At 46.5% G+C, this 57,671-nt stretch carries 55 protein-coding genes and 2 pseudogenes (2 of these 57 cut by a window edge); 22 read left to right on the top strand and 35 right to left on the bottom strand.

Translation table 11 applies throughout. The features are described from left to right. Nucleotides 1–288: pseudogene (locus tag V4U84_RS16615) on the top strand (ABC transporter permease) (its annotated part extends 288 nt beyond the left edge of the window); the annotation flags it as partial. 139 nt (nucleotides 289–427) lie between these two features. Beyond that, a complete protein-coding gene (locus V4U84_RS16610; RefSeq protein WP_334074518.1) occupies nucleotides 428–871 on the top strand; it encodes a hypothetical protein in 444 nt (147 codons plus the stop codon). A gap of 146 nt (nucleotides 872–1,017) precedes the next feature. On the opposite strand, the gene thyA is transcribed toward V4U84_RS16610, so the two are convergent. Then, nucleotides 1,018–1,893: a thymidylate synthase gene (gene thyA / locus V4U84_RS16605; RefSeq protein WP_334074517.1), complete on the bottom strand. Its 876-nt coding sequence runs from the start codon at nucleotides 1,891–1,893 to the stop codon at nucleotides 1,018–1,020. A 224-nt stretch (nucleotides 1,894–2,117) separates the two neighbouring features. Between thyA and V4U84_RS16600 the strand changes: the two genes are divergently transcribed. The 7 genes from V4U84_RS16600 (at nucleotide 2,118) to V4U84_RS16570 (ending at nucleotide 9,016) form a co-directional block, all read left to right on the top strand. Beyond that, nucleotides 2,118–2,378, top strand: coding sequence for a hypothetical protein (locus tag V4U84_RS16600; RefSeq protein ID WP_334077572.1), 261 nt, complete (start codon nucleotides 2,118–2,120; stop codon nucleotides 2,376–2,378). Nucleotides 2,379–2,744: 366 nt separating this feature from the next. Next, nucleotides 2,745–4,250, top strand: coding sequence for an alpha/beta hydrolase family protein (locus tag V4U84_RS16595; RefSeq protein WP_334077571.1), 1,506 nt, complete (start codon nucleotides 2,745–2,747; stop codon nucleotides 4,248–4,250). A 501-nt stretch (nucleotides 4,251–4,751) separates the two neighbouring features. Further along, nucleotides 4,752–5,369 carry a GNAT family N-acetyltransferase gene (locus V4U84_RS16590; protein WP_334077570.1) on the top strand — a complete coding sequence of 206 codons (618 nt, stop codon included), beginning with the start codon at nucleotides 4,752–4,754 and terminating at the stop codon, nucleotides 5,367–5,369. Nucleotides 5,370–5,488: 119 nt separating this feature from the next. Next, complete coding sequence (locus V4U84_RS16585) at nucleotides 5,489–6,187, top strand: response regulator transcription factor (RefSeq protein WP_334077569.1); 699 nt, start codon at nucleotides 5,489–5,491, stop codon at nucleotides 6,185–6,187. A gap of 20 nt (nucleotides 6,188–6,207) precedes the next feature. Then, nucleotides 6,208–7,584 (top strand): sensor histidine kinase, encoded by a 1,377-nt coding sequence (locus V4U84_RS16580; RefSeq protein ID WP_334077568.1) that lies wholly within the window; start codon nucleotides 6,208–6,210, stop codon nucleotides 7,582–7,584. Between the two features lie 96 nt (nucleotides 7,585–7,680). Beyond that, the gene (locus tag V4U84_RS16575; RefSeq protein WP_334077567.1) at nucleotides 7,681–8,340 is read left to right on the top strand and encodes a hypothetical protein; all 660 of its coding nucleotides are present in this window, start codon (nucleotides 7,681–7,683) and stop codon (nucleotides 8,338–8,340) included. 421 nt (nucleotides 8,341–8,761) lie between these two features. Beyond that, the gene (locus tag V4U84_RS16570) at nucleotides 8,762–9,016 is read left to right on the top strand and encodes a hypothetical protein (RefSeq protein WP_334077566.1); all 255 of its coding nucleotides are present in this window, start codon (nucleotides 8,762–8,764) and stop codon (nucleotides 9,014–9,016) included. Nucleotides 9,017–9,537: 521 nt separating this feature from the next. Here the strand turns inward: V4U84_RS16570 and V4U84_RS16565 are convergent. The 9 genes from V4U84_RS16565 to leuB form a co-directional block, all read right to left on the bottom strand. Further along, the gene (locus V4U84_RS16565) at nucleotides 9,538–11,778 is read right to left on the bottom strand and encodes an ABC transporter permease (RefSeq protein ID WP_334074499.1); all 2,241 of its coding nucleotides are present in this window, start codon (nucleotides 11,776–11,778) and stop codon (nucleotides 9,538–9,540) included. Further along, nucleotides 11,778–12,476, bottom strand: coding sequence for an ABC transporter ATP-binding protein (locus V4U84_RS16560; RefSeq protein ID WP_213505821.1), 699 nt, complete (start codon nucleotides 12,474–12,476; stop codon nucleotides 11,778–11,780). Before V4U84_RS16560 ends, V4U84_RS16565 begins: the two co-directional genes overlap by 1 nt. 2 nt (nucleotides 12,477–12,478) lie before the next feature. After that, nucleotides 12,479–13,114 carry a TetR/AcrR family transcriptional regulator gene (locus V4U84_RS16555; RefSeq protein ID WP_334074498.1) on the bottom strand — a complete coding sequence of 212 codons (636 nt, stop codon included), beginning with the start codon at nucleotides 13,112–13,114 and terminating at the stop codon, nucleotides 12,479–12,481. A gap of 668 nt (nucleotides 13,115–13,782) precedes the next feature. Next, entirely contained in the window at nucleotides 13,783–14,784 is a 1,002-nt protein-coding gene (locus V4U84_RS16550; RefSeq protein ID WP_334074497.1) for a D-isomer specific 2-hydroxyacid dehydrogenase family protein, read from the bottom strand. Nucleotides 14,785–14,851: 67 nt separating this feature from the next. Next, the gene (locus V4U84_RS16545) at nucleotides 14,852–16,198 is read right to left on the bottom strand and encodes a 2-hydroxycarboxylate transporter family protein (RefSeq protein ID WP_334074496.1); all 1,347 of its coding nucleotides are present in this window, start codon (nucleotides 16,196–16,198) and stop codon (nucleotides 14,852–14,854) included. A gap of 20 nt (nucleotides 16,199–16,218) precedes the next feature. Beyond that, entirely contained in the window at nucleotides 16,219–17,484 is a 1,266-nt protein-coding gene (locus tag V4U84_RS16540) for an aconitase/3-isopropylmalate dehydratase large subunit family protein (RefSeq protein ID WP_334074495.1), read from the bottom strand. A 6-nt stretch (nucleotides 17,485–17,490) separates the two neighbouring features. Beyond that, nucleotides 17,491–18,000: a LeuD/DmdB family oxidoreductase small subunit gene (locus tag V4U84_RS16535; protein ID WP_334074494.1), complete on the bottom strand. Its 510-nt coding sequence runs from the start codon at nucleotides 17,998–18,000 to the stop codon at nucleotides 17,491–17,493. A gap of 10 nt (nucleotides 18,001–18,010) precedes the next feature. Further along, nucleotides 18,011–19,153 carry an aconitase family protein gene (locus tag V4U84_RS16530; RefSeq protein WP_334074493.1) on the bottom strand — a complete coding sequence of 381 codons (1,143 nt, stop codon included), beginning with the start codon at nucleotides 19,151–19,153 and terminating at the stop codon, nucleotides 18,011–18,013. 1 nt (nucleotide 19,154) lies between these two features. Next, nucleotides 19,155–20,255 carry a 3-isopropylmalate dehydrogenase gene (leuB, locus tag V4U84_RS16525; RefSeq protein ID WP_334074492.1) on the bottom strand — a complete coding sequence of 367 codons (1,101 nt, stop codon included), beginning with the start codon at nucleotides 20,253–20,255 and terminating at the stop codon, nucleotides 19,155–19,157. 374 nt (nucleotides 20,256–20,629) lie between these two features. On the opposite strand from leuB, the gene V4U84_RS16520 reads away from it, so the two are divergent. Continuing rightward, nucleotides 20,630–21,691 (top strand): substrate-binding domain-containing protein, encoded by a 1,062-nt coding sequence (locus V4U84_RS16520; protein WP_334074491.1) that lies wholly within the window; start codon nucleotides 20,630–20,632, stop codon nucleotides 21,689–21,691. Nucleotides 21,692–21,788: 97 nt separating this feature from the next. After that, nucleotides 21,789–22,601, top strand: a complete 813-nt coding sequence (locus V4U84_RS16515; protein WP_334074490.1) for a class I SAM-dependent methyltransferase — start codon at nucleotides 21,789–21,791, stop codon at nucleotides 22,599–22,601. A gap of 88 nt (nucleotides 22,602–22,689) precedes the next feature. Here V4U84_RS16515 and erm read toward each other — a convergent pair whose 3' ends face one another. Both erm and V4U84_RS16505 read right to left on the bottom strand, forming a co-directional pair. Next, nucleotides 22,690–23,532, bottom strand: a complete 843-nt coding sequence (gene erm, locus V4U84_RS16510) for a 23S ribosomal RNA methyltransferase Erm (RefSeq protein ID WP_334074489.1) — start codon at nucleotides 23,530–23,532, stop codon at nucleotides 22,690–22,692. A 311-nt stretch (nucleotides 23,533–23,843) separates the two neighbouring features. Continuing rightward, the gene (locus tag V4U84_RS16505; RefSeq protein WP_334074665.1) at nucleotides 23,844–24,554 is read right to left on the bottom strand and encodes a YheC/YheD family protein; all 711 of its coding nucleotides are present in this window, start codon (nucleotides 24,552–24,554) and stop codon (nucleotides 23,844–23,846) included. Nucleotides 24,555–24,804: 250 nt separating this feature from the next. Between V4U84_RS16505 and V4U84_RS16500 the strand changes: the two genes are divergently transcribed. After that, a complete protein-coding gene (locus V4U84_RS16500; protein WP_334074488.1) occupies nucleotides 24,805–25,620 on the top strand; it encodes a DUF6492 family protein in 816 nt (271 codons plus the stop codon). Between the two features lie 14 nt (nucleotides 25,621–25,634). Further along, nucleotides 25,635–27,023: a sugar phosphate nucleotidyltransferase gene (locus V4U84_RS16495; protein ID WP_334074487.1), complete on the top strand. Its 1,389-nt coding sequence runs from the start codon at nucleotides 25,635–25,637 to the stop codon at nucleotides 27,021–27,023. A gap of 55 nt (nucleotides 27,024–27,078) precedes the next feature. On the opposite strand, the gene V4U84_RS16490 is transcribed toward V4U84_RS16495, so the two are convergent. Together V4U84_RS16490 and V4U84_RS16485 are read right to left on the bottom strand one after the other, a co-directional pair. Continuing rightward, entirely contained in the window at nucleotides 27,079–27,549 is a 471-nt protein-coding gene (locus V4U84_RS16490; RefSeq protein WP_334074486.1) for a DUF6376 family protein, read from the bottom strand. A 272-nt stretch (nucleotides 27,550–27,821) separates the two neighbouring features. Continuing rightward, nucleotides 27,822–29,318 (bottom strand): alkaline phosphatase family protein, encoded by a 1,497-nt coding sequence (locus V4U84_RS16485; RefSeq protein WP_334077565.1) that lies wholly within the window; start codon nucleotides 29,316–29,318, stop codon nucleotides 27,822–27,824. 254 nt (nucleotides 29,319–29,572) lie between these two features. Here V4U84_RS16485 and V4U84_RS16480 point away from each other — a divergent pair, with 254 nt between their 5' ends. Further along, nucleotides 29,573–30,286: a peptidylprolyl isomerase gene (locus tag V4U84_RS16480; RefSeq protein WP_334074484.1), complete on the top strand. Its 714-nt coding sequence runs from the start codon at nucleotides 29,573–29,575 to the stop codon at nucleotides 30,284–30,286. Nucleotides 30,287–30,437: 151 nt separating this feature from the next. Here the strand turns inward: V4U84_RS16480 and V4U84_RS16475 are convergent, their stop codons facing one another. The 4 genes and pseudogenes from V4U84_RS16475 to V4U84_RS16460 all read right to left on the bottom strand — a co-directional run bounded on the left by V4U84_RS16475 (nucleotide 30,438) and on the right by V4U84_RS16460 (nucleotide 33,321). Next, nucleotides 30,438–30,974 carry a GNAT family N-acetyltransferase gene (locus V4U84_RS16475; protein WP_334074483.1) on the bottom strand — a complete coding sequence of 179 codons (537 nt, stop codon included), beginning with the start codon at nucleotides 30,972–30,974 and terminating at the stop codon, nucleotides 30,438–30,440. A gap of 1 nt (nucleotide 30,975) precedes the next feature. Further along, nucleotides 30,976–31,746, bottom strand: a complete 771-nt coding sequence (locus V4U84_RS16470; RefSeq protein WP_334074664.1) for an ANT(4')-I family aminoglycoside nucleotidyltransferase — start codon at nucleotides 31,744–31,746, stop codon at nucleotides 30,976–30,978. Nucleotides 31,747–31,812: 66 nt separating this feature from the next. Continuing rightward, nucleotides 31,813–32,643: pseudogene (locus V4U84_RS16465) on the bottom strand (aminoglycoside 6-adenylyltransferase); the annotation flags it as partial. A gap of 135 nt (nucleotides 32,644–32,778) precedes the next feature. Next, nucleotides 32,779–33,321 (bottom strand): phosphotransferase-like protein, encoded by a 543-nt coding sequence (locus tag V4U84_RS16460; protein WP_334074482.1) that lies wholly within the window; start codon nucleotides 33,319–33,321, stop codon nucleotides 32,779–32,781. A gap of 241 nt (nucleotides 33,322–33,562) precedes the next feature. Here V4U84_RS16460 and V4U84_RS16455 point away from each other — a divergent pair, with 241 nt between their 5' ends. The 5 genes from V4U84_RS16455 (at nucleotide 33,563) to V4U84_RS16435 (ending at nucleotide 38,834) form a co-directional block, all read left to right on the top strand. Next, nucleotides 33,563–34,432, top strand: a complete 870-nt coding sequence (locus V4U84_RS16455; protein WP_334074481.1) for a glycine-rich domain-containing protein — start codon at nucleotides 33,563–33,565, stop codon at nucleotides 34,430–34,432. An 88-nt stretch (nucleotides 34,433–34,520) separates the two neighbouring features. Next, on the top strand, nucleotides 34,521–35,825 hold the full coding sequence (locus V4U84_RS16450) for an MFS transporter (RefSeq protein ID WP_334074480.1): 1,305 nt from the start codon (nucleotides 34,521–34,523) through the stop codon (nucleotides 35,823–35,825). Nucleotides 35,826–35,933: 108 nt separating this feature from the next. Continuing rightward, a complete protein-coding gene (gene comA, locus V4U84_RS16445) occupies nucleotides 35,934–36,800 on the top strand; it encodes a phosphosulfolactate synthase (protein WP_334074479.1) in 867 nt (288 codons plus the stop codon). 131 nt (nucleotides 36,801–36,931) lie between these two features. Further along, nucleotides 36,932–37,375, top strand: a complete 444-nt coding sequence (locus V4U84_RS16440; protein ID WP_334074478.1) for a MarR family winged helix-turn-helix transcriptional regulator — start codon at nucleotides 36,932–36,934, stop codon at nucleotides 37,373–37,375. A gap of 259 nt (nucleotides 37,376–37,634) precedes the next feature. Then, nucleotides 37,635–38,834 (top strand): MFS transporter, encoded by a 1,200-nt coding sequence (locus tag V4U84_RS16435; RefSeq protein WP_334074477.1) that lies wholly within the window; start codon nucleotides 37,635–37,637, stop codon nucleotides 38,832–38,834. A 173-nt stretch (nucleotides 38,835–39,007) separates the two neighbouring features. Here V4U84_RS16435 and V4U84_RS16430 read toward each other — a convergent pair whose 3' ends face one another. From V4U84_RS16430 to V4U84_RS16415, 4 genes are read right to left on the bottom strand one after another with little or no spacing between them, the layout of a single operon-like run. Further along, entirely contained in the window at nucleotides 39,008–39,379 is a 372-nt protein-coding gene (locus V4U84_RS16430) for a DUF1304 domain-containing protein (protein WP_334074476.1), read from the bottom strand. Between the two features lie 27 nt (nucleotides 39,380–39,406). After that, a complete protein-coding gene (locus tag V4U84_RS16425) occupies nucleotides 39,407–39,703 on the bottom strand; it encodes a putative quinol monooxygenase (RefSeq protein ID WP_334074475.1) in 297 nt (98 codons plus the stop codon). 22 nt (nucleotides 39,704–39,725) lie between these two features. Beyond that, complete coding sequence (locus V4U84_RS16420) at nucleotides 39,726–40,364, bottom strand: nitroreductase family protein (RefSeq protein WP_334074474.1); 639 nt, start codon at nucleotides 40,362–40,364, stop codon at nucleotides 39,726–39,728. Nucleotides 40,365–40,403: 39 nt separating this feature from the next. Continuing rightward, nucleotides 40,404–40,829, bottom strand: a complete 426-nt coding sequence (locus V4U84_RS16415) for a MarR family winged helix-turn-helix transcriptional regulator (protein ID WP_416367258.1) — start codon at nucleotides 40,827–40,829, stop codon at nucleotides 40,404–40,406. A gap of 475 nt (nucleotides 40,830–41,304) precedes the next feature. Here V4U84_RS16415 and V4U84_RS16410 point away from each other — a divergent pair, with 475 nt between their 5' ends. After that, nucleotides 41,305–42,174: a GerAB/ArcD/ProY family transporter gene (locus V4U84_RS16410; protein WP_334077564.1), complete on the top strand. Its 870-nt coding sequence runs from the start codon at nucleotides 41,305–41,307 to the stop codon at nucleotides 42,172–42,174. Between the two features lie 168 nt (nucleotides 42,175–42,342). On the opposite strand, the gene V4U84_RS16405 is transcribed toward V4U84_RS16410, so the two are convergent. Together V4U84_RS16405 and V4U84_RS16400 are read right to left on the bottom strand one after the other, a co-directional pair. Beyond that, nucleotides 42,343–43,533: a Ger(x)C family spore germination protein gene (locus V4U84_RS16405; RefSeq protein WP_334074472.1), complete on the bottom strand. Its 1,191-nt coding sequence runs from the start codon at nucleotides 43,531–43,533 to the stop codon at nucleotides 42,343–42,345. After that, nucleotides 43,530–45,146 (bottom strand): spore germination protein, encoded by a 1,617-nt coding sequence (locus tag V4U84_RS16400; RefSeq protein ID WP_334077563.1) that lies wholly within the window; start codon nucleotides 45,144–45,146, stop codon nucleotides 43,530–43,532. The genes V4U84_RS16405 and V4U84_RS16400 overlap by 4 nt, the downstream gene beginning before the upstream one ends. Before the next feature lie 223 nt (nucleotides 45,147–45,369). Here V4U84_RS16400 and V4U84_RS16395 point away from each other — a divergent pair, with 223 nt between their 5' ends. After that, nucleotides 45,370–46,842, top strand: a complete 1,473-nt coding sequence (locus V4U84_RS16395) for a 4-hydroxyphenylacetate 3-hydroxylase family protein (RefSeq protein WP_334077562.1) — start codon at nucleotides 45,370–45,372, stop codon at nucleotides 46,840–46,842. A 21-nt stretch (nucleotides 46,843–46,863) separates the two neighbouring features. On the opposite strand, the gene V4U84_RS16390 is transcribed toward V4U84_RS16395, so the two are convergent. From V4U84_RS16390 to V4U84_RS16365, 6 genes are all read right to left on the bottom strand, one after another. After that, nucleotides 46,864–47,499 (bottom strand): hypothetical protein, encoded by a 636-nt coding sequence (locus tag V4U84_RS16390; protein ID WP_334077561.1) that lies wholly within the window; start codon nucleotides 47,497–47,499, stop codon nucleotides 46,864–46,866. Further along, entirely contained in the window at nucleotides 47,435–48,652 is a 1,218-nt protein-coding gene (locus V4U84_RS16385; RefSeq protein WP_334077560.1) for an ABC transporter permease, read from the bottom strand. Before V4U84_RS16385 ends, V4U84_RS16390 begins: the two co-directional genes overlap by 65 nt. Further along, complete coding sequence (locus V4U84_RS16380; RefSeq protein ID WP_334074467.1) at nucleotides 48,649–49,368, bottom strand: ABC transporter ATP-binding protein; 720 nt, start codon at nucleotides 49,366–49,368, stop codon at nucleotides 48,649–48,651. Before V4U84_RS16380 ends, V4U84_RS16385 begins: the two co-directional genes overlap by 4 nt. A 296-nt stretch (nucleotides 49,369–49,664) precedes the next feature. Beyond that, entirely contained in the window at nucleotides 49,665–50,204 is a 540-nt protein-coding gene (locus tag V4U84_RS16375) for an RNA polymerase sigma factor (protein WP_334077559.1), read from the bottom strand. 159 nt (nucleotides 50,205–50,363) lie between these two features. Further along, entirely contained in the window at nucleotides 50,364–51,626 is a 1,263-nt protein-coding gene (locus V4U84_RS16370; protein WP_334074662.1) for an Nramp family divalent metal transporter, read from the bottom strand. 167 nt (nucleotides 51,627–51,793) lie between these two features. Next, nucleotides 51,794–52,672 carry an AraC family transcriptional regulator gene (locus V4U84_RS16365; RefSeq protein WP_334074465.1) on the bottom strand — a complete coding sequence of 293 codons (879 nt, stop codon included), beginning with the start codon at nucleotides 52,670–52,672 and terminating at the stop codon, nucleotides 51,794–51,796. Between the two features lie 136 nt (nucleotides 52,673–52,808). Between V4U84_RS16365 and nudK the strand changes: the two genes are divergently transcribed. Further along, complete coding sequence (gene nudK / locus V4U84_RS16360; protein WP_334077558.1) at nucleotides 52,809–53,780, top strand: GDP-mannose pyrophosphatase NudK; 972 nt, start codon at nucleotides 52,809–52,811, stop codon at nucleotides 53,778–53,780. A gap of 30 nt (nucleotides 53,781–53,810) precedes the next feature. Here the strand turns inward: nudK and V4U84_RS16355 are convergent, their stop codons facing one another. The 5 genes from V4U84_RS16355 to V4U84_RS16335 all read right to left on the bottom strand — a co-directional run. After that, nucleotides 53,811–54,287, bottom strand: a complete 477-nt coding sequence (locus V4U84_RS16355; protein WP_334074661.1) for a DMT family transporter — start codon at nucleotides 54,285–54,287, stop codon at nucleotides 53,811–53,813. 17 nt (nucleotides 54,288–54,304) lie between these two features. Further along, entirely contained in the window at nucleotides 54,305–55,006 is a 702-nt protein-coding gene (locus V4U84_RS16350) for a Crp/Fnr family transcriptional regulator (protein ID WP_334077557.1), read from the bottom strand. A 25-nt stretch (nucleotides 55,007–55,031) separates the two neighbouring features. Then, a complete protein-coding gene (locus tag V4U84_RS16345) occupies nucleotides 55,032–55,457 on the bottom strand; it encodes a DMT family transporter (protein ID WP_334074462.1) in 426 nt (141 codons plus the stop codon). A 77-nt stretch (nucleotides 55,458–55,534) separates the two neighbouring features. After that, nucleotides 55,535–56,728 carry a bis-aminopropyl spermidine synthase family protein gene (locus V4U84_RS16340; protein ID WP_334077556.1) on the bottom strand — a complete coding sequence of 398 codons (1,194 nt, stop codon included), beginning with the start codon at nucleotides 56,726–56,728 and terminating at the stop codon, nucleotides 55,535–55,537. Between the two features lie 453 nt (nucleotides 56,729–57,181). Beyond that, nucleotides 57,182–57,671, bottom strand: the end of a protein-coding gene (locus V4U84_RS16335) for a UDP-N-acetylmuramate dehydrogenase (protein WP_334074460.1). Its footprint extends 527 nt past the window's final position; the window shows 490 of its 1,017 coding nt (coding positions 528–1,017); its start codon lies beyond the right edge, outside the window; it ends in the stop codon at nucleotides 57,182–57,184.

Raw genomic sequence — 57,671 nt, 5'->3', positions numbered from 1 at the left:
ATTGCCGGAATGTCCGCCAAATCGGTGGAAGGCGCAAGCGCGTTTTCCTATCCGTTAATCTTCCTGCCGTTTATCAGTTCGGCGTTTGTGCCCACCGAGTCGATGCCCCGGATCGTTCGGGCCTTTGCCGAAAATCAGCCGGTAACCTCGATCGTGGAATCCATTCGTGCGCTTCTGTCCGATAAACCAGTAGGCAATGATATTTGGGTCGCTCTTGCGTGGTGCTTAGGGATACTGATCGTCGCATATCTATTTGCGGTGCGCGTCTACAAACGGAAAGAAGCTTAATGTTTACAGGAAGGCTCCGGATTCCGTGACAACGGTGAAATATTAGGAGACGAGTAGGGCGGAGTTCTAAAAGAAAACGGTCAAATTTCAAAGAGATAACGGAATTACTCTATAATATATTTAAAGGAGAATAAAACTAATGAATGTTGACGAAAAGGTAAATAATGTATTTTTAGAAACAAAGAAGAAATATAATTCGCTTCGTGAAGATGAGAGAAAGAAAATCATACGCTATCTATCTGAAAGAGGATTTACAGCTACGAACCGTGGGGGCAATGGACGACCTGATTATACAAATCATCGGCAACTGGAAAAAAGCTATGATTTGACCAACTGGAAATATATTGAAGCGACTAAAGGGGATATTAAATATTTCATTTCATTGCAGGCATTTGATAGGGATATAAAAACTACAAATTATCATGTATTAATGGACAGAATTGGTATCTGTGCTTTTTCCAAGGAAGTAAAAAAGCCAGATTACTTTAGTCTTATGCAGGTGACTTCTTTAGAACTACCTTTCGGAGAAAAGGAACTCGATGAATTGTTAGAAATAATGAACAATATAAATATTATAAATTAAAAATTTCAGAAATACTTCTTGCAATAAAAAAAGGTGAAACTATGTTTTCATTGAGTCCATTCTTGGCTCGGTTTATTCTAGCAGTAATTGGAATTATCATGCTTATCATGGGCGGTAGGCAAGTATTGACAGGAAGATATTGTTAACTATTCAGCTATTTCGTACTTGAAAATACCGTTGTGTTCGTAATCAACCAACTTGGCCTCAGACAATCTGCGATCAAAGAAGGAACGTTTTTGACCATCTTCATCGAATTTTTCTGGAAGAATTAGCGTGGGAGTACAATCAGGAATTGGTTGAGACAGTTGTTCTTTTAAAATATCGATGTGTCGGTTATATACATGGGCATCATCGATACACCAATACAATGTGCCTAAATCATATTCGCATTGATCAGCCATTAATCTATGTAATACTGCATATTGGTAGACATTAAATGGGTGACCTAAGGCCATATCGGCAGATCTTTGTTTAACGTGTAAATCAAGCACATTATTATTTACTTTCCAATTTGTAGCCCAAACACAAGGTTCCAAGGTCATTTCGTCCAAGTCATCAACATCCCAAAGACTGGTCATGATCCTACGTGAACTAGGATTTTTTTCAAGCTGATACAGTACATACTCAACTTGATTTAACTTTTCTACTTGCCAGGAAACTTTACGACATTTCTTGGCAAGTTGATATCCATAAGCCTTACCAATCGTATTTTCTGTGTTTGCCCATTCATTCCAGACCTTACATTTATGGTCTTGAAGCCAAGTCACATCATTTGATAGCTCTTGCCAAATCCATTCTAGTTCAATCAAAGGCGTTTTTTGAAAGACTCGTTTTGAGCGCAAAATTGGTAATCCGTCTTCAGGTTGGATTTTAAAATTGATTCCTTGGATAAACTTAGTTGGTGCAGGACTGCCATCTGCGTATTTTGCGCGAACCAAAGCAGGATCTTGATCAGTGCCGTTTTCAATAATATCCATTATTACATCACGATATATCTTGTCGAACCCTGTGTAATTAAGCATAAACTCACCCTTTTGATTTCTTTATATCAATGTTTATCATAACATATGGGGGACACTCAGGTTAAAAAAATTGTCTGATTGCCCTATGTCACTCGGAATTATCGGAAGCTCATGGAAGTGATGTTTGAAGAAGTCATTGAGGTTTCATTGGTCATTTACATGTGTTAACGGAACTTTACAGCAATATATACAGGTACCGCGGGTCCACTATAAGAAGCAAAAGCTTGTCTTATCGGCAGCAAGTTACTTCAATGACAACGGTACTAATGAATTTTTTAGTAGAGCACAAGCTAATTGTTATAGAACCTTTCCATGAGGATGGTTCGCTCAAGGACGATTTGGAACTGCGGAGCTCTGATTTAACCGATATAGGAAATGTATTCTTCAAAGAAGTTTTCCCCAAATGGTCTGCGTATATTGATCGTGGCGGAGATATTCAAAAAACAACCATTCTTTTAAAGGGATTGAACAAGTTGCAAATATAGCAAATGGGCTTTGACCATTTTTTACAAAGCAATTGAGACATATGTAAAGGAATTGAATTTTTGTAACCGTCGATCTGGAAGTGATTGACGGTTCTTTGTGCAGAAGAATTGACTAGGTATCGATTACCGATTAGGCATAAATCTAATCGTGGTTCAGTGGGACATGCCGAGATCCAGATCGGGCGATTTTACGGGGGGACAATAGAAGGGGCTGCGATCAGTCTCAGGAATGGTTACACTACATGGTTACGTGCTAAGTAAGCGTCTTACAAAATTGAAAGGTAGATGTAAGGAAAGTCGATAGCTTAGGCCAGCATGGTAGGATAATATTGGAACAAGCGAAAATTTTTATAAAGGAGAGTCGAGATGAGGCTGTTTGAACTGTTGCTTTATTTGTCAAACATCGGTTTGTTTGCATTAACAGTCCTATTAAAAAAAGAACGGCGTAGAATTCCAGTATTCGTTGCAAGCGGGATCGCCACACTTTTACTGGTCATTCATTGGATGGTAGAAGGATACAGAGTTCAGCTACTTTTCCCATATTGCATAACGATCATTTTTTTAGCCATTTCGTGTTATAGCTTTTTTAAAAAAACCGGTCCCAAAAAAATCCCACGATTCATGTTGGGTTCAACTTATACCGCTATAGCGGTCATGCTGATCGTTACAGCTGGTCTCATGTATACTTTTCCTGTATTTAAACTACCTGAACCGACAGGCGAATTTAAGGTAGGAACGCAAACTTTTCATCTCGTGGATACAAATAGGGAAGAGATTTTCGACGAAGCCAGAGATGGTAAGAGAGAATTAATGGTTCAGGTATGGTATCCGGCTCAAGCTGGCACCGGTAAGCACACTCCCTTTGTTCCCGATCCCCAGATATTAGATTATATGGCCGCGGACTATGGCCTTCCCGGGTTTACTTTTCAACACCTGAAGTACGTATCCAGTCATGCATATTCGGGGGCCGAAGTCTCTTCGGCACAGACTTCATACCCGCTGATCCTTGCGAATCCCGGCAACGGCTCCTCCAGGTTCCTTCACACGTCACAAGCCGAAAATCTCGCGAGTCACGGATATATCGTGGCCGTGATCGACCACACCTACAATACATTTGCAACCGTGTTTCCGGACGGGCGAATCACGACCAGCACAACCAACGACTTGTTCTCGCCCAACGATGATTACCGGACGAGTAGGGCAGCTCGCGACAAGCTGGGTAAAGTTCTAACCGACGATGTGGCGTTTGCGCTGGACCAATTTGAACTCATCCAATCGGGGCAGATTCCAAGTCTTCTAAAAGGGAGGATTGATCTCGGTCATGTCGGGGTGTTCGGTCATTCCATCGGCGGAGCGACGGCCTATGACGCTTCTTACGATCCGCGAATCGCGGCTGGAATAGACCTTGATGGAGGGCTTTATCGACTGCGTGACAGAGAGAGTCTGCGAAAGCCGTTTTTGTTTATCAACTCGGAAAGCTATTTCGAACAATTAAAAATGGCGATGGATAACCGGGTCTACACAGATGCAGAGCTTAACCGTATGGGCGAAACAAGAGAGCGGATGGATCAAGTAACGGAAGATAAAAAGTTGGAGCTTGAACGGATGCGCGAAACGGTCGGTGAAGGGGGACGAGTGCTCTATATCGAAAATACGGAGCATATGAATTTTGCCGACGTACAGCTCATTTCTCCGATTTTCAACAAGCTGGGCATTACAGGAAAGATTGCTCCCGAAAGAGCGAACTCCGTTATCAATGCCTATATATTGGATTTTTTCGATATGTATCTGAAAAATCAAGGTGGAGTCTTATTGAAAGGTCCGGATAACCGCTATCCTGAGGTGAAATTCGTAACCTTATCATTGCGCTAACGGGAGACGAAGTTCAATGAAACAGTGACAGTCTAGGACTTTATTTTCACGCCCTGGATGTCGCTGTTAATATTTTCACGATCAGTCTAAAACTTATTTTGGGGGTCTAGCGTTTATTGCTTAATAGTACATATGGAGGTAATTAAGTTTGAAAACTCACTACTATCTCAGTTGGTTTAATGGTTTTTTTCCAGAGAAGCTGGTCAAATTGTTGCATGAGGAAATAAAATTTCCCACTCAAAGATTCAGAAATTGGTTGAGACGCTCTAATTAAGGTGAGTGGCTGTGACCTAACAGAATTAATTCCTTTTGATGTATAAAATCAAGGCGTACAGCGAATCATCTCAGGTCTCCTCTCTATGATAGGAATACTGTTTGTAAACAGATGCAATCTTAATGTCCCCAGGACTTATTGTCGGGCAGAAATGATAAATTTTTTACCACCAATTTAAGTTGGCCGAATCCTTGAATTAAAGAGAAAATAAGAGTAGGGAGTAGATTATGGAATACCTAGTAAGAGAAATCCATATAACCGACTATCAAGACATTTACTTGTTGAATCGAGAATTTAACCCCAATCTTTCAAGTTTTACCGAAGAAAAGGTCAAGGAAAAAATTGGAATTATTACAAGAGAGACAACAGATAAGATTTTTGTATTCGAACTCAATAACGAGATTGTTGGATATATCCATGGAAGTCGCCATGAGTTGCTTTTTGCCGATCCTTTGATCAATGTTTTAGGCTTTGTAGTAAAAGAACGCTACAGAAATCAAGGTATCGGTAGCAAGCTAATGGATTATTTAGAGCACTGGGCGCGGGAAGAGGGTTATTCCGGCATAAAGTGTTGTCCCATCCGAGTCGCGAGCAAGCACATAGACTCTACCACAAAAGAGGCTACCAATTTACGAAGGATCAAAAAAATTTTATTAAGTCTTTTGATTAGCGCCAAATGGAAAACAAAACAGCAAGACAATAAAGAGCCGTGCGTATTTGCATGGCTCTTTATTGTAATATTAGACTCGAAACTAAACAATAAACTTTCTTTATACGCATTTGAGAAAGGGCCTCATCGCCTGGACTTTGTGGTTCGTAACATTCATAGATCGATCACCACCTGAAAGTAGGTATAGGTATCGAGATAAAAAATAAGGTTAAGCTTGAGACTGAAACTGGTGTTTAACCATGTATTTGATACTATATACGATAACAATAACTTTGTAAGAAGAGGAGGGATCGCGTGAAAAAGATTCTTGTCATTGATGATGAAGCAGCCCTCAGAGATTTAATTGAGCTTGTGCTCAAAAGGGAAAATTTTATGGTGCGGACAGCGGAAGATGGAGGTACGGGGCTCAAGGAGCTGGACTCCTTCAAACCGAACCTGGTTTTACTGGATTTAATGCTGCCGGACTACTCGGGGTATGACTTATGTAAAGAAATCACCAATAAACAAGCTATTCCTGTCATTATGTTATCGGCGAAGAATGAGATTATAGATAAAGTGTTAGGACTAGAGCTCGGGGCGGAAGATTATCTGACCAAACCTTTTGATAACCGGGAGCTTATTGCAAGAATTAAAGTGGTCCTCAGGAGATATGAAAACAGCGATCCGAATGCATTAGGGGAAGACCAACCGATGTATTATGGGGAATTGGCATTTGATCTGGACAGAAAAGTGGTGCTGAAGAACGGGGCGCCGGTTTCCCTGACCGCTAAAGAATTTAAAATTCTGGAAACGCTGCTTAAAAGGCCGGGAAAAGTCTTTACACGGGATGAACTTCTGGAGCTCGTTTGGGGCTTTGATTATTTGGGGGACAGCCGCAGCGTGGATATGACCATCATGCGGTTAAGAAAGAAGCTGGAGGACGACACGGAAAACCCCAAATATGTGAAAACCGTCTACGGCTTCGGCTACCAGCTTGGAGGTGGCCCCAACTGAAATATGCAACCCGGCTGCTGTTGAATTATTTGTTTTTCTCCGTATTATCCTTTGCCATTATTATTATTTCCGTGAACAAAGCTATCGACTACTTTAGTTTTGTGACTATAGAGAAGAAAATGATGAAGCAGGCCGACTTGTATGAGCTCTCCTTTAGAGAAACCCTTGCCATGCAGGATAGAACGGCGGCCGAGGAACCGGCTGAAGAGGTGGCGAGAATCGCTTTGGAAAGGCTGAAATCTGCAGGCCAGGAAGTGCGGATCTACGACAGCAGTGAGAAGCTATTGGGATGGGCCGTCGATGGCATTGTCATCAATGATGGAACTCCTCTAATTTTTCAGGGAAACATTCAAAATGCCATCAAAGGGAATTATGCGTACACCATCACCGATGCTAAATTGCTCTACTTTACAGTGCCTATTCAAGATAAATATTATCAAAACAGCTTTGTATTCGAATTTGTGGAGGACCTTTCGTATTTCTACGTGATGATGGATCAAATCCGGTATATCTTGCTTGCCGGGGCAGCAGGATTTCTAATTCTGATTACATTAGCAAGCTTATTTATAGCCCGTAATACAACAAAACCGATCAAATATCTGCTTGGGGCCACGGAGAAATTCTCCAAACAGCAGTTTCAGCAGGTAAATTTGAACAGAAAAGATGAGCTCGGGATGCTTGCCGCTGGACTAAACCGGATGGGCATTCAATTAAATGAGTATATCCAGCACCAGAAGCAGTTTGTTTCGAATGTTTCTCATGAACTGAAAACACCGCTTGCGGCCATCCGAGGATTTTCCCAATATTTATATGAGGAAGAGAATGAGGACAAGGAATTACAAAAGATCTATGCTCATCTTGTAAATGAATCGGACAGGCTGACCCTGCTTATCAATGAGTTGCTGCTGTTATCCCGGTTTGACAAGGCAGGTTCGGATGAAATGGGTAAGGAAAAGACGGATTTAACCGTGTTAACCGAACGTGTGGCCGCAGAAATGAGATCAAAAGCGGAAGACCAAGACATTCTACTTGACTTCAAGCCGGGGAAACCGGTCTACGCCTGCGTCAATCCAATCCTGATGTCGCATGCTGCCGCTAATATTGTAGATAACGCCTTAAAGTATTCCCAAGGCGGCACACAGGTTAGAATCGAGACGTTTATCAGGCAGGAGACGGCGGTCATCCAAATAAGGGACGAGGGCGTCGGGATCCGTGAAGATGAAATTGCCCGGGTGCAGGAAAGATTTTATCGGGCGGAAAATGCTCACGTGGCCAAAGGTTCAGGATTGGGACTCTCCATGTGCAAAGAAATCGTTGAGAAATTTGACGGTAAATTGGAGATTGAAAGCGAAGTGGGCGTCGGGACCACCGTGTCCATCTTTCTTCCTTTAGCATGAAGTTACAAGAATGATACAAGATTGTGATTAGACTAATAATTTGTTTTCATATGATGACTTCATAAGATTAAGAAATCAGTTTGGGAGGGGACCCGTATGAAAGCATTAAGCAAACCAGCAGCCCTAATGATGTCCATTGTCCTTCTTGGGACTTTTATGGCGGGATGTCAGGGAACCAGGGAGAGTACGCCGGAGGCTCCCGTACCTTCGTCAGGCAGTAACCCGGCAGGCGGCAGCGCCGATTCCGGCATAATCAAGGAAGGAACGATTCCCAAGGACGGGAATGTAATTTTAAAAGAGCTGGCTTTCGTCTACAAGGACAATACCATTGCCCTTTCCGATATCGTTGACGATGCAAAGCTTGAAAGCATGTTGGGAAAAGCGGATGAGAAAAAATCCCACACCTATACGGCAGACGATAAGACCAATATGGATCAACTGCTTGGCCGTACACAAAATGTATACACCTTTCCAGGGCTTGAAATCGAAACCTTTAATACAGGAGAAGGTACTGATTTCTATATAACCTCGATTGAAATTACAGCCCCTGAATATTCCACAGTCCGAAATATTAAAGTCGGCGACAGTTTTGAGCAGCTTAAAAAAGCATATCCCGAAGGGAATCCAATGGGCAATGGAGCGACCAGCGCGGAGGATGAATACCGGTATACGCCGGCCAACTATGTGGATGTAATGACGTTCCATATCAAAGATGCAAAGATTGACCGTATTCGCATAAACACGCTTTTGGACTGAGACAACCCGACACAAGAAAATAAATTACTACTACGTTGATAACTATGTAGACAGATTTTCATTTTAAAGTAAACAAACCATCATTCAAGAAATACAATGATGGTTTGTTTTTTGACGTGCGCCCGGCATGGGCGATAACTTGGCGGTGAAAGTCCGCTACAGGCTTGGCAGTAGGAACTGTTAGCCAAGGGCAAGGGTGTCCGCCGCGAGGCGGAATCTGAAGGAAGCCGGAGGCAAACCCTCGGTCTGACGAACAGAAATCACATACACACTAAACATATATAGAACAAGGGAACTATTTAATTCACATACATATGTACAAAATACGAGTTTTGTGAATAAGAATACCGCTGTGTGATTGTCATGCCCGCGGTATAGCGAAATGATCCGAGAAACCTACTTCAACGGATACCACTTGTACATGCTGACTGCCGCTAACAGCCACCATGATCTGCCGCTGTATTCCAGGCTCCAGCCTGCCTCGCGTCTCGATGCCGTGAGCTTTGTTGGCAGTACGGTAGAGTTTTCGCAACGATTCACTTTGGGTATGGTCGACAAGATGCTGCTCGATGCCGCCCATGATGCCGGCGCGATCTATGATCTGCTTGCGCATCAGCACATCGAGCCGTTCATTGATCTCAACGCCAGAAGCGTTTCAAATGGCTCTGTCCGATGATGACGACGCGTACCGAGTGCTCTTGTAATACGCCTTGCTCCACAGCCAAGTATGGACGTTCCTTCCACACGCAGAACAAGGACAATCCGCGTTTGTTTCCAAAGACACCGCTCGATTCGAAAGCTTGGAAGCTGACGTATAAACGTCGTACTACCGTGGAACGTTCCAATAAACGGGAAAAGATCGACTACAAGCTCGAAGCAGGCCGTCACTGCTCTACAAAAATGTGGTACATCTGCATTTACGGTATTATGATGTGCCAATACATCGACGCTTGGTATGCTCACCAGCAAAAAGAGCTTGATTTACTACAGCCACAACTACTAGGGAACGCTCCCTAACTACTTGCCTTTTTTGAAAAATGAACGCTGTCTGCTTGTTTGCCTTACCCATTATTGAAAGCGGGTTTAACATCCAGATTTACCTGTCTGATTTCCACGCTTTGAGCCTTATTTCAGCTCCGTACTCCCCTTTAACTCTGAGAGTCTATATGTGATTCAAGCGTCGGGGAAGCCTTTATCTTACTCCGCTCCCGCCTTCAACGCTTCGCTCATCGGGATACGGGCTACTTTTTTTCTGCACATCCGCTTTGCAAACTCAAACGTAATCATTACAATAACAAAACCGAGCACCATATAGAAGAAATTAAGTTTGACCGGCATTACGAGCTGCAATGACTCTGTGAGCGATTGATACAGCGCGCCTATGCTTCCCAGCAAAGCGGGAATACCGAACAGAAAGCCTGCCGCAACAATGAGTGTATTGCTGCCCAATATCAATGTATTGATTTCCTTCTTTTTGTATCCGAACACCTTCATTAGCGATATGCTGGCCCGGCTTTCGTCAACCATCATACCGGTTACAATATAGATGATAATCAGACCGACGATAAATGCAGCAAAGATTAAGCCGTAAATCATTGGCGCCATCTGATTGATCAAGCTGCCGAAGCCTGCGATTATGGCATCGATGGATTTGGTATTCTGGAGCTCGCCCTGAGAAAAGTTCATCGGCATGTCGCTCCAAATACCGATGTAAGCATCCACAGGCAAGCCAAATTCTTTATTGAATCGGTCGAGCGGCATAAACAAAAATTCGCCGGCGTACGTATCCGCCACTTTTTCAATGATAAACGTATGCTCCTTCCCGTTTTCCACATCGAACACGGTCACGCTGTCGCCTGTACTCACACTAAGCTTTTTCGCCAGCGGCGCCGTGATAATGTTGGAATCCGGTTTAAGTACTTGCCCGGAGCCATCTTTCAGTATGATCTTCCCGGTGTCTGGCAGAACGCCGGTCATATAAAAGCTGATTTCATCATTATTTACAAGGCTCACATACGCCGCGCCGAACGGTTCGCCTCCTGCGGGCGCAGTTCCGGTTTTCTCCGATTTGAAAACATACTCATATTTAAGGTTGTACATCTCCTTCACGCCTTTATTGAGCATATAGTCAACCGAGCTTTTCATCGCAAAACCGTATAATATAAGCATTGTGGCGACAACGACCCCAAACAACAGCAATAAGCTTCTCGATAAGCTGCGAACCTGCTCCCTGATCTGGAACTTTGTATTGAATTTCACACGGTCAAGCCGCAGGTTCCGTTCTATGAAATTCGTTTTTCTTTTGGTTTCTCCGCCTTTCATAAGGATGGCCGGAGGCGTTTTTAAAACTTTGCCGATAACGCCCCATGTGACGCTGCAAAGAATAATAACCGGAAGCAGTATGGCGACAATCATCAGCCAAGGATTGGATATCGTTTCATAAACCGGCATAGGGAAGGCCGTCAGCATAAAGTTGAATACGGGGGCCACCAACAATAACCCCAATATGGAGCCGACCACTGAGCCGATAACCGACACCATTAGCGGGAACATCAAATAATGGCGGCGTAATTCCCGTTTTCTATAGCCTTGCGCGTACAATGTCCCGATAATGACGGATTCGCTCCTGATCATCCGCCACATCAGCATTCCGAGCAAAACACAGGTGAGCGCAAGCATGGCAAGCGGCACAACTGCACTCATCGTGGATTGTATGCTTGCCTTCATAGGAACGTAGGATACATTGACTTTCTTTTCTGTGCTTTGCCAGTTCGTTATGTGGATGCCCTGCGAACGCAGCGCGTTTTTTAGTGCCGCTTCCTGGGATTTAATATTTCCCCTCTCGTCGAAACGGATGGCGTAAACCTTATTCCGATCCTGCATGGAATCAAAATCCGCTTTGCCGACAACACCGACGCCGAAGGTTTTAGGGTCGTTCATCATCGTATCTTTCGACGGGATAACATAAATAAAATGAGGCAGCAGCGTATAGCCCGAAACGGTATAATTTTTGTTTGCGACATGGATGGTGTCGCCGATTTGGTAACCGTTTGTTTCGGCAAACAGACGGTCGAGCATGATTTCCGAACGGCCCGGTACGTTCCCCTCTTGGACGGCGGGAATATTGACGGTGTTCATCATCGGAAACACCCGCAGCGTTTGACCGGGCTTCACTTCGCTGTCCGCCGTGCCGCCAATTTCAAGCTTCGCGGCAAATTGCCGGCTGAGAGCGGCCGCGTCAATGGCGGTATCGGTGGAAAACTCCGCGTCGGACAAAACGTTCCGTTCGGAAAACGTCTTGAACGTATAAATCAAATTGGCTGATGTCATATTTAACATGACAAACATCATACTGCTGATCATCAGTAAAAGCATAGACCCGATGTACCTGGATTTATGTTCCAGCATGGTCCTTGTTACTTTTTTTAGCAGTGTCATCACCACTCAATCCTTTCTGCTGCGGTTGTTTCTTCATGCCGGATCGTTTCCACAATCTCTCCGCTGCGCACCTTGTAGACCACATTCGCCATATCGCCGATAGCTGTGTTGTGGGTGATCATCAGGATGGTCGTTCCCAAATCGCGGTTTATTTTCTGCAAAAGAGAAAGCACACTGCGGGACGTCTCATAATCCAGCGCACCGGTCGGTTCGTCGCACAAAAGCAGCTTCGGGTTCTTGACAATGGCGCGGGCTATCGCGACACGCTGCTGCTCGCCTCCGGATAGCTCCCTTGGGAAATTCCTTTTTTTCGTTTCCAGGCCAACCGCTTTCAGCACCGTATCCATATCCAGCGGAGCTTTTGAAATATTGGCTACCACTTCGATATTTTCCATGACGGTAAGATTCGGTACGAGATTGTAAAACTGAAATATAAAGCCGACCGAATCCCTGCGGTAATCCGTCAGCTGATCGTCGTTAAGCGCAGCAAGCTCCAGTCCGTCGACACGGATACTGCCGCTGTCCGCAAGGTCCACGCCGCCAATAATGTTCATCAGCGTTGATTTTCCCGAGCCGGACGGGCCGAGTATGACGCCTGTCTGCCCTTTTTCAAGCCCAAGACTTACCCCTTTCAATATCTCGGTTTTGCTTTTGCCCGTAGGGTAGCTCTTTTTCAAATTCTTTACCGCAATAAACATAGTTATCTCTCCATCCCTTGTTTTAATAAGGTGACCATGCTTTTCAAAAGGCTCTCCATCTCGTTAAATTGTTCTTCCGTAAGCTCGCCCTCAAACTCCTTGGCCTTTGCAATAATGGTAGCAGTAAATTTTTCCGTTACCCCCTGAAAAAACAGCAAAAGAATGCTGTCGTCCAGGTCGTTGCGGATCGTTCCTCTTTTCTTGCCGTTGGCAATCAGCTTTAGCTCATATTCCTCACCGATCCTGTTTAATTCGCTATTGGCTTCCTTCGTCAGGCTGCCGTATTTGCCCGAGACGATATCCATGGAAAACGCAACAAGCAGAGGCTCTTTCATCAACAGCTCAAACCGTTCGCGGTTTCCAGATAGAAAGTAATCATAAACATCCATATCCTTCAATGGGGTTTGTCTGTCGATCGCCTTCATAAAATAATTCAGCCCCCATGTGACAGAATATAAAAACAAATCCTTTTTATCGTCAAAGTATTGATAGATGCTGCCCTTGGCAACTCCCGCATTTTGGGCGATCGCTTCTATTTTTGCCTGTTCGAAGCCATGGGCCTGAAATTCTTCAATGGCCGCTCGCATGACTCTTTCTTTTTTGTCGTCGTCCAGTCGGTTAAAGGTTCTTTTAGGCAATGTAATTCCTCCGCATTCATTATGACTTAATAGTCATATAATATGACCAAAAAGTCATAATGTCAATAGACTTCGTTACAAGTGATATTTCTATTACCGGCCATGTTTCAGCGGAATACAAAAAAGGCTGCCGATTGGGCAGCCTGCCTTGGATGTCGTCTAGAGGACGAACGCTAACGTTCTCCACTTCAAATTATCCGGTTGCATTCGAAACCGCGATCCGATATGTCCAGGAGCCGAGTCTGCATTTACGGACAAGATCCGGGCTTGGGCTGATGTATAATTACAATATATGTGAACCCGTTCTTGCATAACAAAAAAAGCCTTGATTAACAAGGCATTGAATGCAAACTATTTTAGTTCACCGTACAACATCGATTTTTCCTTACCTTACCTGCCTCATAAAAATAGACCATAACGTCCGCGCTATGCGTCGGATGGCTAACTCCTCAATAGCACTGAGCTTGTATGTAGGCATGAAAAAACTCCCCATACAGTAACAGGTTTTATTATTTCACCTGTCTACTGTATGGGGAGCATATCATTAATCGCTTGCTCGCCCTAAAATCGTGTACTTTTATTTCAAGTGTAGTTCAACATTCCCTTGCGGAAGTCTTCCCTCCGTCCTTGTTTCAATATTTTGCTCATCAAACCGAAGTCACTCAAGGTTACTTTGCAATCGGAGGTTGGATTTCCCACTGACTGGCCCCATTATTTATAAAAGATAAGAGCGATTTTAGTGCAATTTCTACCATATCACTTACCGCTTGATCAGTATAAAATGCCGTGTGCGGCGTTATAATTACATTCGGGAATGCCCTTAAGATGGCTAACTGGCGGTTGCTTAAAACGTTTAGACGATGATCTCCATGAAAAATACCCAGTTCATCTTCAATGACATCCAGTGCTGCTGAGCTTATTTTCCCCGTCTCAATCCCCTGAATCAGCGCCTCGGTATCAATCAACCCTCCACGCCCGCAATTCACTAGGCAGACCCCATCCTTCATTTTATTGATGCTTTCCTGATTGATCATATGATAATTGCTATCAAATAACGGTGCGTGCAGGGTAATTACATCGCTGTTAGATATTATTTCTTCTAACGAAACATATTCTATTACATTCTTTAAATGATCATTTTCGTAAATATCGTAACCAATGATTTTACAGCCAAATCCAGAAAGATTTCTGGCAACAGTAGCCCCTATTTGGCCAGTACCGATAATACCCACAGTTAAATTTCTAATTTCCCGGCCTTGAATGCCTGCCAAAGTGTAATCCTGTATGGCATTCCGAGCCAGGATTTGTTTGGCTTTTCTCACGCACATTAAAATTAACATTGTAGTAAAATCAGCAACACTATTGGGTGAGTAGGTCACATTGGAAAAATGTATGCCATACTCTTGAGCTGCATCGGAATCTACATAATTATACCCGGCGCTCCTTAACGCAAGATACTTAACACCAGCCTTGCTTAACGCCAGTAAAGTTTCCCGGTCAGCTTTATTGCTCCCTTGTATCGTTACACCTTGAGTTCCTTGTGCCTGACTTGCTGTCTCCGGGTTTAACTCTTGGGCTACATATTTAATATCCAAATTAAGTTCTTTCTCATATTTCCTAAAGAACTCTATTTCATCAGATCTCACACCATAGGCTACTATTTCTTTCAAAGTTATTTCCCCCTTTCAGTAATTATGGACGACACCGAGCTTAATCGTAAATCCCGACTCCATACGTTTATAAGAAGAAGGGCAGCAAAAAACTGATAACAACAACCATCACGGCTCCGCCGATTCGGTTGGCAATAGTTGCAAATGGCATCATGCCCATTCGTTCCGACGTTGACAATACCCCGATGGCACCGGTTCCCCCTAGGTTCCCCAAATTAAGACCAACAGCGATCATCGCATCAATAGAGTGGAACTTCATTAGCTTGCCAAAAATCAATGAACCCACCATAGAGCCGATAACACCGAAAATGATAATGATAAAATTCGAGATTGTAAAATAGGAAGCCACTTGGGTTAAATCGAGCGATGAAATACCGATTCCCGTGATCATAAACGGCAAAAAGTTCCGGACCATAAACCCTTGCCAATAATCACTAGATTGGCACAGGTTATTATCCAAAAAGCCTGTGGCTTTCACGATAATTACTAAAAGTACTGCCCATGCAATAAAGTTAAGCTGCGGGATGAGACTCTGCAAAATGTTGCCGGCAATCATAAAAACAACCGAAACAAACAAGCCTGTACCTAACTTAGTGATGTCTTTTTTTAAATCACCCGTGGCTTGTCCTTTTTCTTCGGCTGGTTGATCCGGGTTCTTACGCGCATTCTTTAGCAATTCGCCATTGCCTGTCAAAGAAGGATAACGCTTGCCCAACTTATGCAGCAAACCGGCAAAAATGACACAAACCAAGTTGGAAATATTCATATAAACAAGAAACTGTCCGGAATAAGTTCCCGCAGGCTGATGAAAAATCGGACTGTAAATGGACGGAACGACGGCTATTGCACCAGAAGAACCCCCGCTGTAATTCGGTAAACCCGTCATAAACAGACCCTGCAGCAACGACTTTCCTGTAAGGAAGGATCCTAACACCAAGAAGATGAATACAAAAACCAGTGCGCCAAGAATGCACGGTAAAAGCCTTAATGAAATGGTGACCAATGTCCTCCGATCCATACTTAATATGGAGCCAATAATGATTGCAGCCAAGAATAAATTGACAAAACCGGACCCAATAAAACCTGAAATATTCGTTTGGACGTAGTCTGGAATTAGGCCAAAATACACAAGTGCAGATCCACCAAATAACGGCAGGAGGATTGCACCTCCCATCCAACTGCCGAAAATGGGAATAATACCGCCAACATATGAGAATAAACCGCCAGCCATCAAGAGAAACGCAATTGAACCGATGATATCCTTATTCAAATTCCCAGTATAGGCCGCAATTAAAATGATGATTGAAAAAGTAATATAGTACTTTAACGGCAGTCCTGAAATTTTTATGCCTTTAAAACGGGTTATTAAAGTTGACTTCGACGGAATGGAGGTAACCTCAATTTGCTTGTCCATAGTAATCTCCTGACTGATTATTATTGTATAGCAAAGTGTTTAGCTGGATTAGTGATTACCCCCGTTAGTGCGGAAGCTGCAGCTACTGCCGGTGAAGACAAGTAAATCAGTGATTTTTTGGTCCCCATTCTACCGATAAAGTTTCGGTTATTCGTGCCAAGTACCACTTCATCGTCACTCATTAATCCATATGGCTGACCACAGCATAACCCGCAGCAAGGATGCGAGACACTGGCCCCAGCATCGATAAAGGTTTGAATATAACCGCGCTCGAGAGCTTCTTTATAGACGTTGACTGTCGCTGGTATCACAATCATTTTTAAGAAAGGCGCTATTTTTTTGCCCTCAAGAATTTTTGCTGCCGTTTCCATATCTTCGATACTGCCGTTAGTGCAGGATCCGATATAGACCTGATTTAGCTTTGTTCCTTCAACTTCTGAAATAGGATGGACATTATCCACCCCTTGCGGGCAAGACAGCTGAGGTTCTAGTTTGCTAACATCGTAATGAAGAACTTGTTCATACTTGGCATCTTCATCGAATTTTAGCCAGGAAATATCATTGTAGTTCATGCCATAATACTCAGCGGTTTTTTGATCCGCCTCAAATAATCCAACCTTTGCGCCGGCTTCTAAAGCCATATTGGCTATGGTGAAACGTGACTGTATACTCATGTTGCGAACTGCATTCCCCCCGAATTCCAGCGACTTATACTGGCCTCCGTCCGACTTGATGTCGCCAAGTATTTTTAAAATGATATCTTTCGCCCCGACGCCCTCAGTAAAGTCGCCATCAAGCACAATCTTGATGGCGGAAGGGACTTTAAGCCAAATCTCTCCCGTAGCTATGACCGCTGCCATTTCCGTATGTCCAATACCAGTACAGAAACAGCCTGCACCGCCATAGGTGGTCGTATGGCTATCCGTTGCTACAACGAGCTCACCAGGTCTAGCGTATCCCAATTCATGCATCAATGAATGGCAGATACCTTCGCCTTTGTGGACATTTTTAATTTGGAATTTCTCCGCTAAATCAAGTCCATCCACAAAATGGATAGGATCTGTATCGACCTGGTTTGTTGGCATAAGATGGTCAAAAATGATCACTCCACGCTCTGGGTAAACCGCCTTGGTCACATGCATATCCTTTAGAGCACGCTTTAGAAACGAAGTATAAATATCATGGATCATATAACGATCGGGCCGAGCGATCACAATATCACCAGGAGTCAAACTTTGTTCTCCCGAATTTTTCATTAACAGCTTTTCAGCCAGCGTATATCCCATTTTCTGTTATCTCCCTTCCGCTTCTGCTAGTTCCATTCGTTTAATGATATTGGGGATTAGTCCGCCATCTTGAATAATTTCAAATAAATTATCGGGCAGATTAGGAATGTTGAACGTTTTGCCGTTGACGGTAACCGACTTATTCACCTCAACAGTAAGAATATCTCCCTCTTGGCAGCTTTCAGGTATCTCCGCGCTTTCAATCAGCAACATCCCGTTGTTGATTGCATTTCTGAAGAATATACGCGCAAATGATTTGGCGATGATGCAGTACACCCCGTGTACATTAATCGCTTCAGCGGCCATTTCCCGCGATGAACCGCAACCAAAGTTTTTACCGGCTACTATAATGTCTCCAGGTTGTACCTGGGAAGCAAATTCAGGGCGAAGCGTTTCTAAGCAGTGCGAGCCCATTTCCTTCTTATCAAGAATGACACCATGACGGCCGGCAATGATGGTATCCGTATCTACGTCGTCAGGCAGTTTCCATACCTTGCCGCTAAATTTTTTTTCCATATTAATCTCCTCATCCCTTTGAGTTTAATGTAAGGCAGCCCTTTAATGCAGAGTTGGCGACGGTCTCCGCAGAAGCTAGGTAAACCAAAGAGTCTTTTGAGCCGTTGCAACCCTTAAAATTCCAACAACTAGCCGATAGCATAGTCTCGCCTTTACCGATAACGCCTTTCGAGGTGGTAACGCAGCTGGCACAACCCGTGCTCAAGATTTGAGCACCGCTTTCGATAAAGGTTTGAATCAAGCCTTCGGATATAGCTTGTTTATATACTTCATTGGTTTGTGGTGCGATCGATAAGCGCATATTAATTGGAATCTTTTTGCCTTTTAATATCGTTGCGGCTTTTCTCAAATCCTCAATGCTGCCTCCCGTACAGCCGCCAATGAAACAGGCCGACAATGGAGTGCCTTCCAATTCGGCTATAGGTTTCGATTGATTAATCGATCCCGGGAGGGCTGCCATGGGGTCCACACTTCCAAAATCATAGCTTTCTTGGCCGGACCCTTGATAATCCGAATTAACAAAAGCCGTAACCGCCCCGCTTCTGGTCGCCAATTGGCATAGATCGGCAGTTTCTTTTAAGGATAAATTTTTCAAGCCTTCGCCATAAAATTCAAGAGCTTTGCCAGAGTATTTAAGGTCGTCCGAGGCTAAAAATGAGAGCATAAAATCTTTGATGGACGCCCCCGGTTTAAGTTGACCGGCAAGCTCAATATGCACAGTATTCGAGACCACTAAATTCATTCGACCGGTTGCACACACGTTGAGCAATTCGGTAGCCTCCACATGGAGCCCAAGAGCCCCTTTCATGCCGAAGATACCGTTCATCTGTCCTGGTGAAACAACGATATCTCCCGGTTTTACATATTGATCTAGCAAAATGTGATACCCGATACCTTGGGATTGAACAAATTTCAGTTCATGCTTGCGGGCGAATTGAATAAGTTTCTTCTGAATTTCAGCCGATATGAAATTCCCTGCAGGCGTATCGAAATAGAGCATTACGATCACACGCTCAGGTGCCTCAAGATGATTAATATTTTCTAATTCATTTACAATATCCAACGATAAACTATCATTGAGAACGATAAAGTCGGGTTCAATAACCATGGCTGTACCGGACTTTTCGTTCAATATGGATTCGATAATTGTCATGTCAAACTAACTCCTTCCCCATTTCCCTGACCTTCTCAGATATGAGAGTACCCATTTCGCTGGTTCCAACAAGTCTGCTCCCCGGCAAATAAATATCCCTTGTCGCATAATTTTCATTTAGCACCCGCATAACTGCTTCTTCAATAGCCAGACTCTCTTCTTCCAAATGAAGAGCAAATCGCAGCATCATGGCACCTGACAAAATGGATCCGATCGGATTGGCTATATCCTTACCGACTATGTCACGATCTTTGTTATGGACTTGGTTCGGTGTAAACAATCCTTTGCCCTGGCCATTGAGCTCCGCCGACGGAAGTAAATTCGGCGCCCCTGCGAGTGCGGAAATTTCATCCGAAAGGATGTCCCCAAACATACTGGACGTTAATATTACATCGTAATCATGGGGATTTATAATGACTTGGGCAGCAGCATCATCGATGAATTGATGCTTAAGGGTAACATCGGCGTAATCTGCACTAATTTCTTGAACAACCTCACGCCACAATTTCGAACTTTCCAGGATCACAGCTTTATCCAAGCTTGTAACCCTCCTTCTGCGTTGGCGGGCAAACTTAAAGGCAAAGTGAGCATTCCCTGTAATGATTTCTTCATTGTAGTATTCTTTATCGTATGCTTCTTTACCGTGATCTCCAATTCCCTGGTATTTTTCAGACATAATCATGCCTCCGGCAAGATCACGAACCATAAGAATATTAAATCCCTCGCCAATGATGCCATTCTTTAAAGGACTCAATTCCGCCAAAGATTTATAAACAGAAACAGGTCGCAGGTTTGTTGTAAGCTGCAAATTTTTCCGCAATAAAGAGAGGACATAGCTGGGACGTTCTTTTTGTGGCAATTCTGGAAAACTGTCGAGCCAAAGGCTGCCTAATAATACTGCGTCGCTTTCTTGACATTGCCTTAAGCTCTTGTCAGGAAGGGGCTCACCGTACTTACGAACGGCCTCAGTTCCAGCATCGCATAGATGAAAATGAAAAGTATGGTGAAATACTTTGCCGACTTCGTTGATCACTTTGATGGTTTGGTCAACGATTTCTTTACCGATACCATCTCCATATATGACCGAGATGTTATAAGTCATCTATCCCATCCTCCTTTGTTTACAAAATTTGGAATAACATGATAATTCAATTGTCCAAAGCTACCGCTATATCGATCGCACTGACAATACAACCCGGATAAGTACAACGTTGTACTAATAAGGTAATGGTGTTCCTAAATTTAAGGAGATCCCCCCTCATCCTTTCAAAGTTTCGGCCGAAGTGATCATAGTGATTAAGTATATCGTTTTAGTAGAACGTTATACTGAATTGACATTCTCATTTTAAATCAATAAACTTAAGAAATCAATGATATGTTTTATTTTTCACAAATGTTCACATTTACTAATGAGTTGGCTATGATATTTTAAAGAAAAGCTTAGAGTCAATTATTTGTTGGATTGGAGACCTTAGAATGGTTACAATGAAGGATGTTGCAAAGTTAGCTGAGGTATCTGTGTCGACGGTATCTATTGTCGTCAATGGCAAAGCGAAGGAACGGAATATTCCCTTGAAAACCTACGATAAAGTCGTAAAAGCCATGGACGAATTGGGTTATCAACCGAATGTAAGTGCAAGACGTTTACGCAATTTGGATCAAGCCAAACCGATTATTGCTTTATATTGGACATTAGATGCTCGGACGAACATGCTGGCTGCACTACTGGCAGGTATTCAGTCCGAAATCGAAAAAAAACAATTTGAATGCGAACTAGTTATTCGAATTTATACGAATGATCAGATCGCCAAAGATGCTAAGGAGATCAAGAATAATTCCTACAGTGGAATTATTATAGGCGCTACCTCCGAATCGGACGTTGCCTACTTAGAATCGTTATCGCCCCGTATGCCGATCGTGCTCATTAATCGTAAGTCAAAAATATTCTCCACAGTCTATGTTGACTCAGAGGAAGTTGCGACGGAGGCTGTTTCTTTGCTGACAAAACAATCGATTAGGCAAATAGGAGTAGCGGCTATAGAGAGTCCTTATGTTGCTTCAAGCCAACGAATAAACGCTTTTCTTGAAGAGTGTAAGAAGCAGCAGATTTCGGTTGAACAACGGCACATGATTAAGGCGCCAAATTCGTTAGCTGGCGGTCTGATAGCGGCGGAAAAATATCTACAAATAACAGACCGTCCCAGGGTGTTATTCTGTGAATCAGATACGATCGTTCTGGGAATGATTCATCAATTTAACCGTCAGAATATTCGAATCCCAGAGGAAGTGGCCATTATCTCCATCGGGATGACCGGACCGGATGCTACCCAATACTCTACACCGTCTATCACAACCATAGATATTCCCTCCGAGAAAATAGCTGCGGCAGCCATTGCTATACTTCATGAGTCGCTGTCCAAGAAGAACCTGCATGAGCGGTTAATGCCTGTTCATCTAAAAATACCTCCTAAAACTTATATTCGAGCGTCATTTTTGGGATTACCAGATAAAGATGGTACATTATTTTCGGATCAATAGCGCAGAGTGTTTGTGTTCGATGTGTGTTTTTGGGATAACGTACAAATCGAGATATACGTTTTGGCTCATATAATTTATATTGGGGGATGGTACCGGCATGGACAAGAACTCTGTTTATAGAACAAACATTATAGGCGCTGGCGAGGTCGGCAGCGCGGTCTCGGTCGACATGGACAAGAATTCTATACATAAAACAAACAGCATCTTTTGGGATACTAAAGGAAATGACATCTTAGGAGCAACCGCGCTTCCTTTCTATGGAGCATTTGTCTCAGAAGAAAAATGCCAACTTTTTGGCGATGTCTCAGGAAAAAAGATGCTGGAAATAGGCTGTGGAAGCGGTCAATCCTTGCAATATCTGGGGGAACGAAGAGCATCTGAACTATGGGGTATGGATTTATCAGATAAACAAATCGAAAAGACAAAGCAACATTTGACGTCGTGCGGTCTTTCAGCAAAATTGATCTGTTCTCCCATGGAAGAAGAATGTGGTATTCCGGAGGATTATTTTGACTTCGTTTATTCGATTTATGCCATAGGCTGGACCACCGACCTTGAGGGAACTTTTTGCCGAATCGCTTCTTACCTAAAAAAGGACGGCGTATTTATTTTCAGTTGGTCTCATCCAATACACAAGTGTGTGGTTGCAGAAAATAATATGCTTTCTTTTAAAAAATGTTATTTTGATGAATCTTGGTATTCGGTATCACTTGATGAAGGTACGTTAACATTATCGGACCGAAAACTATCAACCTATGTGAATGCGTTGTCAAAAGCGGGATTTGTCATTGAGCAAATGATTGAACAGTCTGATGATGAAATTATGCAATCGCGGGACGATAACTGTGATTTTGCAAAAAAAGCAAGGATGCTTCCTGTTACCTTTGTATTCAAAGCAAGAAAACTATAGTAGTACTTGAATATAACTGCCCGTTGGCTTAACGAGAAGACCAGCCGATTGCATATCGGCTGGTACTTTCGTATGCTGAAACGCTCCTTTATCTACGTTTCTTTTTCTTGAGCAGCTTTGGCCATCGATAGGGTTCAACGTGTCTCGTCATTGCGATGAATACCCTGCCCCACTGTTCCTCATTTAAGGAACAAATGGGCTGATTACGATCTATTCTCAGCTCTTTCACTAATTTTGCGATTTGCGGAGGCGTAAATACCCTTCCCATCACCTCGTAAAAAGGTAAACCGGGATATCGAAGTCCATGTGAAGCAAAGGCTGTAAACTTTCCGCGAAGGTTTTGAGGAACCATTGAATTCTTTTTTCTAATCACAGTTACGACGGCTGAATCCACACTCGGTGGCGGTGAAAAATTACTCGGAGCGACCGTTCGAACAAGCCGAATATCATACCACATTCTCCATGCCAGAATTACCGGATTTGTAACAGGAACAGCCGTAAAACGTTTGGCAGCGCCTTTCTCGATGACAAAAACGGCCCGCTGCAGTTGCAGGGATGGGTCTCCCAAAAACTTCTCGAATAAGGGAGTGGTAATCGAAAACGGTATATTAGCCACCACGCAAAAAGGATTTCGTGGAAGTTCAAACCGTAGAACATCGATTTGCTTGATTTTTATGTTATTTTCTTCATTCATTTTGCTTCTTAGTTTCTGAATGCTTACGGGATCATTTTCGATTGCGATGACAGTTCCCGCTTTCTTGGCTAAAGAAAAGGTGATTGCCCCTCCTCCCGCACCGATATCAATTACTGTATCACCAGGGTGGATCCTTGCCAGACTAACCAATTCTTTTATTAAGGTTTTATTTATTAAGAAGTGTTGTCCAGAGAAATTAGACGTCTCCTGATGACGTCTTGAATTGTTTCTAGGCATGACAAAAAGCACCTCATTCATTCGTATAGTAAATGAAAAAGGCACAGCACAAATAAACCCATCGAGATATCCTAAAAAAAGGATAAGTGATTGCGGGTTATAAATGTTCTGTACCTGCCATTAACGAATACGAATGAATGAGATGCAACACATGTAAAACATGTCTCCTTAGACGTTAAAATAACTTAATTCGGAATGATCGTAACATACCTCAACTTTGACAGTCAAATTGCGGTTCCAAACGAAAAGCCCCCTTTCCGTTTAACGGTCAGGAGGCTTTTGAATCCAACCCCTTTGTTACGCTGTTTTTGTTATTTCAGTTTCTTCGCGGTATAACGATAATATCTGATCACTTTGCGGTACATTTTCTTATCCTTTAATTGATTAAAAATATACGGGTCAGGCTTCACGTTCACTTCAATAATCCAAGGGGTTAGACTTCGGTCGAGGCCGATATCAACGCCGATTTGTCTCAAATGCGGGTAAGTTTTCTTCATATGACGGGCGATTCGAAGCCCGAGCCCTTTCATCTCCTGAATTAGCGCGTTTTGACGCTGGGCGGAAATATGGGATTCCAGCAGCTTGTGAACATCCATCGGTTTTCCGCCGCTATGATAATTGGTCACGATTTTTTTGGGGTGGCCGAGCCGGCCAATGACTCCGGTGGCTTCCCATTGGTTGTCCGGACTTAATTGCACCATCACCCGAATATCAAATCGGCGGTTTTGGTGTTTTAACAGGTGGATGCCTTTTTGGATGAGATAGCTTCGTTTTTGAATCTGACGGGCAAGACTCGTATAGAACGCATCGAATTGGCTAAATGTCAGGCGCTTTTGATTGATTTGATAGGCAAAATAACGCGGGCTTTCCATTTCGGCTTTGATGACGCCCATTCCGTACGTGCCGCGGTCCGGTTTAATATAAACCATCCCATAACGGTTGATCATGCTCCTTAAATTCTCCTTGCTGAATTTCTGTGTATCGGGGATAAACGGCCGGATGGATTCATTTTTGAGCAGCACCCTTGTCTTTAATCCTTTGCTCCTTAAAGGTTGAAGCTTATCGTGCCCCACGCCACACCTCTCCTGTCTGCTGGGTAGTCTTCCTCGCTTTTCTTTCAAGGTCTTTCCATCATATGCAACTCCGGCCAGCTTATCGTGGTTCAAGAGCCCCTTTTTGCCGAGAACGAGATACATGCTCACGCCCTGACAAATCCTCTCAAGTACACATATCATGAACCCGACAGGATATTTTACGCAGGGAGTTGAGGAAATGCCGGAACGAAACGAAATACGGTTGAATCATGCGCCCGTCATCGATATTCTAATACCTGCTATTGAAAAAGACTTGGGAACCCTCCCCTATGTCATTGATAACCTTCGCCGTTACGTACAGCAACCCATCGGGCGTATTTATATCGTTTCCCCCGCCAGCAATAGGATCAGAGGCCTCTGTGCCAGTAAGAAGTGCGTCTTTGTTAATGAGAGCTCGGTTCTTCCCATCACGAAAAAAGACATCCATTACCAGTCATCTCGCTGGAACCGCTCGGGTTGGTTATACCAACAACTGCTTAAAATGAACGGAGATCATATTGTCAGAGCCAATCACTTTTTGGTGGTGGATGCGGACACCGTGTTGATCAAACCCCATTCTTTTCTTACCGGCGGGAAAACGGTTTTTTATTGCCGGGATTGGAGCCAGCCGGAATACTTCAACACCTATCGCAAGCTGCTCGGGATGAAGGCCCCCAGACCCCGATCTTTTGTCACCCATTATATGCTGTTCGAAAAATCGAAGCTCGCCTCGCTGAAGAAAAAAATCGAAGCCAGACACCGGATGCCTTGGTATCAAGCGATTATCCGCAGTATCAACAAGAAGAAACAGTTTGGATTTTCCGAGTACGAAACTTACGCCAACTATATGTATACAATCGCTCCGGGCAGTACGCTGCTTAAGAGCGCCAAGAACAAAAGCATGAATTCGAACGCATCTTCATTAAACGAGAAACAAATCCGCAGGCTTGCCCTTACCAACCGCTCTCTCTCCTTTCATAAGCGAAAAATATACAGTAAAGTCCGTCGGACTTAAGGAGGAAGCGGATCGTGCATCTTGTACTTCTGTGCGGCGGCGCCGGCAAAAGGCTTTGGCCGACTTCCAATGAGCTGCGTTCCAAATTGTTTGTGGAGCTGCTTCCTTCACCCGACGACGGTGTCGGCAGGGAGTCCATGCTTGGCAGGGTGTGCCGTCAGCTGGCGCAAGCCAACTTGTTGGATTCAACGCTCCTGATATCCCATCAAAGCCAAACCAACCTGGCTACCCGGCATTCGAAGGGCTTAATTCCGGTCATTGGCGAACCGTTCAAACGGGGAACTTTTACAGCCGCGGCTTTGGCCACGTTATATCTACAATCCCGCCGAGGATTAGGTGAAGAGGACATTATCTGCATTGCGCCGGCGGATGTCTTCGCCGGTGACGATTTTTTTGCCAGCTTCAAACTGCTTCCGGATCTCCTGAAGGCGGCAAAATCCGATATCGCCTTAATCGGGACAACACCCACCCATGCTTCGGATCAGTATGGGTACATCTTGCCGGATGTTCATGAACGTACCGGGTATATGTCTTTGGCTCGATTTTTGGAGAAACCGGATATTCACCTGGCCGAAACACTTCTGCAGCGTAAAGCTTTGTGGAACTGCGGGGTGTATGCTTTTTCAACGAATTTTATGCTTTCCCATATGAAGAAAGCCGGCATCCCGGCTAATTTTGATGATTTACTTCGCATTTACGAACAGTTACCCGAGAGGAGTTTCGACAAACAAGTCGCGGAGCAAGCGCAGCAGGCCGTTGTCCTGCCCTATCCGGGATTATGGCGGGATATCGGAAGTTGGGAGGCGCTGTCCGACCTGCTGGATTCCAATGTGTACGGCAACGGCAGCATATCCGGCCACTCCCCGGGTTCTCATATCGTTAACGAGCTGCCCTATCCGGTCCATGTTATCGGAGTTCCGGGCATCATCGCAGCCGCAAGTCCGGATGGCATTCTGATCGCCCACAAAAAAACCTCCAATGACATTAAAGCGCAGATGGGCGATATGCCGAAGCAACCGATGTACGGTGAAGCGACCTGGGGGAATTTTCAGGTGATCGACAGGTTCCCCGGCGACGGAAATACAACCGTCTTAACCGTGAAGCTGACCGTTTTTCCCGGAAAACATATCGGTCTGCGCAATCATCGGTCGGGATACAAGGCTTGGACTGTACTTGCCGGGAGCGGACAGGTGCTTCTTAAGGGACGGTTATTCGAGGTTGCGGCGGGCGAACAGTTCTCGATTGCATCTCAAGGGACTTATTCCATACTGGCGGAAACCGGCATGGAGATCATGGAAGTGCGAAGCGAAGATGATCCGTTCAATCCGGATGGTATATCCTATGAGACATACGACTGGAAAGACATTGTTAAGCGGGTTAAGAGTCGGAAGACGCCGGAATAAATGAACGATATGAAATCCTGCCCCGATTTCAGTCAGACCGGGGCAGGATTTTCCCTTATCCACCACCAAGCTCACCTAATTGTTGCTTTAAATTGTTAATATTTGCAATGAGGTCGGGAATACCGGTTCGTTGCCAGTTCTCTAAGCTAAAGCCTTGCGCTGCCAGCGATTCGTTAAAGTTAGTGACCGCAGTGATCAATTGGTCATTATAGGAGAGTAATTTCTCATGAATGGTTTCGGCGATGGCCGGCGGATGAATCTGTTTGAATTCGTTTGCCTTCGTTTGAAGCTGCTCTAATTTGTCCTTGAATTGGGCAGTGATATCGGCGTTGTTAACAGCATCCTGGGCCATTTGCTGAAGTTCAGTCCCCGCCTCCGAGACTTGCTGGATATAACCCGTTGCATCATTTACATAGTTTAACGACTCGTCCACGCTTTCAATCGCTGCACATGCGGATAAGAAGAATACGGATAAGATCGACGTCCAAATGGTCACAAACGGCCTTCGGTTTTGCGGTCTTTTCAAGTTTTTAGCTCCCCCTTCCATGCACACAGTCTTTTAATTGTTTTAACCGGATGGGAAAGATTCAAAACTAGCGTTACTATGGCTAACTTTATAACTTAATGTATTCGTGTTTGCAATTGCTTGCCACAGTAGCGGCATATACGGTTTAAATGATATGAATAATAGTTTACATAATAATATTTATATAAACTTTTAAGTAGGAGAAAAAAACAACCAGCCGAGCCGCTTCCCTCGGTCAAAGAGAGAGCCGGCTCGGCCATTAATGACAAGCTTCACTGGGTCACAAGGTTAATCAGATAATCCTTTAAATCAACCATCCGCAAATACGGCGGACGTTTCTCCGTGCCGCTAATGATAAGGGGAACCAGCGACTCCGCCTGTCCGAAAGCTCCGTGTCCTCCCCCTCCCGGATGTGTTGGTGAGTTGATATCCGCCAGCTCGTAACCGGGTTTGGCGGTCACAACCAGGAAATTTCCGGGGTGGGAATGTAAGGCCCCATATAGCCGCCGCAGCACATCCGGATAGCGTCCGTAGTTTAATTGGCGTCGGGCGGCGTCAATTTTCAGATCCAGGAGTATTTTATCTTGTTCAACGGACCATTTCTGTCGGTAAGGATCGATCAGGGACCCATTCTTCCTAAATCGCAGCATTGTCGTACCGCCACCCTGCATGACATGTATCCAGTCCCTTTCCTTCCATGATATGAAGCCGATCCGTGGATCCGTTTTAAGTATGTCGGCAAAAGGTTTCAGCTCATCCGATTTTAGATTATACACATAAGCCATCGTTTCATTGACCGCGAGAACCGCTTCTGTCTCGTCCGTCACTTTGTCACCCGGCTGCAGCACATTATACCCTCTGAAAAGGGAACGTAATTCGATGACCGAATCCTCCCGTTGCGGCAAGATCCGGGTCATCCCGCTGTCTCCTAACACGATAATCACGGCCTTCTGGAGAGCTTGCTCCGGCGAACCAAAGCTGTCCAGCAGCGTTTGCAGCTGTCGGTCCAACTCCTGGACCCCTTTTAACTTCGGAGAGGGGCCTTGCTTATGAATTTTCTTATCCAGATCGGGCAGATACACATACAAAAAATCCGGCAGCTTGTTGTTCCTGATCAAATAGTTGGCTGTCTCGATGGAAAAATCATTATTCATTCCCATCCGCCGAGTTAAACCATCCGGCAAATTCACGATCCCTTTAAGCGGATCGGACAAGGCCCCTAAAGCCAAAAAGTCCGGTCCTTTGACTGTAACGGATTTGGGCAGTGAGGTAGGAGCATGCATCCATGCGGGAGGAGATAAAGTATGACTCTCGGTTCCCCGATATATTAACCCGTTTATGCTGCCTGCTCTCCTCCCAAGACGGGCCAAATCCTCATAAATCGTAGGCAGCTGGGGATTCAGATGACGTCCGTTCAGATGGATGACGGCATTCGTCAAAACCGGATCTATTCCAAGCGTGGCGACCTCGAGCGGCCCCGTTCCATAATTGATCAGTTCCTGATCCTTGGTGGAATACCAGGTTAAACCGGGAATCCGGTGGTCATCCGGATAGGCGCCGGTAAGCAGCGAGCTGTCAATCGTGACGGACATGGTGGGAAAAGAGCTGACCATATTGCTATAGTACTGCCCATGCTCAATCAGGTACTGAAAGGCCGGGAGCTTTTTGTTGGTCAATCCGTCCTTAATGGCTTGAGGCATTAGAGAGTCGGCGACAATAAGGATCACTTTTTTCGACTCGCGCCCTTTCAGCGATTTTACATGAACCAAATCCGGTTCCCGGGTCGCCTGACCTTGCTTAAAGCATCCACTGCCAACTAGACAAAGCAAGATCATCGTCAGCCATAACCCGTTTTTTTTAAATATGGATATGAGAATCACCTGCCTTCGCAACATTCCCCAATCAACAAGGTTATCCCTAACCTCTCCGCCTTCCCGGCGGTTTATTCCATTATCAACTGGATTTTTTGTCGAAATATCAGTATGATATATCAAGGTTTGTAAAAAGGAGTGATCAAGCACTGATGAGCAAGAAATTTGTAGTGCTGCCAGTCATTATGCTACTGCTTGCTGCATTCGTATTCAGCGGCTGCAGTAAATACGGTGAGAAAACGGAAGAGTCGGCGGCGCAAACGCAAGAAACAACAGAGCAAACGCAAGCAACGAAGGAGCAAACGTCACCGGCTGCAAAGCCGCAGGAAACGGAGAAGAAATTAAGCTGGGACAACCCGCCGGAGATGGAGATCGACACCAAGAAATCCTATGAGGCAGAATTTACGACATCGAAGGGCAACTTCAAAATTGAACTGTTTGCCAAAGACGCCCCGAAGACCGTGAACAACTTCGTTTTTCTTGCGCGGCAAGGGTTCTACAATGATGTGATCTTCCACCGGATTATTCAATCCTTTATGATTCAAACTGGAGATCCGGAAGGAACTGGTGCCGGCGGACCGGGGTATCAATTTGAAGACGAGAAAACAAACTACGCGTACGAGCCCGGGATTGTCGCTATGGCCAATGCCGGACCTAATACGAACGGGAGCCAGTTTTTCATCTGTACCGGTGATGACAGCCGTACATTAAAGCCGGATTACACCATCTTCGGCAAGGTAACGGAAGGCATGGACGTGGTGAATAAGATTGCCGCCACCCCGGTTGAAGCAAATCCTTACACTGGAGAACCGAGTTCCCCTACGGAAACAGTCACGATCACGGAAATTAAAATTGTTGAAAAGTAAGATATTAATGAGATGAACAAAAAAACAGACCTTGCATACCGAAAGGAACTGCAAGGTCTGTTTTTTGTTCCATTGTTTCCCTTGGGTCATTCCATTAATTCACTACATAAATTAGTCCCTATTAATTAATGGAGTGAATTAAAATTGTTGGCTAGCTTAACATAAGATACCAGTACAGAGCCACTTCATCTTTGGAAGGTTCTATGGCTTTATAGACATATCGGTCGAACCCGCCGATCGTGAAGCCATAGCCCTCATAGAACTTGCACGCCAGCACGTTGTTATGTTGTGTCTCCAGCATGATCCCGGCCATCCCCCGGACTCTCGCCCACTCCTTAACCACGTCTATCAGCCGTTTTCCCAAGCCGTGCCGACGGTAGTCGGTATCCACCTTCAGCTCTTCCAGAAGTGCCAACCCATTCCAGTTTCTGCTCACTGCGGCCAGGCCGACGATCGCTTGATCCGTCCGCGCAATGACCAAATATTTATCGGGATTCTCAATGTATTCCGCCATCGGAAGAAGGTCGTCCGGGTAGTGCTTCGTATAAGCAGGGACGCTGACCGCTTCGTATTGGATAACGCCGTCTTTCATACTCAATTGGAGAACGGAATCCACGGTGAATTCATTGCGAATGTGCATCGGGAGCCCGAGATCGGACTTGCTTAGTGCCTTGACGTTAACTGTCATGTTAAAACGGGATGCGCCGCGTCGCACTCATCGTATAACCGTTACGTTCGGCCCACCCGTTCACCCCTTTCCAGTAACCTTCCAATACTTCCAATACGTTATCGGGGTCGGATAGACTTCCGGTCATGACAAGCTCGCATAGGCGATCAAACCCTTCCGGGCGATCCGGCAGCTCCAGCGCTTCGGACAGGACACGCGCTCCGGTCGTAAAACAAATACGGTGATGCAGGCCCATCAGCATCGCCCCCGCCTCCGCCACCTTCACAGCCAGACTAGGCAGAAAAGGAACTGTCCCCCTTGCCTCGGTATTTCGCCACTTTCCCGCATATTCAAACAGTTCCTCCACCAAAAGCCCCCGGATGGCATCGCGAAATTTAACCTTGTCCTGGGAGATCGCGATTTGCTTCAAATTCATAAAGAAACCTTCCGGATCGTAAAGCGGCAACACGGATAAAAACTGCCCGTGCGTAAGCGGCCAATCCCCTTCGATCGTACGGACATCCTCAATGAGGATATCTTCGCTGACGAAATTGACTTCCGCTTTCCACTCTCCGGTCGACCACTCATGGTTGTATTCCTCTCCCGCGCTATTCAGCACGCAGCGGATCTCCAAATCGGAGTAAGATCCATCGCTTCCTCGTCCCATGGAACCATAGACTCCGATCGCTTTAACGCGTTCCCCGTGTGTCTCCAAAATCCGCTCTTTAATCTCCTCCGCGATTTTCAGCCGGGAATCACGGCTCATGGGGAATGGTCCGTTCGTCTGCCGCAAATGCTCTCCGTCCGGCAGGCGCTTTTGAAAAACTGCGGCATTCGGGGCAAGCTGCCGAACATCCTCCAGGTAGTTTTTGACTTTCCTGTACTCTTCCAGTGGGTAATCCGCTCCCAGAACTGCCGCTACCTGTTGTGCCGTCTGTTCAAATAGCTCTGTCATCGCGTTAAGCGCCCGCCACATCTGCCCAATGGATCCTCCCGGAAAAGTGTGAAGTAACTGTCCCCATGATTTTTGATCCAGGTAACGGGGCAAGTATTTCGAATTTTTTCCCACACTACAGGAGAATTCGGTCTCACACCCTACCTTCCATCTCAGCATTTGCAGAAGCATGCCGCGGACGATATTCAGATGATCATAGGCGTATAACATTTCATTGCGCCATAACCCTTTGGCCACATAAGTGGATACCCACCAAAATTCATTGCAGCAATCCCTAAATAAGGCGGCTGTAGGTTTTTTAACCCGGTAGTCTTCATCGGTTGGCGGAGGAAGTTCGGGAAGTATGGCGTCTTTATCCAGGAGAATCGCCGTCAGCTTATCTTCCCGGAGATAAATTTCCTTCTCTTCCAGTGGAACCAGGGTCAGATCGATCCGGTTGCCGTCTGCAAACAGCATAAGATAGGGGAACCGCCCCCCGCCCTCCGGCGGAACCAGGGTCATCGTTTCCGGAGTCTGGAGAATCAGCCGCTCCCCAAAAACATCGATCCATTCGGGATCCTTAATAAAAGATTTTAAGTCGTCGACCAAATAAACAATGTCATAGTCTTGAAAAAGATCCTGCGCAACATTCAAATTCGTTCGAGAACCGTTCATCGCAACGGCTTTGATTCGTTCATCGTTTCGGGCTACATTAAGTATTAAGTTCAACATTTCCTGTTCGGATCGCATCCGAATCCCTCCTTTGGGCTTTAACTTTCTTTTCCTGCTATGGCCAAAAAGGAGGTCCGCGGATATCCGGAAGAGAGAGTTAATAGAAAGGCTCCAGCAAAATCATAGTGCATCCTCCTCGGAAGTAAGGTGATTTGAGATTTAAGTCATAATCAGAGCTTCGGGGTTCGCCCGGGCCCTAATTTGCGCAACCGTCTCTTCCGGACTGAGGCGAGAAGTGTCCAGCCAAAGACCGATTCGCGGGGTTTCTTGCTGTAGAACCGAGTTCAGCGCCTCTATCGTCCACGCGCCGTATCCCTTTTTCGCGCGTTCCGCTTCCCTTTTGGCGACAACCTTGGTATCGGGACACAGAACAATGACGTAAAGCGGCCGGCTGTGGACGTAAGCAATAAAATCGCTCAGCAGGGGACCGACTACAACATCCTGAACCACTACCGTAAATCCGGCGTTAGCGTAGGTATCAGCGGCTTCGGCGGCCAACCGGTACCTTAACCGAAGCTGACTTTCCGCCTCCGCCCGTTCCGCCTCAGGGGTCATTTCGACCCGATGATTTACGATCATTTTACGAAACACATCGCCTCGAAGATGAACAGAGTGTTCCAATTGTTCGGCCAGCAGCTGGGCGACCGTCGATTTTCCGCTGGCCATGATGCCCGTAATCAGGTAAATCGCAGGTTTGGACACTGACTTCCTCCCTCCTTCTCCCTTTTATTGTTTTGCAAGAGTAGTTTAAATTTGACATAATTCAGAATAAGACTTTATGAGAAAGGAAGATTGCATGTACATCTTCATCTTGATCCTAGTCATTACAATTACCATCATTTTCTTATTATCCCAATCCAGGAGAAGAAGATCAACTCGTCATCCAAAAGAAAGTTTACGCAACGCTCCTCCCCCTCCGCCGATCGCAGAACGGAACCGTGATGTGTGGCCGCTCGCGAACAAGCTGGAGCAGTCGATCCCCGCGTCTTACGAAGAGTCCCTTAAGCAGCGGGTTCTAAGGGAACATCCGGAAATGAGCGAGCGGGAATATGAATGGCGCTGGCTTGAGTTGCAGCGTTTTTATGTCATGTGCGCGGTTTTGGATCGCGTGCCCATGTTCAGTAAGGCGGTGGATGAAGTCTGGCACGAAATGCTTATGTATACCCGGGACTACCAGGCTTTCTCGGAAAAATATCTCGGCCGGATGCTGCATCACTCCCCCAACCCTGCCGAATCCGTTCCGATCCCCGGAGAGCGGGCTTGGTTCGATTTCGTTTATGTGGAGCTTTTTGGCTGGAACCCTTACAGCGAACGGTTGTGGGGCCGGTTTTTCCGCCATCCGATCCCGCGCGAAGAGTTGGAGGCATACAGAGATGCTTCTGCCCCTCCCACTCAAGGCGGTCGATTTAATGCTTGGGCTTACGACCGACTGCCCGAAGCTCGCAAAGCCATTCAATCCGTGAAGGATGCGCTGCAGTTCCGGTTGGAGGTGGAGCGAGCGGAAGACGTCCGCAAACCCGTTAACTTTAACAATACAGATGTTTTGCTGAGCTCCGTCATTTTCTTCTCCATGACCGACCCGGCCAACTTCTCGGATTACTTGACCCCCGAGGAACAGCTTAAGAAAGAGCAATCCGGCTCCAGCTGCGGCGGCACGGCTTGCAGTTCGGGAAGCGATGACCGGAGAGATCACCACGGGGATGTCTCGCACGGCTCGAATCATGATTCGGGTTCCTCCTGCTCCGACAGCGGCGGTTCATCCGACGGAGGCGGCTCTTCCTGCAGCAGTTGCGGCGGCGGATGCAGCAGTTAAAAGAGCCTTTTTCGAAACTGCAAATAATGAAGCTCAAAGCGGGATAGTCTAACCTATAGTACATTTCCGTTCAGAGGAGATTAAACCTATGGCAAAAACGAAATCCCGAAAGCTGAACATTACTTTTGAGAGCGATATCGATTTGAGCCGCCCATCGGAAACATCAGAAACAAGGGAGAACAAGAAAAAAAGCGGCGGCAGCAAAGGCCGAATCTGGGAGTTCATCGCCATCGCCACCATCCCGATCGTACTGGTCTTCGGCAATTCGATGCTGGTCCCGGTTCTGCCGCAAATGCAGAGAGAGCTTGGCATCAACAAATTCCAAAGCAGCTTGATTATCTCGATCTTTTCGTTGGCCGCCGGCATTTTTATCCCGGTGATCGGTTACTTGTCGGACCGGTTCGGGCGTAAAGTGATCATTATCCCGGCGCTGATCGTTTATGGAGCGGCAGGGCTGCTTGCGGGCTTCGGCGCGGTATGGGACTCCTATACGGTTATTATCATAGCGCGGGCCATCCAGGGAATGGCCGCAGCCGGAACGGCACCGATCGCCATGGCGCTGGTCGGCGATTTATACAAAGGGGGAACGGAGAGCCAAGCGCTTGGCTTGATCGAAGCCTCCAACGGCGTCGGCAAGGTACTCAGCCCGATTATCGGCTCCCTGCTCGTGTTGATCGTCTGGTACGCCTCCTTCTTTGCCTTTCCGGTGTTTTGCGCGCTATCCCTGCTGGCCGTACTTTTTATGATCAAGGAACCAAAGCATGAGCAGAAACAAAATCTGAAGAGCTATATCGGCAAAATCGGGGAAATCTTCAAGGAAAAAGGGCGCTGGCTTATCACCTCCTTTTTCGCCGGATCCCTGGGGCTTTTTATTCTCTTTGGCGTGCTGTTTTATTTATCGAATACGCTGGAAGATCCGCCCTATAAAATCGAAGGCGTCGTGAAAGGTTTGATCCTGGCTATCCCGCTGCTGGGCATGGTCATCACCTCATACACGACAGGTAGCTTGATCAAGAAAAAAGGCACCCTCATTCGCTGGCTCATGAATATCGGACTGGTGATGATGAGCGTTTCGCTCGCCGCCACGATCTTCTTCTTTACAAACATTTATGTATTCATCGGATTGCTCACGTTAAGCAGCATCGGAACAGGGCTTCTTCTTCCCTGCTTAAATACAATGATCACGGGGGCTGTCCAGAAAAGCGAACGGGGAATGATCACCTCCCTGTATAACAGCTTGCGCTTTTTGGGCGTCGCTTTCGGTCCGCCTTTGTTCGGCTGGATGATGGATCAATCGGACCGGCTCGTGTTCATTTCCGTCTCGGCCTTGTCCTTCATCACGTTGGGCCTGGTATTCTTCTTGATCAAGCCTCCCGCCAAATTGGCGGAGTGACGGTTTTACTGGCCTCTCCTCGCTTTGGGCACCTGTCAGGGTATCCACGCATAAGATATCAATGTCACCTGATGACATGAAAAGTCTAAAGAATTGAGGAGATTTCAAATGAAAAATTCCTTGCGTGGAGTTTGGCCATCCGAGCTGTGTGATCCGAGCGGACTTCGCCAAGATTCCGCAGCGGAGCCGGCTCTTTGCAACAGTGCCGCAGGGACGGGACGCGGACAGACGATGGTCATCGATAAAGGGCTGGGCAGGCATTCGTTTACGGACATGATCGAAACGGCCTCCTCCTATATCAGCTGCATCAAATTCGGTTTCGGCACGGCCCCTCTATACAGCACCGAACTGCTGCTTTATAAAATCAACCTGGCCAAACGTCACGGCATCGTCGTCATGCCGGGAGGGACGCTTTTGGAGACGGCCGTTCAGCAGGGTGTCATCCCCGACTTTTTCAATACCGTCTGCAGCCTGGGCTTTAACGGGATCGAGGTGTCCGATGGCACGATTGACCTTCCGCGACAAAAGCGGACCGAACTGATCAAGGAAGGCAAGCAGCGAGGGCTAATGGTGTTCACGGAACATGGCAAAAAATTGTCCGGATCACTGATCGATGCCGCCTCCCTTGCCGAAACGTTCGAAACGGATCTGGCGGCCGGCGCCGAACTGTTGACGGTGGAGGCCCGCGAATCCGGTACGGGGGTCGGCGTTTTCGACGAAAAGGGCGAATGCCGGACGAATCTGCTGGACGACGTCTTGAAATTTGTGCCCGACCTGAACCGTTTGATGTGGGAAGCGCCCTTAAAGCATCAGCAGGTTCTGTTTTTGCGCAAATTCGGGCCGGGCGTGCACTTGGGCAATATTCCTCCGACGGAAATACTTTCGTTGGAAACGATGCGGCGGGGGCTTCGCCAGGATACGTTTGAATTCGGGCTGAAGAAGCAGGAGTCCAAGGAATACGTATATGTCATTTAAATGAATCAGGAAAAGACGGAAGCGGTCAAACACGGGACTTCCCCCGGTTTAGCCGCTTTTTTATTCAATATATATTTGCATCCTGCAACCAAATACGTTATAACTAAATATCAAGAGGAGATGAATTTTATATGGAGAATACGCGTGAATTGCTTCATATGCTGACCCGCCGTTTCGGAGTATTGAGCAAAAATTGCTGTACGGCCGGCGGCGCTGAAATTTCGCTGGTTCAAAGCCATATCCTGTACGAAGTAAGCCGCCGGCACAAGCCGTCGATGCAGGAAATCGCCGATGCGCTGGGTACGGATATTACAACCTTCAGCAGACAGGTCCAATCGCTCGTTAAAATGAAACTGTTGAAGAAGAATCCGGATGCCGGAGACCGCCGGGTTTACAATTTGTCTCTAACTGCTGAAGGTCAGTTCATCGCCGCTTCCATCGACGCTCAAATGGCCGAAACATTTGAGGAAATCTTTTTGCACTTAACCGAATTCGAAAAAGAAACGATTCTGCGTTCCGTTCGCCTGCTGAATGAAGCCATGGGAAAATCAAGCTATGCAGCAGCAGTCCGGTAACAACCTGATTTGCTCGACATAAACTTGCAAAACACAAATATGAGGACCGGGGAGTTGCAATCTCCATTAAATTTATGTATCTTAGTTTTATGACTATTGAACTAAAGAAATCGGATGCCTCTTATCAACAAAGCAGCGTTTACCACTTTTCTTCCGGGGTTCCTTGAGTCGTTATGACGCAAGGACTCTATTTTATGTCTATTAGTTCAATAGTTGTTGTACTACATAACTAAATCATTGTTGCAAAGGAGATTGCCTCATGAACAGAATTATCATTCTTTACTTTTTACTTATGTTTCTAATCGGCACGGACACATTTCTGATCTCCCCGCTACTCCCCGTGCTGCGGGAAACTTACGGCATTTCGGTAGCAAGTTCCGGATGGATGATCGGTGCTTATGCGCTCGGATACGCCCTATTCGCCTTGGTAATCGGGCCCCTCTCGGATGGATGGAACCGAAAAAAAGTGATGCTATACGGGATGATCGGCTTCGCCGTATCGACTTTTTTATGCGGAATAGCTCCCAATTTTGCCGTAATGCTGCTGTTCCGCGCTCTTTCCGGCATCTCGGCGGCCGTTGTCACCCCGCAGGTTTGGGCCTCGATCCCTTCCGTCGTCCGTTCTCACCAAATTCTCAGAGCCATGGGAATGGTCACGGGGGGCCTTGCCATTTCCCAAACCCTGGGGGTCCCGGTAGGGGCTTTTATGGCGGCCCGAACCTGGTCGCTCCCTTTCTTTCTCCTGGGTGCCAGCGCCTTGCTGCTTGCTGTTCTGATTCGCTTCTTAGTGCCCGACCTCCCGCCGGGACAGGTGAATCGGCAAGCGTCCGGTCTTCGCTTTCTCCAAAGCTACCGCAGCGTTCTCACAGCTAAAAACGGAAAAATTTCGTTCATCGCCTACTTTGCTTTTCAGCTCGGCAATTTTGCGGCTTTCAGCTTTCTCGGAACCTGGCTCGCTGACGCCTATTCGTTGGACGTTGCGCAAACAGGCCAGGTCATGATGTTTTTGGGACTCGGCAATTTGCTCGGCAGTTTGTTTGGGAGCCAGGCCGTAAAGCGTTTCGGGAAACGCGGGGTGTTGGTGTTTGCTTTGGGCGCGGCAGGCGCATTATATCTCGGTATCTCCGTGTCCCCCTCTCCGTTTTTTGTAAAAGCCGGATTGTTTGCAATCTTCCTTCTCATGGGCACCCTGTTTCCGGTGATGATGGCCGAGCTTCAATCGCTCTCCCATCAAGCCCGGGGCACGATTGCTGCTCTAAGCAATGCCGTCATGTACGGGGCCACGACCGCAGGCTCTTATATCGCTGGCGTCCTGTACGGATGGACGGGCCAATTTATGGCCGTAGCTTCCCTTACGTTGGCTTGCTTTGTGCTTTCACTCGGACTATGGCTAAAAATCGGAAGTCGGGAGGCCCCGGCCCAACAAAATGCCGCACGGGGCCATCTTCGTGAAAATTGAACGGCTTCCTGGCGCCCGTCCGGATACTCTTTAGGAGGCTAAGGGGGGGGGCTTTCTTTCGGTAAGGTGAAAATAAAAATAAGAGCTGCAAGAAAATTACTTTCTCGCAGCTCAAATAAATACAGTTTAACCAGACCCGCGTGTTGCGGAGTCGGAATCTCAACGAGTCTTCGTCACAAGGAAAGCAGGACGAAAATGATCGCCAAAATGGCCGGCATACCTTGTTTTATTAATATTCCCCTGTTTGAGGTAACGGCTCCGAACGCCGCGGCAATGATTACGCAAGCCAAGAAAAACAGCTGGATCGATGTGTTATGAGGTGCCGGCGCAAACAAAACTCCCCAAAACAAACCTGCCGCCAAAAAGCCGTTGTACAACCCTTGGTTGGCAAACAAAGTCCTGACCCTTTGATCTTTAAGGAATTCCTCTGTCAGTCCAAATGTTCTTTGCGCCGCTTTGCTCGTGGAAAAAACCATTTCCAGCAGCATGATATATACATGCTCCACGGCTACAAGCAAAGTAAAAATAACCGCCAATGTTTCCATAAACGCCCCCTTGTCCCAAAGTCTTCTTTAGCTCTTCAAGGGCTGTCCGTCATAAACTTGTATATCCAACGGAGCGGTCAAAAACTCCCTCGCCTTAGCAGCGAATGAAGTAAAATGCGCGCTTGAATTATGAGCATCCACCGCCGCCGCATCTTTCCAAACTTCCACCATCATAAACTTATGTTCCTGTTCCGTATCTTTAAAAAATTGATACGACAGATTTCCTGATTCTCCCCTGGAAGCCTTAACCAACAAACCAACTTCAGCCAAAAAATCGGCTTCCTTCATGGGGTCTACCTGAAATCCGGCATGTATGAGGATCATCTTTACATCTCCCTTTTTCGCTTTATTTCCACTCGGCTACTTTAGCGATCGGCAGGCGGACGGATTGGTATCCTTCGTCGGCCGCTTTCCCGATGGAAAGGAGCATCACCGGCACATAACGTTCTTTATCCAAGCCAAAAGCTTCGGCGATTTGATCTTTTTCGTAGCCGCCCATAGGGCAAGTATCATACCCGTGTGCACGGGCCGCAAGCATAAGCTGCATGGACACCAGGCCGCCGTCAATGAGTACGGTCTCCCTATTGACTTGCGGGTCCAGCTTTGCGAAATGCGCGCTCAGGGCGCTCATTTGTCTTTCTTTTACCTCTAAAGGCATGTATCCCGACTCGACGGCTTTGCTGTAAATCTCCTCACCGTAATCGAAATTGTTCAAATCCCCGAATACGGCGATTACCGCCGACGAGGTGGTCACTTGAGTCTGATTGAAGCGCGCCAGCGGGGCCAGCTTCGCTTTCCCCTCTTCGCTTTCAATGACGAGGAACCGCCACGGCTGCATATTTACGGATGAAGGAGCAGTCGTGGCCTCCGTCAGGATCTCGGTCATTTCTGCTTTGCTGATCTTTACGGATGGGTCGTAGTTGCGGATGGAACGCCGTCCGGTGACAATTTCCTTGAAATCATTGGTTTGTTGCGCATTGGTCATGGTTATCTTCTCCTTTTTAGTCTGTTTCTGTTCGGTTGGTTACATTTCCTTAATCGCAAGTTGAATCCGGTTCAGCAGATCGAGCAGAATTTCCCGTTCTTCCTGAGGAATATCCTTGAGCATGATCTCGACCAAACGCTTCTTTTCCTTTTCAAACGTGCCGATTTTTTGCCGGCTTTGGTCGGTGAGCCGCACTAGCGTGACTCGGTTGTCGCTCTCTTTTTTTCGTCTCGAGATCATGCCGCTCGCTTCAAGCTGTTTTAAATGCCGTGTGATCGCCGCATTATCGATGTTCAGCTCTTTTTGGAGTTCTTGCTGACTCACTTCATCTTCCGTCTGATAAAGATGATGCAACAGCTCAAACCGCGATTGGCTGATGCCTGTGCACTCGGAAAATTTCGAGTTGATCTCTTTACTGAGAAAATGCAGTTTATATAAAATCACGGACTCCATCGAAGAGCACATTATGCTAATTCTCACCTTCTTTAAACGGATTAGTGCTAAAATTGACTTATCAATATTTGATTTATCAATGTTTGATAGGTCAAATATAACGCAGAAAGCATGGAAATGCAAGTTTTTTTGGGGAAGGGGAATACACTATCAAGTGTTTGAAAGTATAGATGGCTTGATTTATGGTGAAAATGACTAGTACTACATAGGACATTCCTATCCTGTTCCTGCAAGTTAAATAAATATTAAAGGATGGAATTCATAAAATGGCGGGTTTTAGCAAAACACAACTTTTCTCGCTGCTAATGCTGTTCGAAATCGGTAGCACCACCCTTTTCGCCAGAGGAATCGAGGCAAAGCAAGATGCGTGGTTGGCGATTCTGATTGCGATGCTCTTAGGTTTTGTTCTTCTCTGGGTCTATACGAAAATTCAAAGCTATTATCCGGAGAAAAACTGGGTTGAAATTCTAAGTACCGTTTTGGGGAAGTGGATTGCGGTCCCTTTGATTTGCCTTTATATACTCTATTTTTTTATATCTCTACGTTTGTACTTAGCGAGTTTGGCGAGCTTATCGTTACGATTTTTCTCCCTACCACCCCGATAGTGGTTGTTCTTGGCCTTTTTATGCTTACCAGCGTTTATGTACTTTGCCTGGGATACGAAGTATTGGCACGTTTAAGCGAATTGATGCTGCCTGTTGTAGTGCTCTTTAATCTGGTGATTTACACACTAATTTACGCTTCGGGGCAAGCTGATTTTTCCCAGTTAAAGCCTGTTTTGGCCAACGGAATCAACCCGGTTCTGCAAGCAACGATCCCTGGCATCGTCAACTTCCCGTTCGGTGAAATCGTGGTGTTTCTCCTATATTGGAGTTTGGTGGATAGGAAGACTTCGATGCGCCCAATATCGTTGGCTGCGATTGGAATATCTGGAGTTTTCATTATTGTTTCGACCATCATGTTGATTTCGGTATTAGGTGTCGAATATGCGTCAAACGCTACCTTTCCATTTTACGATCTGGTTAAAATCGTTAACGTCATGGATATTCTAACCAATCTGGATGTCGTCGTTGTTGTGGTCATGTTTATCGGCGGTTTTTTCAAAATGACCATTTATTTCGGAGGAGGGGTATTGGCAGTCAAGTCATTGTTCAAAATCGGCAATGAGAAGTGGATTATTGTGATCACCGGCATTTGCACGACTTGGTTTACGATCGTTTTCTATAGAAGTTTCCCCTTTCAACGCTGGTCAGGAGAGATAATGGACCGCAATATCCAAACTTTTTTTCAAATCATATGTCCGGCGCTGGTCTTAATGATCCTTTGGGTTAAAAGCAAACTTATCCCTACGAGGTGATACCGCTTGTTCGAATTTCTTCCGATAGACCTTTCTACGTTAAAACAATTGGGCCTCGTGGCAGTCATTCTGATATTTGGAGGCATTTTTTATACAGGGGCCCTCTTGTTGGTTCTTTTTTATCATATCATTCTACTTTTGCTCAAGATGGTCAGGCGGTGAAGAACTCTATTCTTTGGGTTCAAATGGAGATTTTTGTAGTCCGGTTCTTTTGGCATTAATGTTGACCGTTACGGTGTAATCGATATTAGGAAACATGTCGCTCCATTCCCCTTTTATCTCTTTCCACTTCTCGGGATATTTCTTGTTTAACTCGCTTCCAAAACCGAAAATATCGGATTTCACATCTTTTTGCGCCTTTTCCACAGCCGCCTTGATTTCTTTCATTATCACTTTCTTCGTTGCTTTTTCCGTTTGGTCTACAAGTTTAAGTATTTCACTTGGCCGATTCAGCATGCGATAGCTTTGTGTTTCAACGACGGAAATTTCTCCACTGACCTCAATGGCGAAAGTAACCCTGCTGTCGTTTATTTTAGGAATGATCTTTGTATTCGCTCTAAGCACTTCAATCGACATTAGCTTTCCCTCTTCCATAAAAGAAGGGAACGTAACAACTCCGCCTTTCACTTCGTCAAGGATCCAATTCATTCCCTTGGTTTCCATCTCATCAAGATATCCGGCCAACCGATCATTTTTGAAAACCGCTGTCCCCGAAAGCTTAACCCCCTTGGTGGACGACTGTTTTTCCTCGACTTGCAGATTTGATTTTTCAACAATTTTCAATGCGGTCATCACCGGATTGATTCCGTCTCCCAGCGCTTTTTTATAGTAATCGATGATATTGGAATTACTTATCCCCAAGTTATAGCGTTGATTTTGGATCATTTCTTTCAAATAGACAGCCTGGATTCTTTCGATTCCGTTTTTCACTCCCAATATTTCTCGCGCCTGCGCATTGTTTGCCACGCATAGCCAGACGTATCTCGGCATCTCCTTTCCTCGCGCAAAAAAATCAAGAACCGGCATAATCCCTTGTCTGGCAATTCCTTCTCCTATTACAATGACTTTCGTATGGGCGAAAAAAGCTTTACGATCCATTATCTTCACCATGCTTCTGATTGCCTCAAAAATGGTATCACCTTTCCCGGTGACGAGGATTACCGGGGCTTCATCTGTCATTTTTTCTTTTCCTAGTGCGCCGGGCCGTATGACTTGCGCGGTAAGGATTATTTTCCCCGTATCTGGCTCCCTATCTAACCCGATCGACATGACAATGCCGATCTCATCCAATTGTATACCATCCCAACAACCGGTCAAGAGCACAGCAAGGAGCAGCACCACACCCATTTTGCCTTTCAATGGTCGTCACCTTCCTTATTCGGTTTTGAAGGCACCGGCTTCAAGGATATACGCTGTCTCGTCGAATCGCTCCATGTAATGGACCGGGGCCTTGATTTCATTAGCCAATGAGGAGCCCTAATCAAGGAGTCCTTTAATTCGTTCCAAATAATGGGGGCGACCGGCGCTAAATAAGGAGCTCCAAAAGATCTTAAAGAACACATGTGCGCGAGAAGGATAAATGTGCCGATCAAGATTCCGTATACTCCAACGGTGGAAGCCAAGATCAGAATAAAAAACCGGAACAGAACGATCACATTATATAAAGTCGTAACAATAAAACTGGATATGGCGGTGATGGCGATCACGATAACCATCGGGGCGCTGACGACTCCCGCATTGACAGCCGCCTCTCCTATGACCAGCGCCCCGACAATGCTGATGGCTTGTCCGACAGGCCGCGGCATACGCACACCGGCTTCCCTGAGCAATTCAAAAACGATCCCCATAAGCACAGCTTCATATGCTGCCGGAAATGGAGTTCCTTCCAGCGACGCCGCCATCGTGATAAGCATAACTGTCGGAATCATCTCTTGATGGAAACTGCTTATGGCTACATAAAATGCCGGAGTGAAAATAGAAATAGAAAATGCAGCAAACCGGAGCAATCTGATTCCAGATGATAAAAAGGGCAGCGAATAATAATCCTCTGAGTTTTGCAAGTTTTCAACGAACAAGTGGGGTACGGTTAAAACAAACGGAGTGCCATCGCATAAAATGGCTACTCTTCCTTCCAGTAATTTTGCCACTACAATATCGGGCTTTTCGCTATTTCCAACGGTTGCAAATGGAGAGTACGGATGGTCTTTAATAAACTCCTCGATATACCCGGATTCTAAAATGGCGTCCGTATCGATTCGGTTCAGCCTCTGCTTTACTTCCTGAATAATTTGGGGGTTGGCAATTCCATCAAGATATCCGACACAGATCGTTGTACGCGTCTGTTTTCCTAAGACTAAATTTTCAAATATAAGCTGAGGATTTTTAATTTTTCTGCGTATTAAAGAAGTGTTCACCTGTAACACCTCAGTAAATCCTTCTCGTGGCCCTCTAACCACGGATTCCGTTTTAGGCTCCTCAATGCTTCTTGATTCAAAACCTTGCGTACTAATCGTCAGAGCGGAATCGCAGCCATCAATAAATAGGGCGGTTTCACCAGATAAAATGGCATCGATCACTTTATCCATGCAATCCGCTTCTTTTAATTCGGCGGCACTCAAAATGTGATTCTTAAAGACCTTAATCATTCGGGAACTAAATTGGCTGCCGTTCAAGTCAGCCAGCTCTAACGGCTCCATGACCGATTTAATAATATTCTTATTAATAAAGTCTAAATTTACTATTCCATTGATAAAACAAATCAATACTTTTACAGTTTTTTTGGTATTCAGTTCAAATTCCCGGAAAATGACATCATCGCTTTTTCCCAATGTACTCTTAAGATGAGCTTGATTGGCTTCAATGTTCTGTTGAATTCTTATTTGGAGAGGTTCAGTATAGCGCTTATTATCTATTAAAGACGAGGTTTTATAAGATGATTTTTTGAAAATAAATTTAATAAATTTACCAAACATGATAACTTCACCTCAACCGATTTGTTAAGCGAAGTATGTGTAAAAAAATTCAAAAAAATTCAATCCGGCTCACTTCCGGTTGTTAGATGAAGCCTATCAAACTTTGTTTCAAACAGTCGGCAAAAGCACATCACCATTTACGTTAGCCCTGCAATATATATAGTGAGATCATTCCGCGGCGACAAGCGGACGCATTATCATCTTCGTAAAGGAGATTATTCCCATGCCTTTTAAAAACGGTAGGCAATATATCGAACGGATAGACCGGCAGCGCATCAACCTCTGGTATCGCGGTGAACGGGTGTCCGGGCCCCTGTCCGAGCACCCCGCCTTTCGCGGGCTGATTCGCACACAGGCCGACTTGTACGACCTGCAGGGTGACGAGGAATATCTCGACCGGATGACTTATCTTTCCCCGCTGACCGGCGAACGCGTCGGTCTCTCCTACCTGCCTCCGGTCAATGCGGACGATCTGGTTCGCAGAAGGCAAGTGACGGAGATTTGGTCGGGACGGCATCACGGGTTTCTCGGCCGATCCCCCGATTATATGAACACGGCGTTGATGTCCTTTTATACCGCCGCTTCCGCACTCGAACAAAACACGCCGGAATATGCCCGGAATTTAAGAAACTATTACGCTTACTGTCGGGAAAACGATATTACGCTGTCCCATGCCTTTGTGCAGCCCCTGGCAAGCAAATGGTCCGAACCCGCGGACACCGAGGAATCCATTACGGCTAAAGTCATTGAAACGAACGAAAAAGGAATCGTCGTTAGCGGCGCCTTCATCATGGCGACCCAAGGCCCCACCTGCGAAGAAATCATGGTATTCCCCTCCCCCGCCTTTTCGCTGTCGGAGGCCGGGAATCCCACTGCTTTTGCCTTTGCGGTCCCGAACGATCTTGACGGGATCACGTTCATTTGCCGCGAGAGCTATGCCCGCGATTCGGCCTATGACCACCCGCTTAGCAGCAGATTCGAGGAAATGGATACGCTGGTTGTGTTGGACCGGGTGCTTGTCCCGCATGATCGGGTGTTTTTTTACGGGGATGAGGGCATGTTCGACCGATTATTTCGGGAAGGAAACTTCCATGCTTATGCGGGACATCAGATCCTGTCAAGATACATCGCCAAAACCGAATTTTTGCTGGGTCTGATGCTCTCCCTGGCCGAAGAGCAAAACTCGGCAACGGAGTTGACGGCAAAGAGCCTGATCGCCAGAGTGATGATGATGCTGGAGAATCTTCGCGCTTTGAGGCTGACTTCCGAAACAACGGGTTATATGACCCCTAACGGGTACTATGTTCCGGGAAGTTCTCCCTTAATCGCGGCTAATCTTCAATTTCCCGACTACTATGATGAAATGATCCATACCATTCAAAAGCTTAGCGCCAGCAATCTGATTATGAACCCGTTTGAAGCCGATTTGTCATCCCCTCCAAAGAAATATTTGGAGGTTTATTTGAAGGGAATATCGTCTTCTGCCAAAGAGCGGATCGCCTTATTCAGGCTGGCGTGGGAACTGGGGGCGGGCCCTTTCGGGGGCAGGCAAAGCCAGTTCGAGCGCTTTTTCTTCGGCAACGCCAACACGACCGCCAACCGCATGTATCAAAGCTGCCAAAATCAGGAGGACTATAAAGCGCTGGTACATCAGTTGATCGGAAAAGACTTATCACAAGAAAGCGGCTCTACATGAGCCGCTTTCTTGTTGCTGCTATTATCTAATCCTTCTCACCATGCTTCTGTAAACGATCCCTAATGCAAACAGGATCATCCCCCCTGCAAACAGCCAATACTTCTCGATTAAACTTCCTTTTTCCAGTGAAAATAAATAGAAGTTGCCCAGCTTGGCCCCCGAGAATAAATTTAGCATATAATATCCTAGCGGCAGCATATAACCCACAACCATATTGTCGAACAACGAATACGCCGCAAACCCTATGGAACCCAGGAAATAGGCTGTAGCAAAGGTGCCAAAAATAAACGCATCGACAGCAAATTGACAGTCATTCAGCAGCATCACACCGATAAAACCGGTTAAAATAAAAACAAGAGCAACCGTTGCCAGAATAAGTCTTGTTACATAGATTCCGCTTAATGGCGTCAATTTGGACTCAACTACCTCCTTGATGTTGTGATCCTGTTCCGGTGAAAACAAGGGTGTACACAAAACAATGCCGCTTAGGGCCACAAAACGTTCCAGAACAAGGCTGGAGGCAAGACTGTCCAGATTGCGGATGCTGAATACTACAGGAGTAACCGCAACAAGACCCAACGCTAATAACGTATTAGTACGAAGTGTTAGTTTGATTTGCACCCTGGCGATGTCTAAATATTTTCCGGAAATGTCCATGAAAATTCAGCCTACCCCTTCTCTTTAATTCATAAATTAGAATGGTTACACTTACCAAAACAAGAGAAAGCAGCACATATGCCACCCTGTTTATGACAAGAACCTGAATTCCGTCCTTCATCTCCTGCAGATTAAACAATGAATTGTGACGGATGCTCAGTTCAGCCCCATAACCGCCTCCATTCAGACGATTCATGGTCATGAGTAAATCCATATAGCTCCACAAAAACTGCACAGCAATCGCAATGGGAGTGTCCGTGAGCGTTGTCAGCACGAATCCAACCGCGGTTGTTGTCATCAGCGTAGGCAGCAGCCAGGCGATCATATATTTGAGGTAAGCCCACACATCCACGGTCAGGTGCTGGTCCATTCCGTATCCAAGCAGTTGGGTCAGCGGAATTAACGACAATAGAATAAAAGGAAGCAGCATCATCACGATCAAGGCAATATACTTAGTTATAATCAACCGGGTTGAGCTGCATTTTCGGGAATAGAGCAACTCATTCATTCTGGCTCTTCGATCTCTGCTCAAGTAGGCAACCGGGACAAAAATAGAAAACAACGAAACGGTAATCCCCATGTAATCGCAAAACAATCTGGCATAGGCGCCGCTGATTTGATCCTCTTGAATAAAAGTGTTGTATTCAGCCAACTTTTCTTGATAAGTAATCGGAGCTTGGCCAAATGACTTGAGCTTTTCCGGAGCGTATTTTGATCCGCCGCCCAAAATATCATCCACCTCGGCCATCTTCTCTTTAAAAGCGGGATAAGATGCCGGTTCTAATCCGGTGATCTCCTTTAATATCGATGCGATCTTGGTTTGCTCTTCTTGGCTTAATATCACATTTTTATAAAACCCTATAGGGTAGGTTACATATTGATTATCCTCGTATTCCAACACAAGACTATCTATAGCTGCCGGCATAACCTGCTCCGGGATTTCGGCCTCCCGGGTGCCGTAGTTCTCCGTATTGGCCGGAGGTTTCATCAGCGGGTTCTTGCTGTTGTATTCGGATGGGTGTTGTGCCTCCCGGATATCCGAGCCGACGCTGTCCCCAATCTGTGTAACGTTGAACAAAACGATAACGCCAATAAATACAAAATAGATGATGCTTTTGGAGATTTGCCGGCATTCTTGGAGAAGCAGACTCATTGCAGCTGTCCTCCCATCAGATTCATATAGGCGTCCTCAAGATTTTTTTCATTTCCGATAAAATCCTGCAGTAAGCCCTGAAAGATGATTTGCCCCTGATCAAGTACGGCAATCTTTTGGCAGGTCTTTTCAATGTCTTCCACGATGTGGGTGGACAATATAACAATCCGGTTGGCGGCAATTTCGCATAGCAGGTTGCGGAATCGGATCCGCTCTTCCGGATCCAGACCCGCCGTAGGCTCATCCACAATCAAGATGCGGGGATTGTGCAGAAGTGTTTGGGCGATGCCCAGTCTGCGTTTCATCCCTCCCGACAGCGCCTTAACTTTGAGTTTCCGGCAATCGTCAAGATTGACCTTTTGCAGCAGTTCGGGAATTCGCTGGGCTCTCTCCGCTCTGGATAATCCCGATAGCGTGCCCAAGTAATCCATGGCCTTATAGACAGTCATTCCGGGATACAAGGAAAAGTCCTGGGGTAGATATCCAATGAGCTGCCTGATTTCTTTAGCGTGTCCGATAGGAATTCCGCATACGGTAACCGTCCCGCTTGATTTGTTAAGCAAGGTTGCCAGAATTCTCATCAAGGTCGTTTTTCCTGCGCCGTTTTTTCCAAGCAGCCCATACATACCAGGTTCAAGCTGCAATGTGATTCCTTGCAGCGCCTGTTTTTTTCCAAAGTTTTTCGAGAGATTTTCAATGGTTATTTCAGTTCTCACGATCCATTCCCCCTTGAATGAATGAGACGTTTAAAAGAAAAAGCGTCCAGAATATAGCCCAGTATTAGACAACCCCCACCCGTTAGCAGAAGGAGATGGGAAGTCATTGAAGTCATCTTACTAAAGAAAACCAGGACCAAGAACACCAGGCCTAGGGTAATATACAATATTATGCTCTGCAGTACTAAGGAGCGGTGCCTCTTTCTGGCCAACATTTTTTGCTGCTCCTCATACTCGATTTTTGCTATGCTGGCCCACATTTCCGTCAAAAATTCCTGCTCGTTTTTCATTCCTCCTCACCCTCCCCAACCCTCATATTGAGTTTTAAATTTTTTCCTTGCCCTATACAGCAAAATTTTGACCTGCGGCACGGTCTTCTTCATCGTTCTGGCTATATCTTTATAGCTGAAACCAGCTACGGCAAATAGATACAGGGCTGTTCGATAGTCGCCATGCAACTGATTTAAAACTTCAAAAATATGCTGTCGATCTTCTGCACTGCCTACGATTTCTTCTGGCGTATTACTATCGCATACCTTCTCTAAATCTTTCCCACTCAGCTTTTGCAGAGCTTTATTAGCCCTCAAAAAATCAATACAGCTATTGCGGATTACGGTGAACAAATATGTATTAAAAGCATAAGTAGGGCGGTAAGATGATCTTTTGATATAGATTTTCACAAAGCATTCCTGCACGATATCTTCGGCAGCGTACAGATCATGAACAAAGCTATTGGCAAAGGCGATGGCTTTCAGTCTGTACTTAAGCACTAATTTTTCATAAGCCTGTTGATCTCCCGCTTGTACAAGAGCCATTAACTCGTTGTCATCATACAAAATCTCTACCTCCATCCCAGCAATACTTACACGGATTTTGGATAAAAAGGTTACGCCTCTATTAAAAAAATTTGGGCAACTCAAAAAAGCAGGCCAACGATTTCACGTTGTCCTGCCCTTCCACTGATATTTATGCAGCCGTGTGATTTCATACTTTTATCACAGCATCTGCACGATAAGGAACAAATTGAGTCCGACGACCAGCGCGGAAATCATCCACCCCAGTACCGTAGTGATGCGCCGGTTGACCAGCCCGCCCATGATGCTGCGGTTGGCGGTAAATAGGATGAGCGGAATAAGGGCGAAGGCGATGCCGAAGGACAGAACCACCTGGCTCATCACCAAAGCGTCGGTCGGGTTTACGCCCGAGATAATGATCGCGAGCGGCGGTACCGTTGTGATGGCGCGCCGGAGATACAAATTAATCCGCTTGTTGATAAATCCCTGCATGACCACGTCTCCGGCCATCGTTCCCACCGAAGAGCTCGACAGTCCGGCGATGAGCAGGCCGAGACCGAACGAAACGGCGGTAACCGGACCGGACAACTGTCCAAATTGCCGGAAAGCCACGCCCAGGTCCTCGACCACCAACCCGTTCTTGAAGAACAGCCCGGCGGAAACAACAACCATCGCCATATTGACCGCTCCGGCAATAATCATGGCCAGGACGATATCAATGAACTCCAGCTTGAAAATTTTCTTCTTCTCCGCCTCGTTTCTGCCAACAATGCGGTTTTGCGTTAGCGAAGAATGCAGATAAATGGCGTGCGGCATGACGGTAGCTCCAAGTATGCCCGCAGCAAGCATTACGCTGTCGATTCCGTCAAACCGGGGGGTGACCACGCCGGCGGCAACCGCGGCGAAATCCGGCTTGGCGACGATTACCTGAAAGGCGAAGGCCAATACGACGATCAGCACCATCGCGGCGATACCGGCCTCAAGCGAGCGATATCCCCTCCGCTGCAGTTCCAGGATAGCAAAGGAACCGATGGCGGTGATAATGGCGGACGGCAGCATCGGAATGCCGAATAGCAAGTACAGCCCCAGAGCCGCCCCGATAAACTCGGCCAGATCGGTCGCGATGATGACCAGTTCGCTCTGAATCCATAAGAAGATCGATACGCCCTTCGGAAACCGGTCGTGTGCGACCTCCGGCAAATTTTTGCCGGTGGCGATGCCCAGCTTCGCCGATAGCGTTTGAATCAGAACCGCCATGAGATTCGAAGCCGCGATGACCCATAGAAGCAGGTAACCGTATTTGGAGCCTGCGGTAATATTGGTGGCGAAATTGCCGGGATCGAGATAGGCGACCGCTGCGATAAAGGCCGGACCCAAAAACGGCAGCAGGCGCTTCATTCCCTTCGCTTCACCGTTTAAAGCGGCATTTGCCGCTGCGGGCAAGGCCGTTCCTCTATGATCCATTTTTTTTGTTTGTTCATGTACGACACCTTGTTCCATCATGTCGATCCCTCCTTATGCACAGGTTAAAGTTGTCTTCAACCAGTAAAGTTTCCTTAGTGCAACTTTATATCATGAGTATATTCCTCCTAATGAAAAATGTAAACAATATTTTCGAAAATGGCACGAATCTATTCAATAATTACGGTCTTATACGGGTATTCCAGTTCTTTCTTCCGGTATTCCAGAGGGGACATTCCGAAGTAATCCCGGAACACCTTTCCAAAATAGCTTTGGGAATCGAAACCGCATTCCGCGGCGATTTGATGAACCGCATGATCCGTAACGCGGAGCGCGGCCGCCGCTTGCTCGATCCGTCTCCGCCTTACGAATTCCATAGGCGAATAACCAAGATTTCTCTGAAATAAGCGGCATAGATAATGTTTGGAAATCCCCGTATGATCCGCAATGTCTTCCAGGGTTAACGGTTCTGTAAAATGCCGTTTAATAAATTCCTCGGCTGTTACAAACGCAGGGAGCACGCGATCCGTCTCCCTTTCTTTCTCGTTCTCGTAGGCTTGCATGGCTACGATCCATTCGTACACCTTGGTTGATATTCGATAATGGCTCCGCAAGTTTCCTATGGCAATTTCGCGGTATAGGCTCCAGAACAAGCGCAGCGGAGGCGATTCCGGCTGCAGTTTGATCAAGGCCCCCTCCTCACCGCATAACCGATCCGCGAACCGATGAGCGTCTTCCCCTTTCACGTTCATCCAAATAAACTCCCAAGGCTCCTTCACCGAGGCCTCATAGTAGTAACGGGCTTCGCTCGGCACTTTGACCAAAAAGCCCGTCCCGGCCGGAAGCCGCAGCTCCTTCCCATTCAAGATGACTCTGCCTTCCCCGGAAAGCGTAAATTGAAATATAAAATGTCCCTGGTCCGCACGACGGGAAACATCAAAATCGTATTTTTCCGTCGCTTTACGGTCCCAACCGATCGAAGATAAAGTAGCGAATGGAAACGGCTTTTCATCCGCCGTTCGGAAATAAAAGGATGAAGGTGATAGCATCTTTTCGTCACCCGCCTTGGAGATGAGGTCAATTTTGCGACAATTCTGTTCAATATATTAAGATTGTTCATCCTCATGCCTCTTGCTAGTATAGATAGCAGCACAATGAGACAACATCACTTTATGGAGGATCGATATGAATTCAAATGTACGGCTGATTCACGAACAGATTTTATCCGACAATTGGTATGTACTGAAGAAGATCACGTTTGAAACCCAAAATCAAGACGGAAGCTGGACCGCACAATCCCGGGAAGCTTACGACCGCGGGAATGGAGCTGCCATACTCCTGTTTAACCAGGCTAAAGGGACGGTGATCTTGACCCGGCAGTTCCGGATGCCGACCTACATCAACGGCAATGACACCGGAATGCTGATTGAGGTCTGCGCGGGTCTCTTGGATCGTGAAAGTCCCGAGAACGCCATTATTCGGGAAACCGAGGAAGAAACCGGGTACCGGGTTTCCAATGTGCAGAAGGTGTTTGAGGCCTATATGTCGCCCGGCTCCGTTACCGAAATTCTGCATTTTTATATTGCCGAGTACTCCGATGACATGCGTACAGGTGCAGGCGGCGGACTGGCCCACGAGCAAGAGAATATAGAAGTTCTGGAGATTCCTTTCAGCGAAGCGCTGAACATGATGGCGTCCGGGGACATCAGGGATGCCAAAACGATCATGCTCCTTCAATATGCGGTAACGGAAGGGCTGATTCGGCCGAAGACTCCGGAACCTGAATTAACCAAGCCATCTCTGCATATTTTGATCGCGGGCCCTTACCGCTCGGGGACGAATGATGATCCCGCGCTCATTTCGCGCAACGTACGGTTAATGCAGGCATTCGCCTCCAAAATTTACGAAATGGGCCATTTGCCTGTCCTGGGCGAGTGGTACGCTCTGCCGCTCATAGAAACGGCGGGATCCACCCGAATCGGGGACGACATATTCAACCGGATTTTCCATCCTTCCGCGGTTCGTCTCCTCGATCACATTGACGCGGTTTTGCGGGTCGGCGGTCCCTCCCAGGGTGCCGATGAAATGGTCAACACGGCCAGACGCAAAGGAAAAGACGTCTATTACGAGCTTCAAGAGATTCCGCCGGCTCGCTGATACGGATACGGCCTTGTTGTTTCTTCCCGCTTAAGCTTCCTCTCTCCGAGCCATCGCCGTCCGTACTTCACGCACACCGCCGAACTTGAACAGCAAGATTCCGCCTACGATGACAAGCACGCCCACAAGCTGCTTCAGTGTAAAAGGCACGACCTCCAGTCCCAGCAAGCCGAAAGAATCCCATAACAAAGCGAAAAAAAGTTGGGAACACATCACGACAGCGATGGTATAGGTCGGACCGAGCAGCTTCATGGCGTTCACCATACAAACGACTACTCCGACCCCTACGATGCCGCTGAACCAGAACCACAGCTCCATATGCTCCAAGTGAAACAACCGCTTTCCTTCAACCGCCAGTCCGATCAGGAATGAGGCCAGGAATCCGAGGCCCAAAACCAAGGTGGTTGTCGGCCAAGAACCTGCGCGTTCATTGACCCTGCTGTTAAATATATTTTGCAGCCCCACTAAAGAGCCGGCGAGAAGCGCCAACAACAATCCGATCATCATCATGAAAAGCTCCCTTATTAGTATTCGTAAATATTCCGGATCGCCAGTTTGCTCAAACCATCCGGATTTTTCACGACGATGCCGCCCTTTTTTCGTTCAAGGAGGCCGTTGGAACAAAATTGCAGCACGATTCGATTCAAATGTCGGTAACTGACCCCGATTAAATTGGCCACATCCTTAAGCTCTGCCGTACTAAGCAGTCCCGGTACCGGGTTATGAGACTCGTCGGAGGACACGGCCAGCAGATAACTGGCCAAACGAACATCGACGGTATACATCATGTTAAGGCTGATGGAGTTCGACTTCAGGTAAAATTTCTTCGTGATCACGTTCAGCAAAAACTGCAACAAAGGCGCGTGTTCCCGACCATGCTTCCTGAGAATCCGGTAGGGCACCGCGATCATATGGACGCCGGTAGCCGCCTCCACCGTATTCAAAATATCCGTATCCTGAACGTACTCAATATCCCCGACGAGCTCAAGCGCGGTTTTAAAAGAGATCACCAGCGTTTTCCCTTCGGCGTTGGTCATGAATACCTTCAGCTTGCCCTTGACGAGAATATATAGAAATTCCGGACTTTCGCCTTGGGAGCAGATCAGTTCCCCGCGGTCATACGCGTACAGGGCCATATGAGGTCTGATTTTTTCATAAAAAACGGACCCCAGCTCGTAGTCCCGAAGATAGGTTTCCAATAAGGCAGGATCCTTGATTTCTTTCATCGCTCACCACTCCTAAGCGTTCCGCTTAAAATTTCAATATGACGATGCCGATCACCATCAAGGCAATCCCAATAAATTGCGGCAGGCGCATTTTCTGCTTGACCACGCCGAACCAGCCATTAATGTCGACGAGGAAGGTCAGACTAAGCTGGGCGATCAATACGGCCGCAACTGTCAGCGTAACCCCCACATGGTGTATGGCCGTCATGTTGCTGGAAATAATGATCGCGGCCAAAGCTCCGCTGGTTAAATACACGGGTTTGACCTCTTTAAATCCCCGCCATCTCTTTTCTTTCACAAATAGAAGAATCAACAGCGCCGTCACAAAACCGGTAAACTGCGTAATCGTCGCCGCTTGCCAGGTGCCGATTCCTTCGCTGATCCGGGAATTGGCCACCCCCTGCAAAGTGACGAAAAACCCGGCCATAAACGCAAACAAGAGCCCTTTCATCTTTTTTTCTCTCCCCATTCCTTATTGATATTCCTTATTAAAAGGGATCTACAGGATTTTGGGAAGGACATATGTCCTCAACTTTCGGATGGAGAGCTTGGGCCCTGTTTCACCTTGCGGATGAGTTCAAAGGTAGAGCAGCCGCATTTCGGGCAGCCTTTATTTTTGAGCAGCTCAATCGTCGCGGTTTCGCCCCGTTCCCCTACCTTCACCTGGGTCATGCATCGTTTGCACTGATAGGTGCGGAGCGTTCGGTTTACCTCGCCGGTATACATCTCGTCTTTGAAGCTGTCCATAACCTCCGGTGCACTCTGATCGGTTGTGCGCAGCACGAACATCTGGCTCCGGTTGGCGATCGATTCGGCCCCTTCATAGACGTTGAAATGAGGATAATTGGCGCATACGGTCAGCCCCATGTTAACGAAGGCGCGCTGCATCGCCAAGGTGAACCCGGGCGGTTTATGGGCGAAGGACAAAAAGATCGGCAGCCCGCTTTCATTGCGAAGCGCACTAAGCCCCCGGGAAAGAAACAGCGACATCCCTTGCAGGGTATAGGGCGGATCCGTAAAAAAGCAGTCATACCCGTTCAGCATATCGCCAGGCAAGGGTTCGCGCAAATCCCAAAGTCTGCACCGGATAGGCAATTGATAAGCCGCCGCCAATTCCTCGATATAGTTCAGAAATCTTGGGTCGATATCCACGACCTCGATTTCGGTGGCCCGGTGATCCGAACCCGGAAAAAGACGTTTCAGCAAAAAACCGGCCGAAACGCTGACAAGATCGTCATCGCCTACGCAGAGTATCTTTTTGCCGATAAAAGCTCGCTCCCGGAGACACAGAACCGCCCGCTTCAAGCTCGTTTCCGGCGTACACTTGGCCTGGTCCAGTTGGACATTGGCCTGAGGCCTTGCAGCATAGCAATCCGCTAACTCGACAAGTATGCTTTGAACCTCTCTTTTCCAATCCGCCGATCCTTCGGCAACAAGCTGATGATAAAGGGATTTATCCAGCCCCCGATATCCCCAGTGCCTTTCGACCCAGGCTTCTCCCCTAGGCGTACAGCGGACACCGCGGTCCTGCGCCAAGGCGCCGGCCTGGATAAATTCTCTTTTGACAGCGGCCGTCAAAGGGACCGGCAGGCAGCATTTTATGGCCAAAGCTTTGGTGGAAATACCCGGGCTAAGATAGCATTCCAGCAACACCCTTTCCAAGGCGACCGTCCCTTCCTGCGGCTGAATCCGTTCATATACTTGTTCAATCAAGGTCTTCATCCCATCGCTCCCTTTTTCTATATCTTCTTTCATCTGCCGGATTAACGGGGCGTACAATTTGTTTCATTCCGATCACTCCTTAGTTCAAAATAAATAAAGAGCGGTCCATGAACATACGTTCACGCCCGCTCTTTTTGCAATGTCCCTACATGCCTCTAAACGAAAAAATCCGCGCTGAACTCAGCACGGATATACGTTGGGCGTATCGAGACGACTCCAAATTCGGAGGGTATCCGCTGTTCTTAACTAATCCATAAGCCGTCATTGCCCGCATATAAACAACCCTTCTGAACAGACATCAGAAAGAAAACGGGACAAATAAAGCCTATTTATGGAATTATCTTAGTTAAGAACGACTCCAGACATAAAAACTTCTCCTTCTTGGAAGATAGTTACATGTTATTATAGCCGATCAGCTATGTCAACCACGGTCCAGGAAAATCCTCACACGGGTTATGACGGGACGACAACCAGCTCGGGCTCCGGGACAAACCCGTAATGCCGCTCAAAGGCATCCTGCACTTTATGGATCAGGTATAGAATATCCTCCGCTTTGGCGCCCCCCCTGTTCTGAATCACATTGCCGTGTACGGGAGAGATCATGGCGTTTCCGTACTGCAATCCTCGAAGATTGAGCCGGTCCGCCAGCTTGCCGATCGGTTCTCCGATGTCATAATTGTTCTTGAATACGGATCCGCAAGAAGGATAGTCGAAATGATGTTTCCCCGTCCGGTCGTCAATGACGCCCCGCATCCTGGTGAGCGGCCGCCCTAGCCGGGACTCCAGGCGATCCAACTCGTCGGCATAAAATCCGTAAAATTCCGGCAGACTGGAAATGGCCGTTTTATCCCGGTCCAATCGGGCAAGAAAAGGGTTCAACCCATGCGGATTTGCCGGGAACTGCTTAAACTTTAAATGCGCTCCGGTAATGAACCAGTTCTTT

The organism is Paenibacillus sanfengchensis, from assembly GCF_036864765.1.
Taxonomy (GTDB): Bacteria; Bacillota; Bacilli; order Paenibacillales; family Paenibacillaceae; genus Fontibacillus; species Fontibacillus sanfengchensis.
This window is presented reverse-complemented; position numbering and strand designations above follow the sequence as displayed.

What these genes read in the sequence shown, in the direction of transcription:
- V4U84_RS16610 (WP_334074518.1), top strand. Translation starts at nt 428, where the DNA reads ATGAATGTTGACGAAAAGGTAAATAATGTATTTTTAGAAACAAAGAAG.
- thyA (WP_334074517.1), bottom strand. Translation starts at nt 1,893, where the DNA reads ATGCTTAATTACACAGGGTTCGACAAGATATATCGTGATGTAATAATG.
- V4U84_RS16595 (WP_334077571.1), top strand. Translation starts at nt 2,745, where the DNA reads ATGAGGCTGTTTGAACTGTTGCTTTATTTGTCAAACATCGGTTTGTTT.
- V4U84_RS16590 (WP_334077570.1), top strand. Translation starts at nt 4,752, where the DNA reads ATGGAATACCTAGTAAGAGAAATCCATATAACCGACTATCAAGACATT.
- V4U84_RS16575 (WP_334077567.1), top strand. Translation starts at nt 7,681, where the DNA reads ATGAAAGCATTAAGCAAACCAGCAGCCCTAATGATGTCCATTGTCCTT.
- V4U84_RS16570 (WP_334077566.1), top strand. Translation starts at nt 8,762, where the DNA reads ATGCTGACTGCCGCTAACAGCCACCATGATCTGCCGCTGTATTCCAGG.
- V4U84_RS16565 (WP_334074499.1), bottom strand. Translation starts at nt 11,778, where the DNA reads ATGACACTGCTAAAAAAAGTAACAAGGACCATGCTGGAACATAAATCC.
- V4U84_RS16560 (WP_213505821.1), bottom strand. Translation starts at nt 12,476, where the DNA reads ATGTTTATTGCGGTAAAGAATTTGAAAAAGAGCTACCCTACGGGCAAA.
- V4U84_RS16545 (WP_334074496.1), bottom strand. Translation starts at nt 16,198, where the DNA reads ATGGACAAGCAAATTGAGGTTACCTCCATTCCGTCGAAGTCAACTTTA.
- V4U84_RS16540 (WP_334074495.1), bottom strand. Translation starts at nt 17,484, where the DNA reads ATGGGATATACGCTGGCTGAAAAGCTGTTAATGAAAAATTCGGGAGAA.
- V4U84_RS16535 (WP_334074494.1), bottom strand. Translation starts at nt 18,000, where the DNA reads ATGGAAAAAAAATTTAGCGGCAAGGTATGGAAACTGCCTGACGACGTA.
- V4U84_RS16530 (WP_334074493.1), bottom strand. Translation starts at nt 19,153, where the DNA reads ATGACAATTATCGAATCCATATTGAACGAAAAGTCCGGTACAGCCATG.
- leuB (WP_334074492.1), bottom strand. Translation starts at nt 20,255, where the DNA reads ATGACTTATAACATCTCGGTCATATATGGAGATGGTATCGGTAAAGAA.
- V4U84_RS16520 (WP_334074491.1), top strand. Translation starts at nt 20,630, where the DNA reads ATGGTTACAATGAAGGATGTTGCAAAGTTAGCTGAGGTATCTGTGTCG.
- V4U84_RS16515 (WP_334074490.1), top strand. Translation starts at nt 21,789, where the DNA reads ATGGACAAGAACTCTGTTTATAGAACAAACATTATAGGCGCTGGCGAG.
- erm (WP_334074489.1), bottom strand. Translation starts at nt 23,532, where the DNA reads ATGCCTAGAAACAATTCAAGACGTCATCAGGAGACGTCTAATTTCTCT.
- V4U84_RS16500 (WP_334074488.1), top strand. Translation starts at nt 24,805, where the DNA reads ATGCCGGAACGAAACGAAATACGGTTGAATCATGCGCCCGTCATCGAT.
- V4U84_RS16480 (WP_334074484.1), top strand. Translation starts at nt 29,573, where the DNA reads ATGAGCAAGAAATTTGTAGTGCTGCCAGTCATTATGCTACTGCTTGCT.
- V4U84_RS16475 (WP_334074483.1), bottom strand. Translation starts at nt 30,974, where the DNA reads ATGACAGTTAACGTCAAGGCACTAAGCAAGTCCGATCTCGGGCTCCCG.
- V4U84_RS16450 (WP_334074480.1), top strand. Translation starts at nt 34,521, where the DNA reads ATGGCAAAAACGAAATCCCGAAAGCTGAACATTACTTTTGAGAGCGAT.
- comA (WP_334074479.1), top strand. Translation starts at nt 35,934, where the DNA reads ATGAAAAATTCCTTGCGTGGAGTTTGGCCATCCGAGCTGTGTGATCCG.
- V4U84_RS16440 (WP_334074478.1), top strand. Translation starts at nt 36,932, where the DNA reads ATGGAGAATACGCGTGAATTGCTTCATATGCTGACCCGCCGTTTCGGA.
- V4U84_RS16435 (WP_334074477.1), top strand. Translation starts at nt 37,635, where the DNA reads ATGAACAGAATTATCATTCTTTACTTTTTACTTATGTTTCTAATCGGC.
- V4U84_RS16430 (WP_334074476.1), bottom strand. Translation starts at nt 39,379, where the DNA reads ATGGAAACATTGGCGGTTATTTTTACTTTGCTTGTAGCCGTGGAGCAT.
- V4U84_RS16425 (WP_334074475.1), bottom strand. Translation starts at nt 39,703, where the DNA reads ATGATCCTCATACATGCCGGATTTCAGGTAGACCCCATGAAGGAAGCC.
- V4U84_RS16420 (WP_334074474.1), bottom strand. Translation starts at nt 40,364, where the DNA reads ATGACCAATGCGCAACAAACCAATGATTTCAAGGAAATTGTCACCGGA.
- V4U84_RS16415 (WP_416367258.1), bottom strand. Translation starts at nt 40,829, where the DNA reads ATGTGCTCTTCGATGGAGTCCGTGATTTTATATAAACTGCATTTTCTC.
- V4U84_RS16400 (WP_334077563.1), bottom strand. Translation starts at nt 45,146, where the DNA reads ATGTTTGGTAAATTTATTAAATTTATTTTCAAAAAATCATCTTATAAA.
- V4U84_RS16395 (WP_334077562.1), top strand. Translation starts at nt 45,370, where the DNA reads ATGCCTTTTAAAAACGGTAGGCAATATATCGAACGGATAGACCGGCAG.
- V4U84_RS16390 (WP_334077561.1), bottom strand. Translation starts at nt 47,499, where the DNA reads ATGGACATTTCCGGAAAATATTTAGACATCGCCAGGGTGCAAATCAAA.
- V4U84_RS16385 (WP_334077560.1), bottom strand. Translation starts at nt 48,652, where the DNA reads ATGAGTCTGCTTCTCCAAGAATGCCGGCAAATCTCCAAAAGCATCATC.
- V4U84_RS16370 (WP_334074662.1), bottom strand. Translation starts at nt 51,626, where the DNA reads ATGGATCATAGAGGAACGGCCTTGCCCGCAGCGGCAAATGCCGCTTTA.
- V4U84_RS16365 (WP_334074465.1), bottom strand. Translation starts at nt 52,672, where the DNA reads ATGCTATCACCTTCATCCTTTTATTTCCGAACGGCGGATGAAAAGCCG.
- nudK (WP_334077558.1), top strand. Translation starts at nt 52,809, where the DNA reads ATGAATTCAAATGTACGGCTGATTCACGAACAGATTTTATCCGACAAT.
- V4U84_RS16355 (WP_334074661.1), bottom strand. Translation starts at nt 54,287, where the DNA reads ATGATGATCGGATTGTTGTTGGCGCTTCTCGCCGGCTCTTTAGTGGGG.
- V4U84_RS16350 (WP_334077557.1), bottom strand. Translation starts at nt 55,006, where the DNA reads ATGAAAGAAATCAAGGATCCTGCCTTATTGGAAACCTATCTTCGGGAC.
- V4U84_RS16345 (WP_334074462.1), bottom strand. Translation starts at nt 55,457, where the DNA reads ATGAAAGGGCTCTTGTTTGCGTTTATGGCCGGGTTTTTCGTCACTTTG.
- V4U84_RS16340 (WP_334077556.1), bottom strand. Translation starts at nt 56,728, where the DNA reads ATGAAGACCTTGATTGAACAAGTATATGAACGGATTCAGCCGCAGGAA.